This is a genomic window from Pseudoalteromonas sp. DY56-GL22 (assembly GCF_041414715.1).
GTDB lineage: Bacteria > Pseudomonadota > Gammaproteobacteria > Enterobacterales > Alteromonadaceae > Pseudoalteromonas > Pseudoalteromonas simplex.
In genome coordinates, this window is record NZ_JANHZR010000003.1 from 496,338 (window position 1) to 546,966 (window position 50,629).

The 50,629-nt window shown below is 42.3% G+C and carries 41 protein-coding genes (1 of these 41 running past the window's edge); 15 read left to right on the forward strand and 26 right to left on the reverse strand.

Annotation, left to right across the window (positions count from 1 at the left end):
• Positions 1-298, reverse strand: the 5' portion of a protein-coding gene (gene metL / locus NO991_RS10135) for a bifunctional aspartate kinase/homoserine dehydrogenase II (protein ID WP_371351973.1). It extends 2,048 nt beyond the left edge of the window; 298 of the gene's 2,346 nt are visible here — the first part of the coding sequence; the start codon lies at positions 296-298; the stop codon falls past the left edge of the window.
• 4 nt (positions 299-302) lie between these two features.
• Positions 303-1,562, reverse strand: coding sequence for a cystathionine gamma-synthase (gene metB / locus NO991_RS10140; RefSeq protein ID WP_054552812.1), 1,260 nt, complete (start codon positions 1,560-1,562; stop codon positions 303-305).
• Positions 1,563-1,786: 224 nt separating this feature from the next.
• Between metB and metJ the strand changes: the two genes are divergently transcribed.
• Positions 1,787-2,107 (forward strand): met regulon transcriptional regulator MetJ, encoded by a 321-nt coding sequence (gene metJ, locus NO991_RS10145; RefSeq protein ID WP_036973203.1) that lies wholly within the window; start codon positions 1,787-1,789, stop codon positions 2,105-2,107.
• Between the two features lie 99 nt (positions 2,108-2,206).
• Here the strand turns inward: metJ and NO991_RS10150 are convergent, their stop codons facing one another.
• A complete protein-coding gene (locus NO991_RS10150; RefSeq protein WP_054552813.1) occupies positions 2,207-3,448 on the reverse strand; it encodes a malic enzyme-like NAD(P)-binding protein in 1,242 nt (413 codons plus the stop codon).
• A 535-nt stretch (positions 3,449-3,983) separates the two neighbouring features.
• Positions 3,984-4,199 carry a 50S ribosomal protein L31 gene (rpmE, locus tag NO991_RS10155; protein WP_036973208.1) on the reverse strand — a complete coding sequence of 72 codons (216 nt, stop codon included), beginning with the start codon at positions 4,197-4,199 and terminating at the stop codon, positions 3,984-3,986.
• 233 nt (positions 4,200-4,432) lie between these two features.
• Between rpmE and priA the strand changes: the two genes are divergently transcribed.
• From priA to NO991_RS10180, 5 genes are all read left to right on the forward strand, one after another.
• On the forward strand, positions 4,433-6,613 hold the full coding sequence (gene priA, locus NO991_RS10160; protein ID WP_300545122.1) for a primosomal protein N': 2,181 nt from the start codon (positions 4,433-4,435) through the stop codon (positions 6,611-6,613).
• A 16-nt stretch (positions 6,614-6,629) separates the two neighbouring features.
• Complete coding sequence (locus tag NO991_RS10165; RefSeq protein WP_054552815.1) at positions 6,630-7,157, forward strand: SPOR domain-containing protein; 528 nt, start codon at positions 6,630-6,632, stop codon at positions 7,155-7,157.
• A gap of 80 nt (positions 7,158-7,237) precedes the next feature.
• On the forward strand, positions 7,238-7,756 hold the full coding sequence (hslV, locus tag NO991_RS10170; RefSeq protein WP_054552816.1) for an ATP-dependent protease subunit HslV: 519 nt from the start codon (positions 7,238-7,240) through the stop codon (positions 7,754-7,756).
• Between the two features lie 11 nt (positions 7,757-7,767).
• Positions 7,768-9,096, forward strand: a complete 1,329-nt coding sequence (gene hslU / locus NO991_RS10175; protein WP_054552817.1) for an HslU--HslV peptidase ATPase subunit — start codon at positions 7,768-7,770, stop codon at positions 9,094-9,096.
• Positions 9,097-9,172: 76 nt separating this feature from the next.
• Positions 9,173-9,547: a gamma-butyrobetaine hydroxylase-like domain-containing protein gene (locus NO991_RS10180; RefSeq protein ID WP_235374154.1), complete on the forward strand. Its 375-nt coding sequence runs from the start codon at positions 9,173-9,175 to the stop codon at positions 9,545-9,547.
• Positions 9,548-9,652: 105 nt separating this feature from the next.
• Here the strand turns inward: NO991_RS10180 and NO991_RS10185 are convergent, their stop codons facing one another.
• From NO991_RS10185 to NO991_RS10195, 3 genes are all read right to left on the reverse strand, one after another.
• On the reverse strand, positions 9,653-11,533 hold the full coding sequence (locus NO991_RS10185; protein WP_138616133.1) for a methyl-accepting chemotaxis protein: 1,881 nt from the start codon (positions 11,531-11,533) through the stop codon (positions 9,653-9,655).
• Between the two features lie 106 nt (positions 11,534-11,639).
• Entirely contained in the window at positions 11,640-12,689 is a 1,050-nt protein-coding gene (locus NO991_RS10190) for an MJ1255/VC2487 family glycosyltransferase (RefSeq protein ID WP_300362038.1), read from the reverse strand.
• Complete coding sequence (locus tag NO991_RS10195; protein WP_054552821.1) at positions 12,686-13,222, reverse strand: phosphatase PAP2 family protein; 537 nt, start codon at positions 13,220-13,222, stop codon at positions 12,686-12,688. The genes NO991_RS10190 and NO991_RS10195 overlap by 4 nt, the downstream gene beginning before the upstream one ends.
• A gap of 212 nt (positions 13,223-13,434) precedes the next feature.
• On the opposite strand from NO991_RS10195, the gene rraA reads away from it, so the two are divergent.
• On the forward strand, positions 13,435-13,932 hold the full coding sequence (gene rraA / locus NO991_RS10200) for a ribonuclease E activity regulator RraA (protein WP_054552822.1): 498 nt from the start codon (positions 13,435-13,437) through the stop codon (positions 13,930-13,932).
• A gap of 5 nt (positions 13,933-13,937) precedes the next feature.
• On the forward strand, positions 13,938-14,987 hold the full coding sequence (locus NO991_RS10205; RefSeq protein WP_300362033.1) for a formimidoylglutamase: 1,050 nt from the start codon (positions 13,938-13,940) through the stop codon (positions 14,985-14,987).
• A gap of 132 nt (positions 14,988-15,119) precedes the next feature.
• Here the strand turns inward: NO991_RS10205 and polA are convergent, their stop codons facing one another.
• Positions 15,120-17,855: a DNA polymerase I gene (gene polA / locus NO991_RS10210; protein ID WP_300362030.1), complete on the reverse strand. Its 2,736-nt coding sequence runs from the start codon at positions 17,853-17,855 to the stop codon at positions 15,120-15,122.
• Between the two features lie 511 nt (positions 17,856-18,366).
• On the opposite strand from polA, the gene elbB reads away from it, so the two are divergent.
• The 3 genes from elbB (at position 18,367) to NO991_RS10225 (ending at position 22,357) form a co-directional block, all read left to right on the forward strand.
• Positions 18,367-19,017 (forward strand): isoprenoid biosynthesis glyoxalase ElbB, encoded by a 651-nt coding sequence (gene elbB / locus NO991_RS10215; RefSeq protein ID WP_300362027.1) that lies wholly within the window; start codon positions 18,367-18,369, stop codon positions 19,015-19,017.
• Between the two features lie 184 nt (positions 19,018-19,201).
• A complete protein-coding gene (locus NO991_RS10220) occupies positions 19,202-19,594 on the forward strand; it encodes a cytochrome c5 family protein (RefSeq protein WP_054554118.1) in 393 nt (130 codons plus the stop codon).
• A gap of 183 nt (positions 19,595-19,777) precedes the next feature.
• Positions 19,778-22,357: a diguanylate cyclase domain-containing protein gene (locus NO991_RS10225; RefSeq protein WP_054554117.1), complete on the forward strand. Its 2,580-nt coding sequence runs from the start codon at positions 19,778-19,780 to the stop codon at positions 22,355-22,357.
• Here the strand turns inward: NO991_RS10225 and rep are convergent.
• Positions 22,347-24,359 carry a DNA helicase Rep gene (gene rep, locus NO991_RS10230; RefSeq protein WP_300362837.1) on the reverse strand — a complete coding sequence of 671 codons (2,013 nt, stop codon included), beginning with the start codon at positions 24,357-24,359 and terminating at the stop codon, positions 22,347-22,349. The two genes, NO991_RS10225 and rep, sit on opposite strands and share 11 nt — an antisense overlap.
• 111 nt (positions 24,360-24,470) lie before the next feature.
• Between rep and NO991_RS10235 the strand changes: the two genes are divergently transcribed.
• Positions 24,471-24,734, forward strand: a complete 264-nt coding sequence (locus tag NO991_RS10235; protein ID WP_054561163.1) for an accessory factor UbiK family protein — start codon at positions 24,471-24,473, stop codon at positions 24,732-24,734.
• A gap of 50 nt (positions 24,735-24,784) precedes the next feature.
• Here the strand turns inward: NO991_RS10235 and can are convergent, their stop codons facing one another.
• The 7 genes from can to ilvG form a co-directional block, all read right to left on the reverse strand.
• On the reverse strand, positions 24,785-25,447 hold the full coding sequence (gene can, locus NO991_RS10240; protein ID WP_054554114.1) for a carbonate dehydratase: 663 nt from the start codon (positions 25,445-25,447) through the stop codon (positions 24,785-24,787).
• Positions 25,448-25,465: 18 nt separating this feature from the next.
• A complete protein-coding gene (locus tag NO991_RS10245) occupies positions 25,466-26,644 on the reverse strand; it encodes a methyltransferase (protein ID WP_054554113.1) in 1,179 nt (392 codons plus the stop codon).
• Positions 26,645-26,694: 50 nt separating this feature from the next.
• Entirely contained in the window at positions 26,695-27,690 is a 996-nt protein-coding gene (locus NO991_RS10250; protein WP_228482690.1) for an ABC transporter substrate-binding protein, read from the reverse strand.
• A 138-nt stretch (positions 27,691-27,828) separates the two neighbouring features.
• On the reverse strand, positions 27,829-29,382 hold the full coding sequence (gene ilvA, locus NO991_RS10255) for a threonine ammonia-lyase, biosynthetic (protein ID WP_371351974.1): 1,554 nt from the start codon (positions 29,380-29,382) through the stop codon (positions 27,829-27,831).
• Positions 29,383-29,384: 2 nt separating this feature from the next.
• A complete protein-coding gene (ilvD, locus tag NO991_RS10260) occupies positions 29,385-31,241 on the reverse strand; it encodes a dihydroxy-acid dehydratase (protein WP_054554111.1) in 1,857 nt (618 codons plus the stop codon).
• 104 nt (positions 31,242-31,345) lie between these two features.
• Positions 31,346-31,591, reverse strand: a complete 246-nt coding sequence (gene ilvM / locus NO991_RS10265; protein WP_054554110.1) for an acetolactate synthase 2 small subunit — start codon at positions 31,589-31,591, stop codon at positions 31,346-31,348.
• A complete protein-coding gene (gene ilvG, locus NO991_RS10270; protein WP_058585968.1) occupies positions 31,588-33,237 on the reverse strand; it encodes an acetolactate synthase 2 catalytic subunit in 1,650 nt (549 codons plus the stop codon). Before ilvG ends, ilvM begins: the two co-directional genes overlap by 4 nt.
• Positions 33,238-33,773: 536 nt before the next feature.
• On the opposite strand from ilvG, the gene NO991_RS10275 reads away from it, so the two are divergent.
• The gene (locus tag NO991_RS10275; protein WP_371351975.1) at positions 33,774-34,652 is read left to right on the forward strand and encodes a TraB/GumN family protein; all 879 of its coding nucleotides are present in this window, start codon (positions 33,774-33,776) and stop codon (positions 34,650-34,652) included.
• 26 nt (positions 34,653-34,678) lie between these two features.
• On the opposite strand, the gene modF is transcribed toward NO991_RS10275, so the two are convergent.
• Positions 34,679-36,136, reverse strand: coding sequence for a molybdate ABC transporter ATP-binding protein ModF (gene modF / locus NO991_RS10280; protein ID WP_199530009.1), 1,458 nt, complete (start codon positions 36,134-36,136; stop codon positions 34,679-34,681).
• Between the two features lie 129 nt (positions 36,137-36,265).
• Here modF and NO991_RS10285 point away from each other — a divergent pair, with 129 nt between their 5' ends.
• Positions 36,266-36,889: a DUF4097 family beta strand repeat-containing protein gene (locus tag NO991_RS10285; protein ID WP_138601195.1), complete on the forward strand. Its 624-nt coding sequence runs from the start codon at positions 36,266-36,268 to the stop codon at positions 36,887-36,889.
• Positions 36,890-36,902: 13 nt separating this feature from the next.
• Here NO991_RS10285 and NO991_RS10290 read toward each other — a convergent pair whose 3' ends face one another.
• The 5 genes from NO991_RS10290 to NO991_RS10310 all read right to left on the reverse strand — a co-directional run bounded on the left by NO991_RS10290 (position 36,903) and on the right by NO991_RS10310 (position 43,177).
• Positions 36,903-38,654, reverse strand: a complete 1,752-nt coding sequence (locus tag NO991_RS10290) for a response regulator (RefSeq protein WP_054554105.1) — start codon at positions 38,652-38,654, stop codon at positions 36,903-36,905.
• A gap of 97 nt (positions 38,655-38,751) precedes the next feature.
• Positions 38,752-41,088, reverse strand: coding sequence for a fatty acid cis/trans isomerase (locus NO991_RS10295; protein ID WP_300362589.1), 2,337 nt, complete (start codon positions 41,086-41,088; stop codon positions 38,752-38,754).
• Complete coding sequence (locus NO991_RS10300; protein ID WP_054554103.1) at positions 41,085-41,465, reverse strand: hypothetical protein; 381 nt, start codon at positions 41,463-41,465, stop codon at positions 41,085-41,087. Before NO991_RS10300 ends, NO991_RS10295 begins: the two co-directional genes overlap by 4 nt.
• 138 nt (positions 41,466-41,603) lie before the next feature.
• Positions 41,604-42,269, reverse strand: a complete 666-nt coding sequence (locus NO991_RS10305; RefSeq protein ID WP_199530011.1) for an SDR family oxidoreductase — start codon at positions 42,267-42,269, stop codon at positions 41,604-41,606.
• Between the two features lie 113 nt (positions 42,270-42,382).
• Positions 42,383-43,177, reverse strand: a complete 795-nt coding sequence (locus NO991_RS10310) for a VOC family protein (RefSeq protein WP_138601202.1) — start codon at positions 43,175-43,177, stop codon at positions 42,383-42,385.
• Positions 43,178-43,408: 231 nt separating this feature from the next.
• Between NO991_RS10310 and NO991_RS10315 the strand changes: the two genes are divergently transcribed.
• Entirely contained in the window at positions 43,409-45,475 is a 2,067-nt protein-coding gene (locus NO991_RS10315) for a TonB-dependent receptor (protein WP_300418962.1), read from the forward strand.
• 53 nt (positions 45,476-45,528) lie between these two features.
• On the opposite strand, the gene NO991_RS10320 is transcribed toward NO991_RS10315, so the two are convergent.
• From NO991_RS10320 to NO991_RS10335, 4 genes are all read right to left on the reverse strand, one after another.
• A complete protein-coding gene (locus NO991_RS10320) occupies positions 45,529-46,245 on the reverse strand; it encodes a hypothetical protein (RefSeq protein ID WP_166339644.1) in 717 nt (238 codons plus the stop codon).
• A 72-nt stretch (positions 46,246-46,317) separates the two neighbouring features.
• A complete protein-coding gene (locus NO991_RS10325; RefSeq protein ID WP_138619844.1) occupies positions 46,318-48,114 on the reverse strand; it encodes an alkaline phosphatase in 1,797 nt (598 codons plus the stop codon).
• Positions 48,115-48,125: 11 nt separating this feature from the next.
• Complete coding sequence (locus NO991_RS10330; RefSeq protein WP_300362829.1) at positions 48,126-49,715, reverse strand: alkaline phosphatase; 1,590 nt, start codon at positions 49,713-49,715, stop codon at positions 48,126-48,128.
• A 515-nt stretch (positions 49,716-50,230) separates the two neighbouring features.
• A partial coding sequence (locus NO991_RS10335) for an elongation factor Tu (protein ID WP_371351976.1) occupies positions 50,231-50,629 on the reverse strand: 399 nt, incomplete at its 5' end.

Sequence of the window (50,629 nt, forward strand, 5' to 3'; positions counted from 1 at the left end):
CAGCAAGTTCATCTTTTAACTGTGCCAACGCCTGTTGTTTATTCTGCCCTATAAGTAGCTGCTCAATAAGCGCACGTTGATTGTTATCAATAAGCAATAGAATATCGCTAACAGCTTGGCTATCTTGCTGCTGGTAACTTTGCCAAAGCTTTACCAGGGTATCGGTTGTTTTACCCGATGCCGACACAACGACGCAATCGCCCTGCTCAGTATTAGCAAGAACGATGTTCGCTACCGCATGATAACGATCTGCCGAGCTTAAGCTTGAGCCACCAAATTTATGAACAATATTTACCATTTTTCTACCACAATGCCGTATGTGCTGGCGTTAACTTAAATGACGCGTTTTGTTGTGTATCTTGCTGTGCTTGCTTAGCTTCAGCTTTTGTAACTTGCAGTCCTTGACCTGGCTTAACTAAATTGAAAACACGGTCTAAATCAGCAATGAGATCTTTTACGTCTTCAATGCCTACAGAAATACGGATCAAGGTATCGCCCACACCAGCTTCAAGACGCGCTTTAGGCTCCATGCCTGCGTGGGTCATTGTTGCAGGGTGACAAATCAAACTTTCTACCCCACCTAACGACTCAGCAAGGCTAAAGTCTTTAAGGCTTGTTAAAAACGCAGCAGCATCGTTGATGTCGCCTTTAATATCAAAGCTCACCATGCCACCAAAACCGCGTTGCTGTGCTTTAGCAAGCTCATGTTGTGGGTGAGAAGCAAGGCCAGGGTAATAAACTTGGCTCACATAAGGAGAGCTTTCTAAATACTCAGCAATGGCAAAGGCATTTTCTTGGTGCTGCTTTAGGCGTACATTTAAAGTACGTAAACCACGAAGCGTTAAGTAGCTGTCAAATGGTGCACCAGTAATACCGATATTATTCGCCCACCAAGCAAGCTCGTCGCCTAGCTCTTGCGTTGCAGCAATCACTGCACCGCCCACTACATCAGAGTGACCATTGATGTATTTAGTGGTTGAGTGCACAACAATATCAACACCAAACTCAATTGGGTTTTGTAATGCAGGTGATAAGAAGGTGTTATCAGCCGCAACCAAAGCACCACACTGCTTAGCAATACTAGTGATTGCTTTAATATCTGTTAAACGCAAGATTGGGTTACTTGGCGTTTCAATCCAAATCAACTTAGGTTTAATCGCTAAAATTTCTTGGAGATTTTCAGATTTAGTTAAATCCAAAACTTTTAGTTTTAACAGGCCACGCTTTTCAAGCGAGGTGAATAAACGATAACTACCGCCATAACAGTCATGTGGGATCACTAACGTGTCGTCACTGTTTAATAGCTGAGTGGCTAAATGCACAGCAGACATACCTGTTGCAGTGATAATACCTTTAGCACCACCTTCAAGTTCAGCTAAGGTTTCAGCTAAGATATCGCGATTTGGATTACCGCTGCGACCATAGTCATACTGGCGCTTAGTATCAAAATCAGCAAACGAATAGGTGGTTGATAAGTATAAAGGAGGCACAACCGCACCATGATGTTTATCGGCTTCTATGCCGTGACGAACAGCAATCGTCGCTTTATTTTTTTCGCTCATTTCATCACCTATTCTTTAATTGGATGTTTAGACGTCTAAAAGGTTAGATGATCAAATATGAGAAGTCAAAGCATTTATCGCTTACACATAGAAGTTTATACATTTACACCACTAGATGGCTAAATAACTAGTATTTGACTATCTTTTTTAAAGAGATAGAATTTCCGCATCTTGCGCTGTGAATAAGGCGTAAATCACTGACAACCGAGGCAACGAAACAACTTATGGCTAAATGGAACGGTGAATACATTCACCCATATGCAGAACACGGTAAAAAATCAGAACAAGTAAAAAAGATTACCGTATCAATCCCACTTAACGTATTAAAAGTATTAACTGACGAGCGTACACGCCGCCAGATCAATAACCTGCGTCATGCGACGAACAGTGAGTTATTGTGTGAAGCTTTCTTACATGCTTTTACAGGTCAACCATTACCAAATGATGACGACCTACGTAAAGACAACCCTGAAAAGGTACCTGAAGAAGTTAAAAGAATTATGCAAGAAATGGGATTAGATATCCCAGTGCTTGATTCAGAATAAGTATTTCGGCCATCGGATCACCGCCGATAATCGCAGATATAAAAAAACTCAGCCTAGGCTGAGTTTTTTATTGAGCGTTATACCTAAGGCTAATTAAGTTTAACGCATGTAATCTTCTGGCATATCGATTTGCGCCACACCCGACTCTACAGCCGCTTCAGCAACAGCACGTGCAATACGTGGTAATAAACGCGGATCCATAGGCTTAGGAATGATGTACTCGGCACCAAACTCAAGTGACTCAACGCCAGCCGCTTTTAATACTTCACTTGGTACAGGCTCTTTCGCGATGCCACGAATAGCATGAACTGCAGCAATTTTCATTTCATCATTAATTGCCGTTGCACGAACATCTAACGCGCCACGGAAAATGAATGGGAAACAAAGCACGTTATTTACTTGGTTAGGGAAATCTGAACGACCCGTTGCCATAATTAAATCGTTACGCGCGCTATGTGCAACTTCTGGAGCAATCTCAGGATCTGGGTTTGAACATGCAAACACAACTGGCTTGTCTGCCATCAGCTTAAGATCATCTGCAGTTAACAGATTGGGACCTGATACACCAACGAATACATCAGCATCAGCAATAACATCTTGTAATGTACGCTTATCGGTGTTGTTAGCAAATAATTGCTTATACTCGTTTAAGTCATCACGACGTGTATGGATCACACCTTTACGGTCAAGCATATAAATGTGTTCACGCAGTGCACCACACTTAATTAAAAGCTCCATACAAGCAACAGCAGCAGCACCAGCACCTAAGCATACGATGATAGCATCTTCGATATCTTTGCCTTGCACTTCAAGGGCGTTAAGCATACCAGCAGCTGTAACAATAGCGGTACCATGTTGGTCATCGTGGAAAACGGGAATATCACAGCGCTCGATAAGCGCTTTTTCGATTTCAAAACACTCAGGCGCTTTAATATCTTCTAGGTTGATACCACCAAACGTATCAGCGATGTTAGCAACCGTATTAATGAAATCTTCTGTTGTGCGGTGTTTAACTTCAATATCAATTGAGTCAAGGCCAGCAAAACGTTTGAATAGTAAGGCTTTACCTTCCATTACAGGTTTTGATGCAAGCGGACCTAAGTTACCTAAACCTAAAATTGCGGTACCGTTTGAAATAACTGCAACCATGTTGCCTTTGCCTGTGTATTTATAGGCGTTTGCTGGATCAGCAGCAATTTCACGGACTGGTTCAGCCACACCTGGGCTATAAGCTAAAGCGAGATCGTTAACCGTTTCGGCTGGCTTGGTTAGTTCAACACTAATTTTACCTGGAACGGGGTGAGCGTGGTAATGTAATGCTTGTTCACGAAAATCTGACATAACGCGATAGTATCCTGCAAAAAGTTAAAAAGTGAGAGAGCTTGCATCAGTACGATACCTGTAATGTATAAAAATTCCAAGTATTATCAGGTCTATCCTGTTATATGCTATATCGCTTAATTTTAAAGGATTTCCCAACAATTTCTGCGCATAGTTGCGATTAATCAGACATAAAAATTCATCTATTTATGACCTTTTAAGCACGTGTTGTTGTATTTTATACGCACGTACACTGCAATTAGCCGAAATTAGCCCAAAACAGCTATTTCAACGAAGTTCACAGCATTTACTAACAAAGTTATTTAAATTTATTATTTTTAATAACTTTTATGAAAGTTTATACAACAAAGAATATAGCCAAGGGGTGGCACTTTGTCTGCAAAAATAGCGACATAATGGGCATAACAGCCAGAAATAGTTATGCAAGATACATAAGTGAAGATGATAAGTAAGTGGCAGCGTTAATAATGAGTTTTGTGAATTTTAGGCATAAAAAAAGCACCCTAAGGTGCTTTTTTTAACTAAACAGCAGAGATTACTTCTTGCTGCTAAGTGCACCGAAGCGCTTGTTGAAACGATCAACACGGCCGCCAGTGTCTAAAATCTTTTGCTTACCAGTGTAAAACGGGTGACACTCAGAACATACATCTAAGTGGATGTCTTTACAAAGAGTTGAGCTAGTTTCGAATTTGTTACCACATGAACAAGTTGCAGTGATAGCTTCGTACTTAGGGTGAATACCTTCTTTCATAGGGAACCTCTAGTTAAGGCCGTATCGCTCTCCAAACCCGAAGTCTGGCACCATACGCAGTTAATACAATTAATAGGCCGCGTATTTTATAGCTCAAGAAGCCTTACGACAAGCTTTAAATACATCTTTCGCTAAAAAAATAACCAAGTGGTCTGTTGTTCAGTATTTGTTGGTAGGTTTTTAACTGCAATTTTAGTACATTATCTTTCTATCTTTGTTTCAGTTGAGTTGTTATGTACTTTGTAGAAGTTGCCATAAAAGTCCCTTTACAGCGTACCTTCGATTATAAAGTTGAACAGCTGCTGCATAGCCCTGAGTTAAAGCCAGGTATGCGGGTTCGCGTGCCATTTGGTAGTCAAAAAAAGGTTGCCGTGGTACTGGCTCTTAAAACATCAACCGATGTTCCCGCTGACAAAATCAAGCCGATTATTGATGTTATAGACGACACGCCAGTGTTATCTGAGCAACATTTAGCATTACTAAAATTCACAGCACGCTACTACTGTTACCCATTGGGCGAGACCATTCATACGGCACTTCCGGCTGCATTAAGGCAAGGCGAATGCCCAGATAAAACCAGTATTAATATGGTTGAGCTGACCGATAAAGGTGCAAAACTGCCGTCCTTAAAAGCAAAAACTCAGTTAAGTTTATTAAAACAGCTAGCCGAGTCGGGCAAGTCATCGGTCACAGAATTAAAAGCGCTCGGATTTACAAAAAAAACCATCGACAGTCTGCTTGATAAAGAACTGATCACCCAGTTTATTGAGCATGATAACCAATGGCAGCAACGCGCGCCGACTGTCGGTAGCAAGCCGGTGCTTAATAAAGAGCAAGCTGTTGCCTGCACCAGCATTAACCAAGCTCGTGGCTTTACAAGCTTTTTGCTTGAAGGAGTTACCGGAAGTGGTAAAACCGAAGTGTATTTGCAATGCCTAGAAGAAGTACTGCAAAAAGGTCAGCAAGCCTTAGTATTAGTGCCTGAAATTGGCTTAACACCCCAAACTGTCAACCGCTTTCGTCGTCGCTTTCCCGATACCCCAATTATGCTATGGCACTCAGCATTGACAGATAACGAACGCTTACAAACTTGGCGTTTTTGTGAAAAAGGCAGCTGCGCCATAGTGATCGGCACACGTTCAAGTATTTTCTTACCTTTTTTATCACTTGGCATGATCATCGTTGATGAAGAGCACGACAGCTCGTTTAAGCAACAAGATACACTACGCTATCATGCTAGAGACCTAGCCGCTTATAGAGCATACCAACATAATATTCCGCTCGTTCTAGGCAGTGCCACACCAGCACTTGAGACCTTACATAAAGCAATTAATAACAAATATCAGCTGTTGAGCCTCACTGAACGGGCCCAAACCAGTACTGATAACCAGTTCCAATTAATGGACATGAAAGGTCAGCCTGAGCAAGCAGGGATTGCCCATGCCAGCCTTGCCTATATGCGCCAGCATTTAGAACGTGGTAAGCAAGTGATGGTGTTTTTAAACCGTCGTGGTTTTTCGCCTACCCTTATATGCCATGAGTGCGGTTGGCTAAGTGAGTGCTCACGTTGCAGCACCAGTGCAACCTTTCATAAAGCCATTGGCCAGATGATCTGTCACCACTGTGGTGAGCAACATCAGGTGCCTCATCAATGCCCTGATTGCGGCAGCACGCAGATTTTTCCAAATGGCAAAGGCACTGAACAAATCGAAGAGTTTTTAACACAAACCTTCCCTGATATTCCGATTAGTCGTATCGACCGAGATTCAACTCGTCGTAAAGGCAGCTTAGAAAAAGCCCTTGATGATATTAACCAAGGCGGTGCGCGCATCTTAGTTGGCACGCAAATGTTGGCAAAAGGCCACCACTTTGCCGATGTTAGCCTTGTTTTAATCCTAGATGTCGACAGTGGATTATATTCGTGTGACTTTCGCGCCACTGAACATTTAGCGCAACTTGTTACGCAAGTGGCAGGCCGTGCAGGTCGCAGTGGTGAACCTGGGCAAGTATTATTACAAACTCACTTTCCTGAGCACCCGCTACTGCAAGACTTAGTTAATAATGGTTACCAAGATTTTGCCCGTTACGCACTGACAGAACGAGAAGACGCGCAACTTCCACCAATCACAAATATGGCTATGGTGCGTGCCGAAGGACATAACATAAATCAAGTGATGGATTTTTTAACTGATTTGGTTCCTGTACAGAACGTATCTGGTATACAATTGCTCGGTCCGATACCCGCACCACTAGAACGTGTAGCAGGTAAATATCGCTTTCAGTTACATATTCAGGCGCAGGAACGCTCCCACTTACACCAATATTTAGCGCAAATGGTCGACTATATAAGTACCAGTAAATTAGCGCAAAAGGTGCGTTGGAGCTTAGATGTTGATCCTATAGATATGATTTAAAGGCCAATTAAGAGTCATGGCACAGCACGATTACATAAATAAAAAACCAGCAAATCGAAATAATAAAAAACAAGCCCCGGCGAAAAAGCCTTTCCCTATTATTCTTGTTTTAATTGCGCTTATCTTAGTAGGCGGGTTTGGTTACGGCCTATGGTATATCAAACATAATGCTGATCCTGAGTTAGTAGAGCAGCAAGCAAACCCGACTAAAAAAGAAGAAGTAGTTATTCCACCACCTAAGACACCTGAATTTATCAAAGAAATTAAAGAGCACGAAGTTCAGGTTGAAGTAAAAGAGATTGAACAAAAAGGCCCATATGTAATGCAATGCGGCTCTTTTAGAACATTAGAGCAAGCACAAACATTAAAAGCTAAAATTGCTTTTGCCGGCTTAGTGGCCGAAGTGAAGAAAACACAAGGCAGCAATGGTATTTGGTATAAAGTGCGCTTAGGCCCATACGAAACCAAACGTTTAGCCGAAAGTGACAAGAATAAACTTAAACGCATCAAAATAATGGGCTGCGGAATTTGGCTTTGGACTTGATTTTAGTTCATTCACCCATATAAACACCTCATCAATCGCTTTTTACGAGCGGCCTTGCCGCTCGATGATGAGGAATAATCATGACCACTATTGTAAGTGTACGCCGCGACGACAAGGTCGTTATTGGTGGCGACGGCCAAGTTTCACTTGGTAACACCGTAATGAAGGGCAACGCCCGCAAAGTTCGACGTCTTTATAATGGCAAAGTAATCGCTGGTTTCGCTGGCGGTACTGCTGATGCCTTCACCCTTTTCGAACGATTTGAAAGCAAATTAGAAATGCACCAAGGCAACTTAACCAAGGCTGCCGTTGAAATGGCCAAAGATTGGCGTAGTGATCGCGCACTTAGAAAGCTCGAAGCACTATTAGCAGTCGCAGACGAAACTGCTTCATTAATTATCACAGGTAACGGTGATGTTGTGCAGCCAGAAAACGACCTAATTGCGATTGGCAGTGGTGGTAACTTCGCACAATCAGCAGCCACAGCGCTACTAGAAAACACCGACCTAAGTGCACGTGACATTGTAGAGAAGAGCCTAACGATTGCAGGCAATATCTGCGTATTCACGAATAATTTCCAAACTATTGAAGAATTGTAATAGGAACTGCCATGTCTGAGATGACGCCAAGAGAAATCGTTCACGAGCTTGATCAACATATTATTGGCCAAGCTAAAGCTAAAAAAGCAGTTTCAATCGCGCTACGTAACCGCTGGCGCCGTATGCAACTGAGCGATGATTTACGCGCAGAAGTAACGCCTAAAAACATTTTAATGATTGGCCCTACTGGTGTGGGTAAAACTGAAATTGCTCGCCGCCTAGCTAAACTTGCTAATGCGCCTTTTATTAAAGTTGAAGCAACAAAGTTCACCGAAGTGGGCTATGTTGGTAAAGAAGTTGAAACGATCATCCGCGATTTAGTTGATATCTCAATTAAAATGACGCGTGAACAGCAAACCAAAAAATTCAAACATCGCGCTGAAGAAGCGGCAGAAGAGCGTATTTTAGATGCTCTTTTACCACCAGCACGCGATACCTTTGGTGAGTCAAAAACAGAAGAGAACTCTTCTACTCGTCAATCTTTCCGTAAAAAATTACGTGAAGGTCAGTTAGACGATAAAGAAATTGATATCGATGTTGCACAAGCTCAACCTAATGTTGAGATCATGGCTCCTCCTGGTATGGAAGAAATGACCAACCAGCTTCAGAGCATGTTCCAAAACATGGGTGGCGATAAGCGCAGCAAGCGTAAGCTAAAAATCAAAGAAGCATTTAAGCTATTAGTTGAAGAAGAAGCAGCAAAACTTGTTAACCCTGAAGAGTTAAAAGAGCAAGCTATCTTCGCAGTAGAGCAAAACGGTATCGTGTTTATCGATGAGATCGATAAAATCTGTAAACGTGGTGAAGCATCTGGCCCAGATGTTAGCCGTGAAGGTGTACAACGCGACTTACTACCATTGATCGAAGGTTCAACAGTAAGCACTAAGCACGGTATGGTTAAAACTGACCACATGTTGTTTATCGCATCTGGTGCATTCCAAATGGCTAAACCATCAGACATGATCCCAGAGCTACAAGGTCGTTTACCAATTCGCGTTGAGCTTGAAGCACTAAGTGCTGATGACTTTAAACGTATCTTAACTGAGCCTCATGCTTCATTAACTGAGCAACAACGTGAGCTGTTAAAAACAGAGCAAGTTGACGTTGAGTTTACTGATGATGCCATTGAACGTATCGCGAAAGCGGCTTGGCAAGTAAATGAGAAAACCGAAAACATCGGTGCCCGTCGCTTGCACACAGTGATGGAAAAACTAATGGAAGAAATTTCATTTGATGCTTCAGAAAAAGCAGGTTCAACACTAACAATTGATGCTAATTACGTTGAGCAGCATTTAGGTGCACTTGTTGAAGATGAAGACTTAAGTCGCTTCATTCTTTAATCAACAAATTAGCGTTATAATTAAAAGCCTCCAGTTGGAGGCTTTTTAGTTTATAAATCGTAGATTCGAGGCTGACATGAAAGAAGTCACTAAAGTGCATTATCACAGCGTTAGCAAAGTATTAGATGTTCATTTTGATGATCAGACTATTGCTCAATTTAGTGCTGAATTTTTGCGTGTTCACTCACCTTCTGCTGAAGTACAAGGTCATGGCAATGAACCAATGAAACTCGTACTTGGTAAGCAACAAGTAGGAATTAACAAGATTGAGCCGGTTGGTCATTATGCGATTCGACTGGTGTTTAGCGATAATCATAATAGCGGTTTATTCAGCTGGCACTATTTAAGTGAGCTGCAAGCTAACCATGATGAGCTTTGGCAGCAATACCAAACAAGAGTATCTGAGCACGAAGCAAGTAAAGACAGCGTGCCTATCAAGTTTGTGCCTTAATACCTATCAAAATGCCTCGATAAAGCACACCTAAAAACAAAAAAGCGCGATGACGACACCGTCACCGCACTTTTGTTTTATAAAGTATAAAGTATCAAGTAATTATTAAACTTTAAACTTATCGATTGCCTGATAGAGGACACGCGCTTGCTCTGATACTTCTTCGCTGGTTTGTGCATTAGTCGCTGCGTGACCCGATGCCTCTTGGGCGATATCACGAATACGAACCACGTTTTTATTCACCTCAGAAGCCACTTGGCTTTGCTCATCAATCGCTGTGGCAATGTGAGTGCTCATATCCATAATGGTTTGTACATCTTCGGTGATTGAGCGTAGTAACTCACCGGCTTTACTTGCCTGTGCTGCACTTTCGCCACCTTGCGTACGACATTGCTGCATAATGCTCACCACTTCTTGCGTACGCCCTTGTAAGGTCGAAATGATGCTCTCAATCTCTTGTGTTGAATCTTGAGTACGCTGTGCAAGTGAGCGAACTTCATCTGCTACTACCGCAAAGCCACGGCCTTGTTCACCAGCACGCGCCGCTTCAATAGCCGCATTGAGTGCCAGTAAGTTTGTTTGCTCAGCAATGCCACGAATAACATCCAGTACAGAGCCAATCGTTTCAGCGTCTTTTTCTAATTGCGACACCACACTTGACGCATTACCGAGTGAGTCTGATAAGTGATTAATTTGCACTACCGTTGACTCAACCTCAGAACGACCTTGCTGCGCACTTAAGTTAGTCGACTCTGCTTTTTTCGCAGCCGCTTCAGTATTGTGAGAGATATCTTGAATCGTCGCCTGCATTTCTGTTGCAGCAGTAGCAACCATATCAGCTTCATGAAGTTGCTCTTGCATACCAGAGCTAGTTGCCGCTGTCGTTTCTGATAAATGCTCTGTTGCCACATTGAGTGTGCCTAGAGCGGTATTGACTTCGTAAATTAGCTTTTTAAAGTCACTAATCAAGCTATTAAAGTCAACTGTCATCGTGGTGATTTCATCTTTACCTGACTGCTCAATAGACATACTTAAATCATTACTGCGACGTATTTCATTAATCGTGTGATATACACGCTCAATAGGCATAATGATTGAACGACTAGTAAAATAGACTAACAGCATGACCAAAACGCTGGCGACAATGAAAACAAGCAACGCAATGAGTTGCGCTCGCTCGGCGCTAGACTCAACAAAAGCTTTAGTTTCCGTTGTTAATTGGTTAACAATTGCATCGCTCTTTTCTACACTTCGCTTCATTTCACCTAGTGCACCTGAGTCTAGATCTAATCCTAGAGTCACCTGTGCATCGACAAGCGCTTTGAATTTAACTTGGTAAGTAGCCAAGTTACTAAGTAATTGCTTCTCATAGCCAGTTTCAAATCCTGCATTTTTAATTTCAGACTGAAAATTACTGACTAAATCATCAAATTTAGCCAGATACTTCAAATCAAATCGCAGCATAAAGTCTTTCTCTGCGCGACGAAGCTGCAGCATCAAGGTTAATAGCTGATAGTTTTCACGTTCACTGAGTAAGGTTTCAACTTGATGCACGGCTCCACGTAGCTCACCATACAACGCATCTTTAGGATGCAAACCAATTTTCTTTTGCAACACAACAACTTCATTAAAGTCATCGTAATACAATTTCGCTAAGCTTCTAAATTCATCAAGTTTTGCTGACTCCATTGATAAGTCATTAACTAGCTCGTCAAGACGTGCCATTTTAACTTTAAGCTGTGCATACTCTTTTTCAAAAAGCTCAAGACTTTCGACATCTTTATAAAACAAAAAGTTTTTTTCATGCTTGCGCATTGCAAGTTCATGAATATCAAGCTCCTCCGCATTTTGAATTGTTTCATTGAGTTTTAGCATCATGCGCGACTCAAGGATAATTACACACAGCATCACAATCATTGCAAGACCAACAACGAGCGCGTTTAATTGCAAACGACGCTTAATAGTTAAGTTTTGTAATACATTCATTCAAAGTGCCCTATAGAAACATGCATTTAAGAGTATAGCTAAACTATCTAAAGCAGCTAATAAAAAGTGATTAAACTTGTCGCACATTTTCTAATATTAGGAAGGTTTAAACAATTAGTTTTTGTTCTAAATCAACCTGTTGCCATAGGTATTTATGGAGCTTATCCACCTTTTCCCATTGCTTTTTTCTTATCCACTCAACCAAAGGTGCTGGATCGCTTGGGAAGTTGAGTTTTTTATTCTGTGGAGATTGCAGCCAATCATCCATCGCATTGGGGTTTAAATAACTCATGACATGAGCTGCCCCCATCGACAATAAAGTCTGCGCATTAATACCTTGCTCAAACTGTTTACCTAGCGGTTTTAACAATAATTTTTTACCAAGTTGTAATGCTTCACTTGCAAGTTCGAATCCAGCATTACCAATCACGCCACCCGCATTAGCAAGATCATTTAGAAACCCAACGCGTGATGGTGCTCGCAGATGGATATTACCAACTGAACAATCCTTAGCATCCGGGTGATAACAATAAAACTCTCTTTCAGGAAAATCTTTTAAGTACTCGACCACATTGTTAAGATTTTCGAATGGCAGATACACCAACACCTTATTTTCAACCATCACTGGGTTATCGTGATGATGAGTAGCAATAAATGGAGGGATGATATTTTCAGCATAAGGTTGCCAATGTACGCCTAAATAAACACTGGCTGGCGCATAGTTACGGATCAGCGCACGGCGAAAGAAAGCGCGGCCAAACATCGGCACTTTATCAGATAAAAATGCCGCTTGATGACTCATGCCAATTACCGGAATATTTTGTTGTTTAGCAGCCCATGCTGTAATTGGCTCAAAGTCATTAAATACCAAATCATAATGACGTAAATCAAGGCCTTTTATATCTTTAATTAGTTGTAGTGGACGTGCATTTTTCAATGTTTTAAAGCTATCAACCTGCCCCGATTTACTGGTAAACGACAAACCTCGAAAAACTCGGTAATCAGCAAAATCATCCATATCAAAGTAGTCTTGCTCTTTTCGACCAGAGAACACATAGTCAACATCGACTCCTAAAGCCCTAAACGTGCTAGCCATCACACGCGCACGCGTTATGTGCCCATTGCCTGTCCCTTGAATACCGTACAAAATTCTCATATAGACTCCACCACCATCACAGCTAATACTGCACAACTAGATCCCATTACTGCACCAATAACCACATCAGCGGGGTAATGCACACCAATAATCACTCTAGATGCAGCGACCCCTGATGCCCAAACCAACCACAAACCGGCAAATTCAGGTAAATACATAGTTAAAATTGTCGCCACTACAAATGCTCCCGCACTATGCCCCGATGGCAAACTAAACCTATCACTCGGCACTAAATAAGCGCCTTGTACTAAGCAATCACAAGGTCTTACCCGAGCAATTCGCTTTTTAACTAAAAAATAAATGGGTCGCTCAATGACAAAACCTACCAGTAGACTCATTGCAAGTTGTTGAAAATGCGCTTGCTCCGTAAACCACCAAAAGCTCAAAAATAGTGCAACATAAAGACCGCCATCACCACTTTTTGAAAAGCCAATGGCTGATCGCCTTAACCACACTGGCGAAGCATCATTAAACACACTTAAGAACAGCTGTTCGTCCACCTTTGCCAATTTTGTAAGTATGTTGTTTGCCATGGTGAGCTCCTTGTCATACTTTGCGTCTAATTTTTATACTCACCTCAGCTTAGGCGCTAAAAATAACAATTAAGTGACGCTTTTGAGACACTAATGTTGCGGTGACAAAATTCCTTTGATTTAAACCAATAATCCGCTATTAAGTCGTTGTTATTGAGTTGTATCAGGGTATACTGAGTACTAAACAGACAGTCTCTTTAGAGGATGAAAAAATGGATTACAGCACTTCTGATTTATGCGACCACTTTGCAGATGTGGTTGATGTGCTCGAACCAATGTTTATCAATTTTGGTGGACGCCCAAGCTTTAGTGGTCGAGTAAAAACCGTTAAATGCTTTGAAAATAACGAGCTGATCCGCGAAATTTTATCAACCGATGGCACCGACAGCGTGTTATTGATTGACGGTGGTGGTTCAACCCGACGTGCCCTAATTGATATTGAGCTGGCTGAAATCGCATTAGAAAACAACTGGCAAGGAATTATTGTCTACGGTGCTATTCGCCATGTTGATGAGCTTGAAGAGCTAGACCTAGGCATTCAAGCAATTGCGTCTATTCCTGTTGCTGCCGATAGTGAAGGTGCAGGTGAAGACGGTATTGGCGTTAACTTCGCAGGTGTTTCTTTCTTTGATGACGACTTTGTTTACGCTGATAGCACCGGTATTATATTATCTGCTGAAGAATTAGAGTTAGAAATAATAGAAGACTAATCTCGGTGACAAACTACCTTAAAATTTATGATGAAGCGGCGGTAAAGCACTTATGTGTCCGCCGCGCTAACGAACTCAAAGCTTGGCAAGCCCTTGCCCTTCTCGACACTCAAGTTAACGCCCCACAAGCACTCATCGATGCAAAGCATTTCGGTATTCGCTATGTTTTAGTTGGCGTATGTGAGGATATTGGCCCTCGCGCTAACTTAGGTAACGGTGGCTCAGGACAAGCGTGGCAAGCATTTTTAAAGCGCTTTTTAAACCAAACGCATAACCAGTTTTTAAACCACGAGCGTGTGTTGCTACTCGGCGAAGTGGCCCTTGATGACTTAAACCAACAAGCTGCTGACCTTGATAATAAAAACGACGCCGACTTAGCCAAACTACGTGAATTATGCGCTGATATAGACACCCGCGTTGAGCAAGTGATTGCGATGATTTTTGCAGCTGGTCTTGAGCCAATTGTAATCGGTGGCGGCCACAACAACTGCTTAGGTATTTTACGTGCCCTTAGTAAGCAAGATGGTAAACCAGTAAATGCTATTAACTTAGACCCTCATGCTGATTTCAGAGAGTGTGAAGGCCGCCATAGTGGCAATGGCTTTAGATATGCTTACAGCGAAAACCACCTCGCTGATTATCACGTGATGGGGTTACACGAATTTAAAAATAACCAAGCGATTATTGATGCCCTGACAAACGCAAACTTCACGTTTGATAGTTACCAAGACATTCAAGTACGTCGTAAAGTTGATTTATCTTCAGCATGTCAACACGCACTAGCTCAGTTTGATAATGCCTCGCTTGGCGTAGAAGTAGACTTAGACAGTATTTCGTTAATGCCAGTTAGCGCATACACCAACTGTGGTTTTAATGTGAGTGATGCAGAACACTTTGTGCATTTAGCTGCCAGCCAAGCAACAGCCCGCTACTTACATTTATGTGAAGGCGCACCATCACAACACCCGGTTAGTTTAGAAGCAGGTATGAACGATGCAGGCCAAATAATCACAGCTTTAGTAAACGCCTACCTGCAAGCCAGAGAAGAAACTTAAATCTTCACTCGGGGTTAAATATTCGGAGCAATTTCACGTCAAGCTATGGGGATGATAGGAGCTACCGACCACTCCTTAACTAATCAGACCGAGCCACTCGAATTGTTATATCGGTGGCTCTTAGTTTAGATATTAGTGAGCTTGTTGCCAGTTGTCACCGCTGTCGGCTTCAACAATCAGAGGCACATCAAGAGTAGCGGCTTCTGACATTAACTTACAAATTTCAGCTTTATAGTCGTCCACAGATTCTTCTTTAATTTCGAACACTAATTCATCGTGCACTTGCATGAGCAGCTTAACTGAACCTGCAGCTTGTGCGTTCACCCATTGATGAACTTTTAGCATCGCTTTTTTGATGATATCTGCAGCAGTCCCTTGCATTGGTGCGTTGATCGCAGCACGCTCAGCGGCTTTACGACGAGCACCGTTACGGGCATTGATTTCAGGTAAATGTAAGCGGCGGCCAAAAATCGTTTCTACATACCCTTTATCAGCTGCTTTTTCACGGGTTGTTTCCATGTACTCAAGTACGCCAGGGAAACGCTCGAAGTATTTATCAATATAATGCTGTGCTTCATGACGTGGTACATCTAATTGACGTGATAAACCAAACGCCGACATGCCATAAATTAAACCGAAGTTAACCGCTTTAGCTTTACGGCGCATATCGCTGGTAACCTCTTCAAGGCTAACCCCGAAGACTTCTGCCGCTGTTGCACTGTGAACATCTAAACCATTCGCAAAGGCAGTTAATAGGCCTTTATCTTGAGATAAATGCGCCATGATACGTAATTCAATTTGGCTGTAATCGGCAGCCACAATTTTATGGCCTGGTGCAGCAACAAAGGCTTCACGAATTCGACGGCCTTCTTCTGAACGAATTGGAATATTCTGTAAGTTAGGATCCGTTGAACTTAAACGTCCTGTTGCTGTTACAGCTTGATGGTAAGAGGTATGCACTCGCTTAGTGCGCTCATCAACCATTAGCGGAAGTTTATCTGTGTAGGTTGATTTAAGTTTAGATAAACCACGGTGCTCAATAATCACTTTTGGTAATGGATAATCATGAGCTAGTTCTTGTAACACCTCTTCTGCTGTCGAAGGTGCACCCTTAGGTGTTTTCTTGATAACAGGCAGCTCAAGTTTTTCAAACAAAATAGCTTGCAGTTGCTTAGGTGAGCCTAAGTTAAACTTTTCACCTGCAATATCATAAGCTTCTTGCTCAAGCTCTAACAGGCGTTCACCTAAACGTTGGCTATGAGCTGCTAGCATGTTGCTATCAATTGCAACACCAGTACGCTCAATATCAGAAAGCACTGTGACAAGTGGTAACTCAATCTCTTCGAATACCGATTTTAATTGGCTATCAGCATCAATTTTTGGCCATAATACTTGATGAAGACGTAGCGTTATATCAGCATCTTCAGCAGCATAAGGCGCCGCTTTTTCTAGCTCAATTTGGTTAAACGTTAACTGCTTTTTACCTTTACCGGCAATATCTTCAAAGCTGATATTTTTGTGACCAAGGTATTTCAGTGCCAACGAGTCCATATCATGGCGGCTGCCTACACTATTAAATACATACGACTCCAGCATGGTGTCGTATTTAATGCCTTTTAATTCAAAACCTGCGTTAGCTAACACGCTTTTATCATACTTAAGGTTTTGCCCCACTTTCGCTTTGTTTTCGTCAGCTAAGATTGGGCCAATTTTTGCCATTACGGTTTCTAAGCTTAATTGCTCAGGCGCATCTGGGTAATCGTGACCAACCGGAAGGTAAGCCGCTTCACCGGCTTTAACCGCAAAGCTCATACCAACCAATTGCGCTTGCATATAATCAAGGCTGGTTGTTTCAGTATCAAAAGCAAACAATTCGGCGTCATTTAACTGCGCCACTAAGGTATCAAGTTGCTCTTCAGTTAAGATTGTTTCGTAGTGTGCATCAGCAACTTTTGGTAGTTCGTTAGCTTCAGTTGGCACATCTAAATGCGTGTCAGCGTCTTTAGGGTTATCAAGTAGCTCAGCTAACCAACGGCGGAACTCACACTCACCATAAAGTGCAATCAATTCGTCACGATTAGGCTCTTGCAGCTTAAAGCTTTCAAGATCTGACTCAACCTCAACATCACACTTAATTGTTGCTAACTCATAGCTAAGTGGCAAATGATCAAGTGCTGTAGCAAGCTTTTCACCAATCTTGCCTTTTATTTCACCTGCATGATCAATGACACCTTGTAATGATCCATATTTTTGCAGCCACTTCACCGCTGTTTTTGGACCACAGCCATCAACACCTGGGATGTTATCGACTTTGTCACCCATTAGGGCAAGGTAATCAATGATCAATTCTGGGCCAACGCCAAACTTCTCAACCACGGTTTCTGGATCTGAAATGCTATCTGTCATGGTATTGATCAGCGTAACATGCTCATTAACAAGCTGCGCCATATCTTTATCGCCAGTCGAGATCAGCACATGACGCTGCTGCTCTGAGGCTATTCGCGCAAAGGTACCGATAACATCGTCAGCTTCAACACCTTCAATACTAATCAGCGGAAAACCCATTGCTTTAATAATGTTATGCAGTGGTGCGATCTGTGTGCGTAAGTCATCCGGCATTGGCGGACGATTCGCTTTATATTCGCTGTACATATCATTTCTGAAGGTTTTACCCTTGGCATCAAATACCACCACCATGTGCGATGGATCATATTGCTTGATCAAACTCTTAAGCATATTAACTACGCCATAGATTGCGCCTGTCGCTTCACCTTTTGAGTTAGTAAGGTGCGGTGGCGAATGGTATGCACGGAATAAATAAGAAGAACCATCTACAAGAATAAGTGGATTTTCAGGGATCTGAGCCATGGTGAAATTGGATCCTAATTGAATAACATTAAATTGTTTGTAAGCATGCCATAAGGTCATGAAGAAAACGACTGTGAATTATTAACCAATAAAGCTTTATGACAGAGCAAGCTGTGGATAACTTTGTAGATAACAGACACAGTTAATTCTCCCAAAATGAAAAAACATTTAGGAAAATTAGATAAGCTTATGTTTTTATTTAAAAAAGATATTACGGCGTTCTTTTTTTATTATTTTTGTCCGATGTGGAAAACGGTTTTAGTAGCGATAACCTTTTGCTTATTCGATACCGAATTAACATCCCTTTTCATAACCGGAGGAGTATTCTAGCATAATGGATCAAAGATCATAGCGATCCTTTATACTTTTTTTTTCGTTAGTAATTTATAAAAAGGCATAAACAGCTATTCATCATGCTTTGCGAGTTATCAAGCGACGAAAATTTTTTATTTTGTCGCCATGCTCGTATCCTTGTTAAACTAAAGCTAGTCGCATTAAGGAGAGTTCAAAAATGAAAAAAGTTGCTGTAATTTTAGCTGGTTGCGGTGTTTACGACGGCGCAGAAATCAATGAAGCCGTATTAACCTTATTACATATCGCTAAAGCAGGCGCGAGCTATGAATGCTTCGCACCCGATATCGAACAAATGCACACCGTTAATCACCTAACCGGTGAAGAAATGACACCTAATCGTAATGTGCTAGTTGAAGCTGCACGTATTGCCCGCGGTGAAATAAAAGCGCTCACTGAGCTAAATGTAGATGAGTTCGATGCCTTGATCGTACCGGGTGGTTTTGGTGCCGCGAAAAACCTATCCGACTTTGCTGTGAAAGGTGCTGATGCACAAGTTCAAGGTGATGTACTGACAACAGCGAAGGCTTTTGTCGATGCCAACAAAGCAGCTGGTTATATATGTATTGCGCCTGCCATGCTGCCGCTTATTTATGGTAAAGGTGTAAAAACAACCATTGGGAGCGATGCAGAGACCGCCGCAGCTATAGAACAACTTGGTGGAGCACACCAAAGCTGTGCTGTGAACGATATCGTTGTTGATCAACAACATAAAGTGGTCACTACCCCAGCCTATATGTTGGCCAAAAGCATTTTAGATGCAGATGCGGGTATCGAAAAATTAGTTAACAAAGTATTAGAGCTTGCTTAAGCATCAAGCTAAGAGCCAGTATTTTATGCTGGCTTTTCTTGCGCTAACGCAAAAAAATGACGGTTTTTCTCAAGAAAAAGCCTTTTAGATCATTTTATAAATTGTGGCTTAGCGTTATAATCGTTCTAATTTCCGTCATATATATCGTGATTGATCACGTTCAAATCGAAGTGAGCAAGGCAAAATGAAAAAACTATCAGCTGCATTATTACTGCTAGCAACAACGGCATATGCACAAGCGTATGACAACTCTTTGACTGAAGATGCTATCAAAAAGCGTCTAGCGCCAATTGGTTCTGTCTATCTAGAAGGTGATAAAGCTGCAGTCGCTGCTGAACCTACAGGCCCTCGTTCTGGTGAACAAGTTTACCAAGCAGCATGCTTTGCTTGTCACGGCACTGGTGCACTAGGCGCACCTAAATCAGCTGATGATTGGGCTCCTCGTATTGCTAAAGGCATGGACACTTTACTTGACCATGCAATCAATGGTTTTAACGCGATGCCTCCTAAAGGTACGTGTATGGACTGTTCTGATGAAGAGATCAGCGCTGCTATCGATTTCATGACTAGCAAGTAACAGTTTCAAATCTAATACTAAGGGCTTATTTTTATAAGCCCTTTTTTTATGCCTTTATCAGGGCGCGAGGCTAGCTCTGTAGCCAAATATGACCATAATAAATTACTATTTTGTTAACAGCTGTTACTTGACGATCTAATAAAAAAGTGGAACTATTAAGGACGATATTTAAACAATAATAAAATGAGTTCTAAATCATTGGAAGATTCAGCAACACACTTTGATAAGCTTGCACGTAAAAATGTTCGCTTAAAATCGCTTTTACAAAAGTATAAGCAATCACATCACTTGCAACATGCTCTTTTACAATTATCAGAGCAAGCGAGTACTGTTGCCGAATTAACCTTGCTTTACCCTGCTATCCACAACATCCTGCAAGACTATATTCCAAGTAAAAACTTCTTCGTGGTTTTGCATAACCCTGTTTACGATAACCTTGAGTTATCTTATTTTGCCGACGAAAAAGATGGCCTCTCTGTGCCATTGAAGTATGAACAGTACTTTAAAGAAGGCCTGACAGGTTACGTATTTAAGCAAGGTAAAACCAGCTACTTTACCAAACAACAAACAGAGCTAGCGGTTGAACAAGGCTTACTCAAATGCTTTGGCACACCTGCCGAGCATTGGGTTGGAGTTCCTGTATACCGCGATAAGTCAATAATTGGAGTGATGGTCGCGCAAAGCTATGAAAAAGACCTGAGTTATTCTGAGCAACAAATTGAGTTGCTAGAAGTAATGTCACTTTATTTGGCAACGGCCATCGAACGAGTTAAGAAACGTGAACTGCTCGAATCAGAAGTTAAAATTCGTACTCGTGCACTGACACAAAGTAATCAAGCTCTCAATGAAGAAATACAGCAACGTAAAAAAGCGTTAGAGCGTCAACAGATCCTTTTTAAAATATCAGAGCTGGCAACCTTAAGTGAAAATCTTGACGACGTTTATAAACATGTTCACGAAATTATTAAAACCATTACCTATGCAGACAATCTATATATTGCCCTTTATGATGAGCAAACTCACTGGTTAAGTTTTCCGTACTGTGTCGATGAATACAATGACACAGGCAGGCCGAGACCTTTTGCAAAAGGTTTTAGTGAACTTGTTTTAAGCTCCGAAGAATGCCAAGTCATCGATATTGATAAAGCAAATAATCTTATTAAGTTAGGCGTTGTTGAAAGGCCCGTAGACGTCCCGGCTGAACGAACAGCAACTAGCTGGTTAGGTGCACCACTTAAAACATCGCAAGGTGTCATTGGTCTAATAGTTTGCCAAGCGTATAATAATAAACACGAATTCACGCAAGATGACTGTGAGTTAATTACCTTTGTATCGCATCAAATAGCCAACGTCATTCAAACCCATTTAGCAAATCAAGAGTTAAAGCTAAATCATCAAAAGCTGGAAAACAGAGTTGCAGAGAAAACGAAAGAGTTACGCCAAGCAAACCTTCACTTACAGATGCAAATTGAAGAGCGTAAAAAAATAGAACAACAGCTGTACCACGATGCACATCATGACTCATTAACCAGTTTACCTAATCGCAGTTTATTCCTAACACAGTTAGAAAAAACATTGCAGCATTATCAGCGCTATCCAGAGCAGCAGTTTGCAGTGTTATTTATTGACCTTGATAAATTTAAAGACATCAACGATCACCTTGGTCACCAAGCAGGCGATCAATTTTTAATTGGTGTTGCTGAATCTTTCTCGCATTGTATCCGTGAGCATGATTTACTTGCACGTTTAGGTGGTGATGAGTTTGTGGTATTGCTCACTCACTTAACTGAGCAACAGCAAGCTCAAGATGTTGCCAAACGTATCATCGAAATAATGAGAAAACCTTTCTGTATGAAGGGTCAATGCATTCAAAGTGGTGCCAGTATTGGTATTACTTACTCAAAACCAAGCTACAAGCACACCGATGAAATTATACGTGATGCCGACGCCGCCATGTATTACGCTAAAAATGCAGGCCGTAATCGCTTTGAATGTTTCCATCCGCTGCTTAATGCCAGTAATGTGCAACATGATGCTGACAATATGCATCACTTAGATGACTTGCCTATGCACTTTAGAAGTGCCGAAATCATTACCTTGGATGAGCAAACTCGCGCAGAGTCTTTACTCGAAGCATTTGGTGAACACCCAGTACTTGGCAGCACCAGCTTTGAAGTACTTAAGAAGTTTGCGACCGATAGAGTACAGCACTTTGAGGTTGAACTTAACTTACTAAAACAAGCATTCAGCTTAGTAAGTGACAGTAAGAAAGAAAAAGTATTGTTCCCTTGCTCTGGCTTAGTCCTTGAACGTATTAATTTTCAAGCACTATGTAAGCTATTAAAAGCCCACGATGCGAATAGAATGTGTCTGTTATTCAACGAACAAGAAATTCGTTACGCATCAGCGGTACAAATTGAAAATTTAAAAAACTTGGTCGCACAAGGATTTTCGATTGGGTTGAATGAATTTGCTAAAGATCGCTGTGAGTTAAACTTACTGACTGAGTTTCAATTCGATTACTTGTTATTAAGTTCAACATTTAGCAAGCGCGTATTACAGCAAGAAAACTATCACTTACAACTGCAAGGTGTACTGGCGATTACTAAGCTGCAAAATATCAAAGTAATCGCGAAAGGACCGTCGATTTTTAACTACCGCACGTTACTCGATAAGCACGGGTTGTCGTTGTTTATTGGTAAACAGCATGCGCTGGCGCCCTTCGAATACGAAACACCAAGCGCACAAATAATTACTTCTTAAGCATCGCTCTTAGATTAGCTACACGGGCTTGGCCTTTTTCCATACGCTCAGCCTGTGAAGACGGTGGCTTTTTCGCTTCAAAGGCTAAGTCATCTTGTGGTAACTCCTGCACAAAGCGACTGAGCTCAGTATCTGACGTTTCACCAAATTGACGACGTAACTTAGCATAAGTCATTACCAACTCTTGTTGAGCACGGGTTATACCTACATAAGCAAGACGACGCTCTTCTTCAACGTTATCTTCATCGATACTTACTTGGTGTGGTAGTAACCCCTCTTCCATGCCAACCATGAACACATACGGATACTCCAAACCTTTTGAAGCATGCAGTGTCAGTAATTGTACCGCATCAGATTCGTCTTCCTCTTCGTTGCGTTCAAGCATGTCACGTAAAGTCAGTTTACTAACCACCTCAGCAAGGTTCAGCGGCGGGTTGTCTGCGTCCCCTGTTAGCATGTCGGTGATCCAACGATAAAGCTCTGAAACGTTCTTCATGCGCATTTCAGCGGCTTTTGCACTTGGTGATGACTCATAAAGGTATGCTTCGTAGTTAATTTGTCTAACTAACTCTTTCACAGCCTCAAGGGTATCGCCGCGTACCGCATTATCAGAAAGCTCAACCACCCAGCGAGCAAAGCCAGCTAAGGCATTAAAACCACGGCCTTTTAATCGGTGAGCAAGTTCAGGTTCAAAACAGGCTGCAAATAAGCTGATATGCTTTTCATTAGCAAGGGTGCCAAGTTTTTCGAGTGTGGCCGTACCAATCTCACGGCGTGGCGTATTTACAATACGTAAAAAGGCATTGTCATCATCTTGGTTCACCAATAAGCGTAAATACGCCATGATATCTTTAATTTCTGAACGCGAGAAAAACGACATGCCGCCACTGATCTTATAGGGAATGCGGTTGCTCATAAGTGCTTTTTCAAACACGCGCGCTTGATGGTTACCACGGTATAAAATCGCGTAATCTTTGTAGCTGGTGCGTTTCATGAATTTATGAGAAATGATCTCTGCCACCACTCGCTCTGATTCATGCTCTTCATCACGACAACCAATCACTTTGATTGGCTCACCATAACCAAGTTCACTGAATAGCTTTTTATCAAACTCATGAGGGTTATTGGCGATCAAAATATTCGCCGCTTTTAGAATTCGCCCTGCGCTTCGGTAGTTTTGTTCAAGCTTAATTAAACGTAAGCCCGGAAAATCTTTACTCAATAGTACAAGGTTTTGAGGCTTAGCACCGCGCCATGAGTAAATTGATTGGTCATCATCGCCTACCACTGTAAAACGAGCTCGTTCACCCACCAATAACTTAACCAACTGATACTGACTGGTGTTGGTATCTTGATACTCATCCACCAGTAGGTAACGAAAACGCTGCTGCCAACGCTCACGCGCAGTAGCATTTTGGCCTAACAATAAAGTAGGGATCATGATCAGATCATCAAAATCAAGGGCATTATAAGCACGTAGTTGATTTTGATAACGCGCATACAGCTGAGCAAATAAGGCTTTTTGTGGCTCACGGGCTTCGCGAACAGCACGCTCTGGCAGAATCAATTCGTTCTTCCAGTTACCTATTTGCATTTTTAGTAGGTTGAGTAAGTCTTTGTCTTTTTTTAGTTCTTCTTCAGTCAGCTCGGCTAGTAACTGGTTGGTATCTTGATCATCAAACAACGAAAAACCGGGTTTAAACCCTAGCGTCGTTAACTCTTTTTTGATGATCTCAAGCCCAAGGGTATGAAACGTTGAAACCCATAAGCCTTTCGACTCTTGTTTACCCAGTGTTTGCGTTACACGCTCGCGCATTTCTTTTGCCGCTTTATTGGTAAAAGTTACCGCCGCAATATTGCGCGCTTGATACTCACACTTTTGCACCAAGTAAGCGATTTTATTAGTAATAACACGCGTTTTACCAGAGCCCGCACCGGCTAATACCAGACACGGTCCACTGATGTACTTTACCGCTTCATCTTGTTTTGGGTTGAGTTTCATAAGCCCCTAAAGAAATTATCCAAAGACAGGACGGGCAATTTTACCGTAATCACTACACTACGCCTAGCCAATAAGGTAAGATTGTTTTTTTACGTGACTCAAGGGACGAAGATGATCAACCCAGCAAAACTTGAAGAAATCGCTAAGCAAATTACTGACAACATGCCGCAAGGCGTGAAAAACCTTGCCGAAACAGTTGAAGGCAAAACAAAGCAAGCTATTCAAAACAAACTTGCTGAGATGGACTTTGTAAGCCGTGATGAGTTTGATATTCAAAGCCAAGTACTTATTCGTACTCGTGAAAAACTCACTGAGCTTGAAGAGAAAGTTGCATTACTCGAGCAGCAACTTGCTAGCAAACAAGACGAACAATAAAAAAGGAGAGCGAATTAGCTCTCCTTTTTTGTACCTAACTAGTTTAGGTTTTAGCTTTTTTCTGCCACGCGTTCGAATACACGCTTAACGGCGATACCGTAGGTATCACTAGCTTCTTCAGCACAGGTCACAACCGACTCAAGATCATTAAGGTGACCATTCGCTAAGCCATACACCCAACCATGAATTGTTAAATCTTGGCCTTTCGCCCAAGCATCTTGCACAATGTTAGTACGGCACACGTTACGTACTTGTTCGATAACGTTTAGTTCAATTAAGCTATTTAAACGCTCTTGCTCAGGTAATGCATTGAGTTGTTCGATGTGTTTTTCTTTTACATCACCTACATGGCGTAGCCAGTTATCAATTAAGCCAAAACGCGCTTCGTTTAATACTGCTTGAACACCACCACAGCCATAGTGACCAACGACCATGATGTGCTTCACTTTCAGCACTTCAACAGCGTATTGCATTACCGAAAGACAGTTATGGTCAGTATGCACAACGACATTTGCTACGTTACGGTGAACAAATAGCTCACCCGGTAATAAGTCTACAATTTCGTTTGCAGGTACACGCGAGTCAGAACAACCGATCCACAAATACTCTGGATTTTGCTGCATTGATAGAATTTTAAAAAACTCAGGATCATTTTCACTCGTACGCGCTGCCCAACGTCTATTATTTTCGAATAAATTTTTTAACTTTCTCATTGCGCCTCTTTACGGTTTTTAATAATTAGCTTGGATCAAGATATTCCTTGGTGTCAGCTGCTTTTCGCAAAACGTACTAACTGTTACTTGATACCCTTGTTGTTGCAAATATAAAGCACGATCGAGCACGAGCCAAACTTCAATTGCCCTTCTGAACACATGTCGGACGAGTTCAACTCGCTCGGTGACCCTTTTGCGCTTTTTACCTATCTCTAAAAACTTATTGTAATCAATACCTTCAGGTAAATGTAATGATTTTTTCTCAGCAGCCCATAAACAAAATGAGTTAAACGAATCAGAGAAGATCGCTTTGTTCACTGACGGTACACTCACATAGTGCATTTCACCGGTCAGTGATTTACGTAACGCATCAAATCCAAGACGCCATTCAACCTCTGTTTTTCTGACCTTATCAACTCGGCTCGGTGCGGTTACCGTTTCTTGCAGCGCCAGTTTTAAATCGCGATGAGTAAGCGCAAGTTGGCTTTTTTTTACGGGCTCGCTCATTGCTTGATAAGCGTTATCAGTGAATAAATGATAACAGCACGGTGAAAAACTAATTTGCTGGGTTTTCGCTTTACTTGCTTGCTGCATAAATGTTTGATGCAAACGACCACAGGCATGCAATGCAACTGCATGCTGCTGGCTTTCAAAAAAGCCATCTGTGTCATCGGTTAATACATCAGCTTGTGAAAACTGCATCGCCAATTGCTGTTGCTTAGCACTGTGTTGACCTTGATCGCACAAGTGTTGTTGTAGCTCAATGCTATGGACACGTGGTGCCCCATTAAATGCCAACATACGACCTAAATGCCCTTTACCTGCACACCATTCTAAAACAGGCTGGTTTAATGACTGCTGACTAATGGCCGCGACAAAGTCTTGTAATTGTTCAAACTTACGGCCCTTAATGCCATTACTTATCCAAAATGGAAATTCATTACGGGCAGCACTTATAGCAGGCAAATTACACAACTCAGCCAACTGGTCGATACCCTCTATTGCCTCAGTAAAATAACGATATAAAGCTTGCTGATCGGCATCAAGTTCACTCACTTGTTGGTCATCAAGCGCCCATAATAAGTTGGCTAATTCAGGCCAAGGAAGATCATCAAAATCAAATGCGGTACATTGCCAGTATTGGCGGGTTGAAAATAGCAGTGCATCTAAAGCTGCAAAGTGCTCGGCAAGTGTCATAACTACTTAGCGACAAGAAATAAAGAGCAGTATAACAGCTTTTAGCTTATTTAACGTCGGTTACTGCTGATCAAGCGACTGTACAATGGCACACACGCAATACTTAAAATGATGGCGAGGATCAACATCCACGACAGCTCAATAGCTTCAGCTTGCTGCTGATCATACATAAAGCCATCAAAAGCCTGATCAAAATCAGCTTGCTCGATGCCATATAGATCTGCAATTAAACGCCATTTTGCCATCGACATATTGCCTAACTTAATCCCAGGAGGTTGAATATAGCTTGCCAAAACATGTGCTTCATAAGCCAGCTCCTGTACGCTTTTATGTTTAGCATAGTGCTGCTTGGTCACATCGATGCTTTCTTCTAAGTGCAATAAAGCATATCGCCACCCTTTTAGGCTCGCGCGGTAAAAACGCTCTACAACCTCAGGCTTCTTCGCTAAAAACTGCTCAGAGGTATATAAAATATCACCATACACATTCAAGCCGAACTTTTGCGGGCAAATGAGTCGATAGCCAACCCCTCTAAGAGTCATGCTGTAAGGCTCATTGGTCACATAAACTTGCACCGCATCTAAATCACCGGCAAGCCACTCTTTAACGCCGCCTTCATGGCTAGCTGCCATCAAGCTTTCTTGGCTCAATCCAGCACGCTGTAACATGACCAAGAGTTCTGCATTTTCTAGTGAGCTAACTTTGCTGAGTTTCTTTCCAACAAAGTCTCTGGGCTGAAAAATATCTGAGTTATTCTTTACCATCCAGCAGTAAGGCGAAAACTGCAGAATGGCTCCAAGGGCAACAACCGATGCGCCTTGCTGGCGTTTTTGTAATATGCCTGAGTGAGTAATGGCAAAGTCGGCTTGGCCGTTTAACACTTTAGGAAAGGTATCAGGATCATTTGGGTCGGCAGGTATAATAGCAACATTAAGGCCCGCTTCCTTGTAAAAGCCTTTTTCTGCAGCCATATAATAACCTGCAAATTGAAACTGGTGAGTCCATTTTAATTGTAAGCTAACGTTATCAACGCTCTGTGCGCTCATAGAGAGCATTAGACAGATTAACCCTAGTAGACTTTTCATTCCTTGCACGCATCATCCTTGATTGAGAACCGTGCAATAACTATAGGAAAAATAGACAAAAAAACAAGGCTACTAATTAGCAGCCTTGATTATATTAAGCTACTGATTTGCCGCTTTAACCTCACTTAATTCTTGACCTTGGCTAGTTAAGAACTGGGTGAAACATGGATTGTTCGTTTCATCTTGAACGTTGTATCCCAAACGGTTCAAATGCTCATTGAATACCTCATAATCACTCGGTTCAATAGCAAAGGCCGCCAGCACATTACCAATCGCTCCACCATGATTACGATAATGGAATAAAGTGATATTCCAATTACTACCAAGGGTATCTAAGAATCGCGCCAGTGCGCCTGGGTATTCAGGAAACTCAAAGCGTAGTAAACGCTCATGAAGTTGAGCAGGCGCTTTACCACCCACCATATAACGAATATGCAATTTAGCCAGCTCGTTATCTGATAGATCGCAAAACGTGTAGTCGTTTTCTGTCAGTGCCGCTTTTAACTCTTCAAGCTCTTGCTGCCCTTGCCTTAATGCAATACCAACAAAAATTTGTGCTTCGCCGGGGCCTGCGTAACGGTAATTAAACTCGGTGATAGCTCTGCCACCTAGTGAGTTACAAAACTGCTTAAAGCTACCCTTTTCTTCTTTTATGGTCACAGCAAGCAGCGCTTCGTTCTTTTCACCGAGAGCCGTTCGCTCTGCAACATAACGTAAGCGGTCAAAGTTTAAGTTTGCACCCGATAAAATTGCAGCAACGTTTAAGCCTTTAACACCATTTTGTTGGCACCATTTTTTCAGCCCTGCTGTTGATAGCGCCCCTGAAGGTTCTGCTATCGCACGAGTCGAAACAAAGATATCTTGCATTGCGGCGCAGATTTCATCGCCCGTTACAGTGACCACTTCATCACAAAACTTTTGCGCTAAACGAAATGTTTCTGTGCCAATAACTTTTACGGCTACACCATCAGCAAAGCTGCCAACACGGTCAAGCTCAACGGGCTTGCCCGCTTCAAGCGCTGCTTTTAGGCAAGCACTCTCGTCAGCTTCAACACCAATGACTTTGATATCAGGACGTAACGACTTAATGTACACCGCCATGCCTGCAAGTAAACCACCACCGCCAACAGGAATAAAAACAGCATCGAGGTCGTTCAATTGCTGCATTAATTCACGGGCAACGGTACCTTGGCCAACAATCACATCAGGATCATCAAACGGTGGCACAAACACCCCGTTACGCTGCTCTGTCAGTTCTAAAGCATGGGCTTTTGCCGCATCAAAATGATGGCCGTGTAATACCACTTCACCACCGAGTGAACGTACTGCATTCACTTTAATTTCTGGTGTTGTAACTGGCATCACAATCGTTGCGTTATGCCCTAAAAATGAGGCACTGAGTGCAACCCCTTGCGCATGGTTACCCGCTGAGGCTGTGATCACATCAGAACCTTTTGGCAACTTGCTCAGTTTATGAAATGCACCACGAAGCTTAAATGAATAAACCGGTTGTTGGTCTTCACGCTTTAACCACACATGGTTGCCTAACCGAGCACTAAGATCAGCCATTTCGCTGACCTCAGTGACTTTTGCAAGCGGCTCCATGTTCGCTTGGATGATAGCGCGAAAATAATCGAGCTCTTGAGAAACCATAATTAACTAAGCTCCTCAAGTTTTGCTAAATCGCGAACAGCTCCTTTGTCTGCACTGGTTGCAAGTAATGCATAGGCTTTAAGTGCAGATGAAACATAGCGGTCACGATCAAGTGGTTTATAAGCATCTTTACCGCGTGCTAGTTGCTTTTGTTTACGCGCTTCAAGCTCTTCATCAGACAACGCCAAAGTGATTTCACGGGTTGCGATATCAATTACTATTTTATCGCCATTTTCAACATAAGCGATTGCACCACCGCTTGCTGCTTCTGGTGAAACGTGACCAATTGATAAACCTGATGTACCACCCGAGAAACGACCATCGGTGATAAGCGCACACTTTTCACCTAAGCCCATTGATTTTAAGTAACTCGTTGGATACAGCATTTCTTGCATGCCTGGGCCGCCTTTTGGCCCTTCGTAACGAATTACAACAACATCGCCTGCTTTTACTTCACCATTAAGGATGCCTTCAACCGAATCATCTTGTGATTCGTATACAACAGCAGGGCCTTCAAAGTGCAGCATTTCTTCAACTACGCCAGCACTTTTAACAATACAGCCATCAAGGGCTAAGTTACCTGAAAGTACAGCTAGGCCACCATCTTGACGAAAGGCATTTTCAACACTGCGGATACAGCCGTTTTCACGGTCATTATCAAGTTCTGGCCAGCGACATTCTTGGCTCATTGCTTTTGTAGTACGGATACCGGCTGGGCCTGCTTTATAGAATTTTTGCGCTACTTCATTATTCGGATCGGTGGCATCCCATTTAGCCACCATTTCAGCCATACTGTGGCCTGCAACGTGATCAACAGATAAATCAACAAGGCCTGCTTTACCTAACTCACGGATAATTGCCATCATGCCACCAGCGCGGTGCACATCTTCAATGTGATATTTATTGGTTGCGGGTGCCACTTTACAAAGGAAAGGAGTTTTACGGGAAAGCTCATCGATGTGCGACATGTCAAAATCGACACCCGCTTCTTGCGCGGCAGCTAATAAGTGTAAAACCGTATTTGATGAACCACCCATAGCAATATCAACTACCATTGCATTCATAAAGGCAGTGCGATTGGCAATCGCACGTGGTAATACTGCTGCATTATCTTTTTGATAATACTCACGGCATAAATCAACAATGCGCGCACCTGCTTCAACGTAAAGTTGTTTACGGTCTTTATGCGTAGCAAGTGTGGTACCGTTACCCGGCAGCGCTAAACCAATCGCTTCTAATAAGCAGTTCATTGAGTTGGCAGTAAACATACCCGAACACGAACCACAAGTAGGACACGCAGAACGCTCGACTTTTTCAGAGTCTTCATCGCTTACTGTGGTATCAGCGCCTTTCACCATGGCATCCACTAAATCAAGTTTAATGTCGATATCAGCTAGGCGTGTTTTACCCGCTTCCATTGGACCACCTGATACGAAAATAACCGGAATATTTAAACGCAGTGCAGCTAGCATCATCCCTGGGGTGATTTTGTCGCAGTTAGAAATACAGATCATGGCATCGGCACAGTGTGCATTAACCATGTATTCCACTGAGTCAGCAATTAAGTCACGCGATGGTAGTGAATACAGCATGCCGCCGTGACCCATTGCGATACCATCGTCGATCGCAATAGTATTAAATTCTTTTGGTACACCACCGGCTTCGGTGATGGTTTCAGCCATCAGCTCACTAAGTTGGTTAAGGTGAACATGACCCGGTACAAACTGAGTATATGAGTTAACAACAGCGATAATTGGCTTACCGAAGTCTTTATCTGTCATCCCTGTTGCACGCCACAAAGCACGCGCCCCTGCACGTTTGCGACCTTCTGTTGTTGTTGCACTTCTTAATTTAGCCATAATTACCTCAGTTGTTGCAGTGGCATGCCACTGACTTCCTCATTCCTAATTTATTTCTCACTAAAGCATCACTCTGACTGCTCTAGTTACCTGTTGATTTTTTACTAGATTGCTTGTTGTTGAAATTGGTTTTCAACATTAACGTGTTTAACATCAACCAATTTATTCAATTGTGATGTTAGTAGATAAATTGGCTTATCGCTGTCTACCGTCATGGTGACGTGAAACGCTTCATCAGCCATTTCTAAATTCATGGTTGTTAGGTCAAAGCCGCGATGACGTGCAACGCGTAAAAAGCGCTCTACAGCGACACTTTGATTCTTTAGTGCAATCGTTAGGGTGTGTTTCATTTTACTGTCTCCGTCATCATTTCATCATTAGCTGCACCTGGTGGTACAAGCGGCCATACATTTTCTTTATCATCAATACAGGCATGCAGAATGTATGGACCTTCACTATTAACTAACGCATCAACCGCAGCATCGACTTCATCTGCTTTAGTGATGGTTTGACCTGGAATGCCAAACACCGCTGCTAACTGCACGAAATCAGGATTATCTGAAAGGTTTGTTTCAGAATAACGACCTTCAAAAAATAGCTGCTGCCATTGACGTACCATGCCTAAGCGCTGGTTATCTAAGATTAGAATTTTAACTGGCAGATTGTTACGGCGAATTGTAGCCAGTTCTTGAATGTTCATCATGATTGAGCCATCACCCGACACCGTGATCACAAAGTCATTTGGGCGCGCAACTTGGGCGCCTATAGCGGCCGGTAAACCAAAGCCCATGGTACCCGCACCACCACTACTTAAGTGATTACTTGGGTGGCTAAACTTCATGTGCTGTGCCACCCACATTTGGTGCTGACCCACATCACAGCACACGACGCCAGTTGATGGCATTTTTTGGCTTAGTTGGTTTAATAAATAAGGGGCAAATACTTTCTCGCCTGGATAGTCATAACGCCATGCATGTTCTTTCATCATGCTTTCGATGTGCGTTAACCACTCATCAGGCGTTACAAAACAATCAAGTTGCGGTAATGAGGTTTTTAAATCTGCGACTAATGATGCTTTTGCAGGCTTGCGCTTACCAACCTCTGCCGCGTCGATATCAAGGTGTATCACCTTTGCTTTTGCAGCAAATTTACTTAAGTTGCCAGTAACACGGTCGTCAAAACGAGCACCGATACAAACCAAAACATCACACTCTTGCACTGCTAAATTAGCCGCTTTACCGCCATGCATACCTAGCATACCCAAATCATATTCATAATCAGGCAATACACTACCTAGCGCTTTCAACGTTGATACCGCTGGCATATGTGTTTTTTCTAAAAATTGCATAAGCTCGTTTTGCGCATCAGCAGCTTGTACACCACCACCGATATACGCCACAGGACGCTGCGCCTCACTTAAGATTTGATTGGCTATCGCAACTTGGTTTGCGTCTAATTTTGGTAAATGATCTTCGGCGGCTAACCAAGGGTGGAATGGCACTTGCGCCATTTGGATGTCTTTTGGGATATCAACTAATACAGGGCCTGGGCGGCCGCTTTGCGCTAGGTGGATGGCTTCTTGTAGTATTTCGGCTAAGTCTTCAGCTCTTTCAACCATGTAACTATGTTTAGTACATGATAACGACATACCTAACACATCCACTTCCTGAAAGGCGTCGGAGCCTATCGCTGCGGTAGGTACTTGCCCTGTGATTGCAAGTAACGGCACTGAATCCATCATCGCATCAGCAAGGGCTGTTATTAAGTTAGTCGCACCAGGGCCTGAAGTTGCAAAGCACACACCTAACTTACCTGTGCTGCGGGCAAACCCCACAGCTGCAAAACCCGCTCCTTGTTCATGACGCGTCAAATAATGTTTGACTGGCGCACCGTACAAGGCGTCGTAAATAGGCATGATGGCACCACCTGGGTATCCAAAAACATCCTTAACGCCATGTTTGGCTAATAAATCGATTGTTAACTCTGCGCCTGTCATCGTAAATCCTCATTCCTCAGTGACATTGTGTATTTGCTGCGACTCAAACCTTAAAACGAAAAAGCCCCCCGAACTGTTAAGTGCGGGGGGCTTTTTAAATGCTTCACTTTTCTCTAAGCACTAACTAGCCCCCGCGGTAATAATAATCACCACGACGTTAATTAGAATTAGAGAAAGTTTGTTTGTAAGCATTTATCTGTAACCAAATTCTGTTCATTTGTAGCGGAAATCTAGCCATCCCGCTGTCTTTTTCTATTAGTACCGCGGTGGGGCCTGTAAGTCAACATAAAAATCAATTCAAAAAACTGGCTAAAAAGCAAAATTAAAGAAATAAATATTCAATAATTTTACATATAAAGATTTATATTTCACTATTTATTAAAAATTGAAATTTCATACCTCGTTATTTGCCATTCTATGATTGATTAATTTTTAGCAATTAGATGTGATTTTTCTGCATAAAGCCGATTTATTTTAACGCCTCAAAGAAAAATTAGTTTAGTATTGAAAATAACCACGTTATGAAAAGGAAAGTTATGAAATTCGTCCAGCGTATAAATGCCCTGTTTTTTATGGTGCTACTACTTGGTTTTAGCCAATATGCACTTGCAGAGCCGGGGTTATGGAAAGTAGAAAAAAACGGCGTTACTTCTTATTTATTCGGTACCGTGCATGTGGGTGATAACAGCATGAAAGGCTTACCAAGTAAGGTAACAAAAGCACTCGATAACTCAGATAAAGTCATTGTTGAGGTTGATATCAGCGCTATTTCACCGATGGAAATGCAGCGTCGCTCATTACCATTTATGATGCTGAAAAATGGCAAAACCTTACAATCAGAATTATCACCAGAAAACTATGCAAAACTGCAAAAGTACTTTGCGGATAAATCAATTGATATTGCGATGTTTAAGAACTTAGCACCGTGGGCGGTGATGGTCACCATGATGCAAATGGAGTTCCAAAGCGTTGGTTTTTCAGATCAATACGGCATAGACAAGCAAGTACTTGCTTATGCTCAAGAACATAAAATTTCTGTTGGTGAGCTAGAAACTCTTGAACGCCAAATGGAAATGTTTGAGCACTTAGCAATCATGAATGACAAAATGATCGAAGAAACGTTCGACCAACTTGCAGATGTAGACACCTACTTTTTTGGCCTCATCAAGGCTTGGAAATCAGGTGACATGAAAACACTTACACAGTTTTATAACGAAAGCTTTGATGACTCTCAGTATGGTCAGCTAAGCGAGCAAGTGATGTTGATAGACCGTAACAACGATTGGGTTAATCAACTATCTACTCGCATCGGTAAAGAAAAGCTGTTCATTGCAGTGGGCGCTTTGCACTTACCAGAGCAACACGGCTTATTGAAGCAATTAACAGATAAGGGTTTTACCGTTACCCGTATTTAAATGATTTCAATCGTTTAAAAAGCGCCTTATGGCGCTTTTTTTGTGAAATCAGCCATCTCTAAATAATTGTTGATACCGACTATTTTGTCACTCGCGTGGTGATTAACATACACCACGGTGCTGGTGCCTGCAGCACAGATTTTTTCTATTAGTAATAACACGCGCTGCCTATTCGCTTCATCAAGACCTAAGCAAGGCTCATCAAGAATCAACAAGTTAGGGTGTTTAACCATAGCCCGAGCAATCAACAATAAGCGCTGATCACCAAAAGACAGTTGGCTAAATGAACTGCTTTGTTTATCACTTAAACCTAATAACGCTAACCACTTTTTGGCAATGGCAAGTTGCTTATCAGTGGCTTTTTGGTAAAGACCAATGCTGTCATAAAAGCCCGAAACAACCGTATTGAGCGCAGTGATACTCACTCGATAATCCATATGTAGCGCGTTAGAGATATAACCAATGTGTTGTTTAATTTGCCAAATACTCTCACCGCTGCCGCGCTGGTAACCAAACACCTTGATATCGTTGTTGTAACACTGCGGGTTATCACCCGTGATAAGGTTCAGCAAACAGGTTTTACCTGAACCATTTTTACCTGTTAACTGCCAATGTTCGCCTTGGTTAATTTGCCAGTTTAGTTTTTCAAATATAGCCTCGCCGCCATAACTGACTGATGCGTTGTTTAATCTTACCAGCATAGAGTCTGTGAGCGGAGGCGCTTGATGGTCAATATCTGCCTCAGGTATTTGTAGCTGAGTATGAGTAAGGTGCAATAGCTTAAGTAAATCATCGCGCTGCTCGGCTGTAGGCTTTGCTAATTGCTGAGCCACATGACCCTCTTTAACGTAGGCGTAATGATCCACAAAGTCAGGGATCTCAGTTAAGCGATTGAGCACAAAAATAAGGGTCGTTGTTTTACTAAGCTCAGTGAGTAGCTGATTAAGTTCAGCCATTGCCGTAACATCTAAACCATCAAAAGGCTCATCAAGCACAAGTAAATCTGGCCGACCGATTATGGCTTGAATCAACATTAGTTTGCGGGTTTCGCCGGTCGATAAATCGCGAAATGCCTTGCTAAGTTTGTCACTAAAATCAAATAGGCTTATTAGTTGCTGTAGCAAATCACTATCAAGCTGTTGCTCGTCTCGACCTGCAATAATCAGCTCATAAACTGTACTCGTAGCCGTAACACCCTCAATAATATCATCTTGATCTTTAGTTAACTCGGCCGCGAGGAGCTGCTTTTGGCTGTCTGGCGATACCAATGCTATACGCTCAAAGCTATTCTCATACTGGCCTTGCTCTATTTTCGCAAAACCAGCAATGGCAGCGGCCACAGCCGATTTACCCGCCCCATTGGCGCCAAGTAATACCCAATGCTGCAATGGCGATACATTGATATTGAGCTCATCTAAATAATAAACGTCATTGCCTTGGCCCTTCAGGCTGGCTCGAACATTAACCAACTGCACTTGTTGCACTTTGAATCCTCATTCTAAGTTACCGTTAGCTTGACGTTACCGCATTCGATAAAAAATTAAAAATCGTTTAAACCTTTTTTGAACACGGCTGCGACTAAGGTATAAAAGGTCATTAACAGGAATCAGACAATGAAAAAATTACTTTGTGTAGCAGCAATAGGCCTAGCACTTACAACAACATACGCAATGGCAAAAGACTCACGTGAGCTAAATCATAACTTTACAGTGAATGGCGCAAGCCAGCTTGATATTGATTTTCCGGTGGGCAGCTTAGAAGTCGAAAGTTATGACGGCAGTGAAGTCGTGGTTACGGTTCGCATTGAACCAAAAAATGACAATAGCTGGTTCAGCTCTGATGTTGACTTATCTGATATCGAATTAAGCCACTCGCAAAGTGCCAGCTCACTTAGCTTAAAATTAGATAACGATGACATTCAACAAAACTGGTATGTAAAAATGCCTAAATCAATGGCAATTGATGTTGAGCTAGGTGTAGGTGATATTGAAATTAACGACGCAAGTAATTCAGTTGAGATTGAGCTTGGTGTGGGCGCAGTAAGAATTGATAGTGCGCTTGACGATTACAGACGCATTGAACTGGATACCGGTGTGGGCGACACCAAGATTCGCGGCTTGAAAAAAGAGGCTAACACCAGCCGCAAAGTCGTTAGCTCTCACTCAAGCTACCGAGGCAATGGACTGCATGATATTGACGTTGAAGTAGGTGTTGGCGACATCAAAGTAACAAACTAATTTAACGCTTTGGTTATCCCTGTGAGCTCTCGGTAAATAAAATACTGAGAGCTTTTTGCACTGAATCTAGCGAGATCGGTTTGTATACATGTAGGTTAGCCCCAAGTTCATACACACGTTGTAAATCATCATTTGATGTATTGGCCGTCACCACCAAAATTGGCACCTGTTGCCCCTGCTCATTACGAATAATATCAATCGCTTTAAAGCCATCCATAACTGGCATATTCAAATCCATAAAGATTAAATCATACTGCTTATCTGACGCTTTATCTGTGGCGATTAAGCCATTTTCAGCGATATCAAAGCTGTAATTTAACTGCCCTAAAATACGACCTAATATAGTGGCATTCAACTGATTATCTTCCACAATTAAGCAGTGTAACTTATTGGGTAATAAAACCTCTGCGTCATCACCAGCGGCATTACTTAACTCTAAGCTAAGCACCACTTTAACACCTTGCGGTTGAGCACTTAAAAACTCAATATTCCCCTGCAAAGCTTTAACAATATGCACCACCCTCAACAAACCAGTTTTAAGGCCTTGAAAATGCTGCTCGCTATCATTTTCCAAGCTGAGTATATCGGTCGGTGGCTTTTCAAACCCTTTGCCGTTATCTTGCACTTCAATAATATAGTTTTGTTCGCCTTGGCTTCTTGCTGTGATCGCAATTCGACCTTGTTCAGCAGTAAATTTTACTGCATTGTTGATGAGTTCAGCCAAAACTTGCTGTAAACGAGCATGATCAGTGAGTACATCTTTGTTAAGAGATTCTGGAATATCGATACTAAGCAGAATATTCTTTTCGTCGCAAACATATTCAAATGGGGTGATCGCGTGTTTTAGAGTCGACTTTAAATTTCCACGACTCGGGTTTAATTGCCAATTTCCTGTTGTGAGCTGTTGTAAATCAACAAGTTCATCTAACATTGCGACTAATCTATTCACACAATAAACAGCTTGTTTTTTAGTTGCGAGCTGTTGTTCATTGATATCAAGCGCTTCAATAGAGGCTGTAAGGCCTTGTATTGGTGTTCGAAATTCATGACTTGCGCGAGCTATAAAGCGCTCTTTATTTTTGCTTATTTGCTCCGCATATTCTTTTTGAGTTTGATACTTATTAATTGTTTTAGCGATTAATGATTCCATTGGCTTAAAGACAAAAAATAGTTCAATCAATAACAACAGCAAAGCCGTTAACCAAAATATTAATTCAACTGTTGCAATAAATGTGACTTTTTTTACAGACTCTTGCTCAAGCAACTCAACAGCTACATCTAATTCATTTAATAAGACTTCAACTTGTTGAGTTTCGAAAACAGGCCCGTCAAAATCTGTGTAGTCGTCACGGCTATTTAATAGCTTCTGTGCTTTACTTACATAGCGCTTAACACGCGCATCAAGCTTATTTGGAGCAGCAAAGTAATGTGCCTCTAACTCCTGATTTAAATGACGAAACGTATTTGGACCATCGCGAGCAACCAAAAACTGGTGACCTGCAATAAACTGCTCAACGGTGTCTTGTAGCAGCTTGCGATGCTGTTGCTTTACAGGCAGAGACTTGTCATAAATTAATGCGTTACCATGCAAAGCAATCTTTTGAGAGAGCATTCGTTGCTTGCCGGCAATATTGATCACCTCGGCATCACCCTTTTGGATATACAACAAAGATTGAATCAAGGCCGCTGAAAAGGATATTAGAAGCGCTATCGCTAATAACCCCCAGCGATATCTTTTACGGATATCAATAACTAGGTTTAACATGCATTTCTCTGATCTTTTTATTTTATTCTAGTCTAAATTAAGCAGTAAAGCCCACTATTAAGTGGGCTTTATCAACAAACAAAGCAGTACTTAAAGGCTACCTATTTTCGAGGCGGTTATAATCAAATAACCCAAATTCGACACCTCGGTATTCTTTAGCTACACGATGCAAAATATCGCTGTATTGCCAAAACTGAGGATGCGTTCGACGAATTGCAAATTCGCTTTTCAGGTCTCTATATGCCGACTCATCAGTCACTTTAGCAAGCCCAGCTGAAAATGCAGCAACCTGTTGTTCGTTATGTAGATACCAAATTGCTTCTGGGTAATCACCAATAAACCCCGGTACAATTGTTACAGTATCTTCGTCATAAGCTCGCTGCCCTTCTTCATTCAATAAACTCGAAATATTGTAATGAGCATTGTGATGAATAAGAGTATAGGCTTTGTGCTGTTCATCGCCCTCTTTGACTAACACAAACGAAATTTGCGGCAGTAGATTAATTGCTTTGACAGGCAAATCATTTATTTGTGCAAGCGGTTCTGGCACTTTGGTGTAGTCATAACGAGGACTCAAAATTGGTTTGAGCTTCTCTTTAAGCATGTTATACAGCTCAGACTGCTGATCTGCTGTTTTGAATTCAATGCCAGTAGGTTGACTAAATGACAGTTCATCTTCAAAGAAACTGGTTAAACTAGGTGGTGATTTACGATACCACTGAGCTTTAACTTCTTTACGTTTAGCTTCTGGTAATAACGCCAGATAATTTGCTTCGCCTTCTAAGCGTAAAAAGTCCATATACAAACGAGTTAAAAGCTGATGACCTATATTGCCGTACACATCAAACCCCGCCACCAGCAAGTAATGAATACGTTCAAATAAGGCATAATCGAGTATCCAAGCAGTCTTTGGTTGCTGGCCTATCCACCCTTTTACAACCGTTGCACTATCGAAATGACGGAACACCGTCAGCGCTGCATTTTGGTTATGACCATCACCTTGCCAAAGTAAATCGGTGGTAAGGTGCTGACCGTTCTCAAACATCTTATTTGCCAGTGCAACTTTTGCTGATAAGTATTTGTTTTGGCGTTTTGAGTACTTTACCCAACTAGAAATCGGTAAAGCGTTACTTTCTTCTTCTGCAGGTAAAGCTAGCGCATCTTCATGTTGTAACAACATTTCACCGACTTTAGGTGTCGCCGCCATTTGAGGCTTAGCAAAACCAACCCAAAACTGATCGTTAATCACGTTTAACGCGATTTGACCACGACAAACAGGACCTTTAATAAAGCCCATGATTATAAGCTCTGCTTCATCAAGCATAAATTGATAACGCGAGTTTACTGGAATTGCTGCAAAAGCTTTAAACGGATTTGATGCTACTTCAGGCTTATAGCTTGGCAATTTATTTACTTGATAATCAGCTTCAATAAATTGCGAATGTAAGCGGGCAAGTTTTTCATCATTTAATGCTAAAGGTAAATGTGTTTTAGCTAAAATAGTCGAGCGGTCATGCATTAAACGATAGTAAACTCGTTCAACTTTAGGGTCTTCATAAGGGCGACGCGTGCTAATATGCTTGATCTCTTCTCCCGGCGGAGTCGAAGAGCGAACTAGTTTAAAGTAGCTGTGTTTATCGCCATGCTCAGGAAAATAAATATGCGCTAAGTACCAGTGCTCGTAAATATAACGAGCAGCTAGTTGATGCTTTAAACCATCTTGATTTAAGAAAGCTTCCCAGCGCTCCACTTGCTTAAGTACGCCTTTTTCAGGGGGCTCAATATGAGCAAGATATCCGCCTTTTCTGAGCCATTTAGCAAGGTGCTGAAACTCTTCGCTTGAGATCCCCGGTAAACCATATGGCATACCACTGTGTGGATTATCTTTAGCAAATGAATCAAACTCATTCATTGTGGTGCATGTTTGTTCACGATCGAGTGAAAAATCAAACTCATCACCTAAAATAGCTTGCTTAGGCAGAGGGCTGCTTTGCTTAAGCACCAAAGAGTTATAAAGCACGCTACCCGCTAGGTTCGCTTCTTCGGTTTGTACTCGCTCGTTAAGCACTGGCGTAAAGCCTTTTTCACGCCACTGAGCTGTGGTTGTAGCATCAAATAGTAAACGACTTGGCTCTTGTGCAAGCAAACGTGTGCCATCATAGACACGCTCTTTACTTAAACCTCGGTCAATTCCTTCCACAGAAGATAACTTAAGCTGACAAGGTGCATCATAACAGCCGTGACAAACCACACAACGAGTGTCAAGAATAGGTTTTACGTCACTTAAAAACTCGGCGCCTTCAAGTGTTGATGCAGCAACAACACGCTCTCTAGGTTGCTCTTCACCAAACAATTCATCGTAATGAGCAGCGCCTAAATATGCACAGCCACTTAAAAGAATAAGGCCGAATACGGTCGTGAGGGTTTTTCTCATCCTTCCTCCTCGATATCTTCAACGTCATCACCTAAATCGAAGGTTGGCATCATATCTACTTGCGGCGACACAAAAGTTTGATCATTGTCACAGCTAAGCATTGCGCTCAATAATGGCCCGCGAACTAAAGTTAACTGCGCGTCGTGCTCACTATTAATCAATACTTGATAATCATCATTTAACGCTTCAAGACGATATTCATTAATAGCAATAGCGACACTGCTATCAGCAGCTGGGTTTTGACAAAGCTGCGCGAGTAACTCTTCGCTTAACGTTACATGTAATAATAGATCTGGAGATTCAATATCGCGGCTATGAAGGTTTTCATCGAAATAAAAAAGAGGGAGGGTTAATTCGCTATTTTGCTCTAATTCCATGTGCTGTTCTCTACATCAAAATGACTTTTAATTGTACGAGTATAGCAAACTATAAGTTCAAAAATTAGCGAAACTTATCAGCAGTTAGCAGCTTTTTAGCTACTAACTAACCGAGTTATAAAAACAGTGAAAAAAGTATTACCAAGGTAGCGTTTCACCATTTGAATGCCAAAACCCACCTGTGTTGCTAAGGTTTAGTTCATCAATACGTTTGATGAGACGCTCTGCGGCAGTTTCAGGGCTGATATCGCCAGCAAAATTAACCATTTGCGTTTGTACAAAGCCTGGGTGAAATAAGCCAACAGCAATTTTTTTATCTTTTAACTCATAGGCTAAACTAACACTCGCGGCATTAAGGGCCGCCTTTGACATGCGATAACCAATGTAACCGCCCGAGCCGTTATCAGCAATTGAGCCCATGCGCGATGTAATCATCGCCACTTTAGCATCAATGCCTAAACTTTGCTGTAATGCATGCGTAATACGAATAGGCGCGATACTGTTCACGCTAATTTGCTTTTCGATGGCAGCAAAGTCCATATCAGCGAATGTTTCGTTGTGAAAAATACCGGCATTATTAACCAAAATATCAATTTTGTCGCCGTGTAAGTAATTGGCAAGTGTTGCAACATCATCGGCGTTAGATACATCAATGTCGCTAATAACTTTCACATCGAGTGCTTGAAGTTCTTCGCTTGGGGTGCGAACCACCGCGGTAACACGGTAACCTTGGGCTAAATACTGTTTACATAAATTAAGGCCAATACCTTTATTGGCCCCTGTAACCACCACATGCTTAGTCATCAATCTGCTCCTTAGTTGGGGTATTTATACCTAAACCACCTCAAGGTGCGAGTTTCTGCATCTTGATGAGGCTTAGGTGTATACTTTGGGACAGATTGGCAAAAACCAAGAGCTTAAGTTAATTCATCAATGGTTGACTTAAGAATAGAAAAAACGGCCCCTTGTGGGTCGGTAATCACACTAAAACGTCCAACATCTGGAATGTCTGTTGCTGGCACACAAATAGCGCCATTAAGCTGCGTTGCTTTGGCAACCGCCTGATCGCAATCTGCTACCGCAAAATACGGCATCCAATGCGGTGGAATATCATCTGGCCATTCATCGGTCATTTCGAGCATGCCTGCTATCGGTTGCTCATCAATAGTGAATAAGGTGTAGTCCATACCTTCCATGGGTTTCACCTCAAACTGCCATCCGAATAACTGACAATAAAAGTCGCGACTTTTTTGCATGTCTTTCGACACAAGCTCAAACCAATAAGGTAGGTTAAGCTCTTGCACTCTTTTAGCCCCGATATGCTCACCCGCTTGCCACAAGGCAAATGTTGCGCCGCCAGGCTCTTGCAGCATCACCATTCGACCTGCCGTCATGACATCATGTGGCCCTGCCAAAACCGTTGCCCCCAATGATTTTGCCAGCTCAGTGCTTTGGTCAACATCATCAACAGCAATATATAATAACCAATGGGTTGGCATCTCACTCATACTTGCAGGCAGTTGATACATAGCGGCAATATCATCACCTTGCTTTTGCAGCATGGTGTAATACATGTCTTCACCTATTGGCTGATCATCAAAACCCCAGTCAAAAAGTTGCGTGTAAAATTGCTTTGCAGCTTGCCAGTCTTTTGCGCATAACTCGGCCCAACAGAAAGTACCCGCAGGGTGTTTTGTATTTATTTTTGTCATGGCTGTTCCTCCTTCATTAACGGTAATCAACAAGCGGCTTTTTTACCAATTATTTTTTAAATTAATTAAATAACCGTTTAGAAAAATTAAATAATCATTATCAGTCACTTACAGAAAAACCAAAGTAAACCAAGTTTTTATAGCCTTTACACAATATTGATTGCGGCAATAAACACATGTATAAATACGAACAATTTTTAATAACAATTATATAGCGATTTAACGATGTCAATGAAATTTGCGCTTCCTTTTTTACTTACTCCTATCGCTGCGTTAGCAAATCAGGCTCAAGATATTGAGCGTATTACTGTTTCTACAACGCGTAGTACGGCACCTGTTAGTACTGTACCTGCAACTATCAGCGTTATTACCAGTGAAGACATTGCTGAGCAACTTGCTCATACTCAAGATCTATCGCAAATTTTAGGTAATTTATTACCGAGCTTTTCACCAAGCCGTCAAAAGATGACTAGCGCAGGTGAAACACTACGTGGCCGTGAACCGCTATACATGATTGATGGTGTACCTCAGTCGAACCCGCTGCGTAATGGTTCTCGTGACGGCAATACAATTGATCCTGCTATGATCGAACGCATCGAAGTGATCAGTGGTGCTAATGCAATCCAAGGCATGGGCGCAAGCGGCGGTATTATTAATATCATCACAAAATCAGCAGGCGATTTTAATCACCAAATGAGCGCAGGGTTTAGCACTCCGACAGACGGTGGCAGCGACAGCCAAAGCTATAAAGCCAGCTACTTATTCAGCCAACAGCTAGATGATATTAGTTTTATTGGCGGTGTATCGGCACGTAGTACTGGTATGTATCGCGATGGTAACGGAGACTTTATTGGGTTAGATGGCACACAAGGTGATACGCAAGACTCAACCAGCCTAGACCTATTTTTAAAAGTTAAATATCAGCTTGATAATGAACAAAGTATTCAAGCGATGCTGAACCACTACAAAATTGAGGGTAATGGAGATTTTGTTGCTATTAATGGTGACCCAACAACAGGCCTTGCCACATCAGCTGAAAAAGGCGATATAGAAGGTGATGCACCACGCAACCGTGTAACAACCTTCACCCTTGATTACAACCACACGAATATCGCTGGCGGCAACCTTGCAGTTCAGTTATTCACGCAAGATTTTGCGGCAATGTATGGCGGCGGTACATTTGGTACTTTCCAAGATCCTGAATTTGGTGAAAACCTTTACGACCAATCTCAAAACAAGTCACAAAAGTTTGGAAGTCGCGTTACTTATAATAAAGATAACCTATTAAGCAGCCAGTTTGATATTGCGACCGGTATCGATTTACTTTCTGACGAAACATACCAAGAGCTTGCGCAAACAGGTCGTCATTGGGTGCCAAAAACCAAGTTTAATAACATCGCACCATTCGCTCAGCTACGTTATGACGGCTTAGAAGATTGGACTTTCAATGCCGGTGTTCGTTACGAGTACGGCAAATTAAAAGTAGATGACTTTACTACCCTAGCATCTTACAACAGCAGCTTTGTAGAAGGCGGTGAGCCAAGCTTTAACGAATTATTAGAGAACTTAGGTGTTGTCTACCAAGTGACTGATGACCTTCGTTTCTACGCAAGCTACAGCGAAGGCTTTAGCATGGCCGATGTGGGGCGTGTACTGCGTGGTATAAACCAAGCTGGCTTATCGGTTGAAAGTTTCTTAAACCTAGAACCTGTGATTTCTGATAACCGCGAATTAGGTTTTGAATATGCAAGCGATAGCTTCAATATTAAAGCCAGCTACTTTGAATCTGACTCAGACTTAGGCTCTCGTTTACAAGCTGATGCTGATGGTATTTACAGTGTAAAACGTGAACGCACAGAGATCTCAGGTTTTGAAGCCAATGCACAGTATTACCTAACTAACAGCACAACATTCGGTGCAAGTTACGCTGATACAGAAGGCCAATATGACGGTGATGGCGACAATAAAGTAGAGAGCGACTTAGGCGGCAGCAATATTTCACCGACACGGTTAAACCTTTACTGGCAGCAACAATGGCCAGCAAGTTTGTCTAGCCGCTTACAAGTTAATAAAGTGTTTGATCGCGACTTTAATACTGGTGAAGAATTTGACGGCTACACAACCGTTGATTTATCAGTGCAATATCAAAGTGCTGAGTATGGTGCATTTAGCCTAGGTATCGATAACCTGCTAGATAAGTACTACATCACTTATTATGGGCAAACAAACCCATCGGCAACTCGCTATTTTGCAGGCACTGGCCGTACTGTAAATCTAACTTGGAACTATGCATTTTAGATTTAAGCTAAAGTAATTAAACAACAAAAAAGGCACCAAGGTGCCTTTTTTAATTAGTGATGATGACCGTGCTCACCTTTGAGCTGATTACCTTGCGCATCATAAAATCCACTTGCACCATGCTCAACAAACCCTAAGTTGATCATTTTAGCTAAAAATGGATCGCTTTCATTATCACCGATATCTGCGTAATCGGTCGTTTGATAGTTATCCCATTTCGCAAATTCTGCCTGAATCTTTTGCTGGTTGTAATGACTGGCTGTTAAAGCAATTTCACGGCTATAAGTTGGTGTTGAAATACGAATTGCTTTGAGTAACTTTTGATTGGCAAGCCAGCTTAGCTCTATTTTGCTCTCACCCTGCTGCTGTGTGTAATACTCTGTTAACTCACAGCCTTCACCGGTGCTTTTCTGGTGCGTCATTGAGGCTAAAAACTTATCGCTTACTAGCTGATATTTGCTACTCCAATCTTGTTCACCTTGCACTTCCGATGGTTGATACTCAATACCACGCTGGGCATGCTGAAAATAACGAATTGGGCGAATTTGTTGATTGCGCAACTGTTGCCATAATTCAATAAATTGTGGATTCTGCTTAGCCACCTGGTGAGGCGTACGCCAAAGGGTAAAAGTGTTTTCAGTATGCTGCTTATTAGCAACGATTTCTGTGGTGACTTTATAGTCTGCTTGCGTAAAACCGGTGTTCATATCGCATTGCCCTGCAACAGCAAGTGGACTAAGTAATGAGGCAAGTAAGATGGCTGCTTTCACGGGATTCTCTTTTGTCTTGGTTTACTTTATAACTAATTGAGTAAGGGAGGCATGGAGCCTCCCAAACACTCATTATTGTGCTAATTTAGCATCGGCTTGTTTAACAAGGTCAGCGGCATAATCCATAACATGGAAGATAAGGCTTTGCTCATTAGTGCCTGTTACTAAATGTGCACCTGGACCTACTGCATACACCCCCACATCTTCTGCTGCGTGTGTTTCAGAGCCTAGTGGTACAACAGCTTCTTGGTGGAAACCTGGCGTTGTTGTGTCAACATCTGTTAAATCAACACGACCCGTTACCGGTGCAAAGTTATAACCTGCATCAGCATCAGTCTCATCACCTAAGTCGCGGAAACCGCCACCATTGGTATAACCAACCGTTGTGTATGGCATGTTATCTGCTGCAAGTGATGGTTCATCACTACCCACAGGTACCACTTTACCTAAAATTGGGTTACCGCGTTTTGGGTAGCCTGCAATGGTAAATACGTGGCTGTGGTCAGCTGTTACTATGATTAGCGTGTCTTCAATGCTGGTTTTATCAAGAGCAACTTGTACTGCTTTTGAAAGCTCAACTGTGTCGCTTAGTGCATTGTAAGCATTACCAGCGTGGTGACCGTGGTCAATACGACCGGCTTCAACTGTTAGCATGAAACCATTGGCGTTGTTATCTAACACATCAATTGCTTTTGCTGTCATTTCAGCAAGTGAAGGCTCGCCTGCTACATCGTTTGCACGGTCTGCTTCGTATTGCATATGTGATTCATTGAATAAACCAAATACGCGCTCAGTTGACTCTGCATCAATTGCATCAAAACCAGCTTGGTCCATCACATATTGACCTGCAGGATATTTAGCTTTCCACTCGGCTGTTAGGTCACGACCATCTGTACGGTCACCTTCTACTGAGCTCACAGCATCAGCAGAGTTAAACGCTGCGTCTTTCGGTAAGAAATGACGACGACCACCGCCCATCACAACTTCTAAACCATCAACATCTAAGCCTTCGTAGCGTGCCTCTAGGTTTGCTTCAAAGTTAACTAACTGCGATGCAATATCTTCACAGCCAGCGGTAACTGCCGCTTCTGGCATATCTGATACGTCTTCCCAGTTACGGTCAGCCGATTTTGCATACGTTGCTGCAGGCGTTGCGTGAGTGATACGTGCTGTCGAAACAATACCCGTCGACTTACCGGCAATCTCAGCAAGCTCAGTGGCTGTAACTAGTTCATTACCTGCAACCGTTGCACAGTTACCACGTTCGATGTCTTCATCAACACCGATAACGCCAGCATCCGTTTTTACGCCCGATGCCATTGCTGTCATCGTACCCGCAGAATCAGGTGTTTGCGCATCAACGTTATAGGTTTTAGCAAACCCTGAGAATGGTAGTGTTTCAAAGCTTAGTTGATGTTCTTCTCCTAGCTTACCCTCTAGTTGACCGGCCATAATACGTGCTGCTGTGACAGTTGAAATACCCATGCCGTCACCAACAAACAGAATCACGTTTTTCGCTTTACCTGACTCTTTTACAACGGCAGCAATGTTTTCTTCGCTGCTAGCGACTTTAACTTGTGCTGACTTGAACCACTCGTTATTAGTCAACGGCGCTAATTGCGATGCCGTTAACGACGTTGCTGGTGCATTACATGCAACGCTTGTATCCGTTACTTCTGCTGAGTCTAGCTCACCGTTATCGTTGCTATCTTCACCGGTAAGGGTTTCTGTACCACCGTTTACGCACTGCTCAGAGCCAACAGCTAATGTATTTTCAATGGTTAATGTTTTTGGTGAGTTGTCATCGTCATCAGAACAACCCGCTAATGCCACTACTACAGCAAGAGAAATTAAATTTAGTTTTTTCATCGTCGTCGCCATTATTCTTCAATTAGTTCTAGAGCTTGGTTAATGATGTGGAAAATTACGTTTTGCTCCACAACGCCTTGTGCTAGTTGCGCACCTGGACCTTTTGCATGCAGTGAAATATCTTCACCTGCATGAGTCTCTGAACTTAGTGGCACAGTGGCTTCTTGGTGATAACCAGGAGTAGTCGTATCAACACCCGCTAAATCAACACGGCCTGCAAATGCCGCTTCGCTATAAGATGCATCAGCGTCGGTTTCATCGCCTAAATCGCGAAAACCTAAACCATTAGCATAACCAACTGTGGTGTAAGGCATACCATCTGCCGCAAGGCTTGGCTCTTCGCTACCAATAGCAACTACTTGACCTAAGATTGGATTACCACGCTTTGGGTAGCCCGCGATAGTGAATACGTGGCTGTGGTCGGCAGTAACAAGAATAAGAGTTTCTTCTGGGTTGGTGTTCTCAACTGCTGTTTGCACTGCTTTGGCAAATTCAACGGTATCGTTTAACGCGTTATAAGCATTGCCCGCATGGTGGCCATGGTCGATACGGCCTGATTCAACCGTTAAGAAAAAGCCTTTTTCATTGCTCTTTAAGATATCAATTGCTTTACCTGTCATTTCAGATAATGACGGTTCACCCGCTACATCGTTAGCGCGATCTGCTTCGTATTGCATGTGTGATTCGTTAAATAATGCAAATACACGTTTGCTGTCAGCATTTAGTGTATCGAAGCCTGCTTGGTCCATGACGTACTTACCATTAGGGTACATTTCTTGCCACTCAGCCGTTAGGTCACGCTCATCCGTACGGTCACCTTCTACTTCGCTCACTGCATCAGTTGAGTTAAACGTTGCGTCTTTTGGTAAGAAGTGACGACGACCACCGCCCATCACAACTTCAAGACCATCTACGTCAGTCCCTACGAAGCGTGCTTCTAGGTTCTTCTCAAAATTTACAAGTTGTGAGGCAATATCTTCACAACCGGCTTCTACAGCATCAGCCGGCATATCTGATACGTCTTCCCAGTTACGGTCAGCTGATTTTGCATAGGTTGCAGCCGGTGTTGCGTGAGTAATACGCGCCGTAGAGATAACACCTGTTGCTAAACCTTTAATTTCTGCCAGTTCTGTTGCGGTAATTAACTCGTTACCAGCAACAGTTCCACACTCGCCACGTTCGATATTTTCGTTAACACCAATTACACCTACATCGGTTTTAACACCTGAAATAATTGCTGTCATTGTGCCTGCAGAGTCAGGGGTTTGCGCATCAACGTTATAGGTTTTGATTTGCGCTGAGTATGGAAATTCTTCAAAGCTTAGTAAGCCTTCTTCGCCTGACTTGCCTTCCATTTGTCCCGCCATGATACGAGATGCAGTCAGCGTTGAGATCCCCATACCATCGCCAACAAATAAAATGACATTTTTAGCTTTAAACGTTTGCTCAGCCTGAGCCGCCGCCTCTTTTTCTGTTAATTTTGTTTCAGCGGCACTATACCAATCATTTTGTTTTTGACTGTCTGGTAACACACCTGCATTGGCCGTCGCTGACAATGCCAGCGTCAAACCAATTGCAGTAGCAATTTTATTAATTTTCATCGTTACGTTCCGTTAGTACGTTATTTTAAGAATTTGAGTGCTAACTAAACTGCACTTGGATAATTAGCGCAGCCATACTAAGAAGGCATTGTTACTAAAAAAGTGGTTTTTCATGACGAAATGATGAAACCAAAAACAACTTTAGCTATAGGTAAGTAATTAGTTTTAGTAGAAATAACAGAGTTGGTTGCTAGGTGTGAGTTTGCGAGTTTGCGAGTTTGCGAGTTTGCGAGTTTGCGAGGATAAAGTTTAAAGGGACGAGGTCAAACCTATTTGCAGAATGGCTATTTGAGTTCATAAAAGAAAAGGTTTACATGGATTGTGTTGGGTTTCGCTTCGCTCAAACCAACCTACCCGAAGAATGAATAGGGCAAATGCTGAGTGAGGCGCAGAACTAAACAACCCTCTCGATCTATGATGCCTGAAAGCTGACAGCTGGTAGCTTTTTTCACCCATAAAAAAACCCGAGACTAAGCTCGGGTTTTTCTTAATGCTTAATGCATCACTATAGTTGATTACTCAACGATAGTTGCAACAACACCAGCACCAACTGTACGGCCACCTTCACGGATAGCGAAGCGTAAACCTTCGTCCATCGCGATTGGGCAGATTAGTTCTACAGTCATCTTGATGTTATCACCAGGCATTACCATTTCAACGCCGTCTGGTAACTGTACGTCACCTGTTACGTCAGTTGTACGGAAGTAGAACTGTGGACGGTAACCTTTGAAGAATGGAGTGTGACGACCACCTTCATCTTTAGAAAGTACGTATACTTCTGAAGTGAACTTCGTGTGTGGAGTGATTGAACCAGGCTTAGCTAGTACTTGACCACGTTCAACGTCTTCACGCTTAGTACCACGTAGAAGTGCACCGATGTTCTCACCCGCACGACCTTCGTCTAGAAGCTTACG

What these genes read in the sequence shown, in the direction of transcription:
- NO991_RS10190 (WP_300362038.1), bottom strand. Translation starts at nt 12,689, where the DNA reads ATGAGAATTTTGTACGGTATTCAAGGGACAGGCAATGGGCACATAACG.
- rraA (WP_054552822.1), top strand. Translation starts at nt 13,435, where the DNA reads ATGGATTACAGCACTTCTGATTTATGCGACCACTTTGCAGATGTGGTT.
- metJ (WP_036973203.1), top strand. Translation starts at nt 1,787, where the DNA reads ATGGCTAAATGGAACGGTGAATACATTCACCCATATGCAGAACACGGT.
- priA (WP_300545122.1), top strand. Translation starts at nt 4,433, where the DNA reads ATGTACTTTGTAGAAGTTGCCATAAAAGTCCCTTTACAGCGTACCTTC.
- ilvG (WP_058585968.1), bottom strand. Translation starts at nt 33,237, where the DNA reads ATGACAGGCGCAGAGTTAACAATCGATTTATTAGCCAAACATGGCGTT.
- polA (WP_300362030.1), bottom strand. Translation starts at nt 17,855, where the DNA reads ATGGCTCAGATCCCTGAAAATCCACTTATTCTTGTAGATGGTTCTTCT.
- ilvM (WP_054554110.1), bottom strand. Translation starts at nt 31,591, where the DNA reads ATGAAACACACCCTAACGATTGCACTAAAGAATCAAAGTGTCGCTGTA.
- NO991_RS10325 (WP_138619844.1), bottom strand. Translation starts at nt 48,114, where the DNA reads ATGAAAAAACTAAATTTAATTTCTCTTGCTGTAGTAGTGGCATTAGCG.
- NO991_RS10305 (WP_199530011.1), bottom strand. Translation starts at nt 42,269, where the DNA reads ATGACTAAGCATGTGGTGGTTACAGGGGCCAATAAAGGTATTGGCCTT.
- NO991_RS10150 (WP_054552813.1), bottom strand. Translation starts at nt 3,448, where the DNA reads ATGTCAGATTTTCGTGAACAAGCATTACATTACCACGCTCACCCCGTT.
- ilvD (WP_054554111.1), bottom strand. Translation starts at nt 31,241, where the DNA reads ATGGCTAAATTAAGAAGTGCAACAACAACAGAAGGTCGCAAACGTGCA.
- rep (WP_300362837.1), bottom strand. Translation starts at nt 24,359, where the DNA reads ATGAAACTCAACCCAAAACAAGATGAAGCGGTAAAGTACATCAGTGGA.
- NO991_RS10285 (WP_138601195.1), top strand. Translation starts at nt 36,266, where the DNA reads ATGAAAAAATTACTTTGTGTAGCAGCAATAGGCCTAGCACTTACAACA.
- NO991_RS10290 (WP_054554105.1), bottom strand. Translation starts at nt 38,654, where the DNA reads ATGTTAAACCTAGTTATTGATATCCGTAAAAGATATCGCTGGGGGTTA.
- NO991_RS10180 (WP_235374154.1), top strand. Translation starts at nt 9,173, where the DNA reads ATGAAAGAAGTCACTAAAGTGCATTATCACAGCGTTAGCAAAGTATTA.
- metB (WP_054552812.1), bottom strand. Translation starts at nt 1,562, where the DNA reads ATGAGCGAAAAAAATAAAGCGACGATTGCTGTTCGTCACGGCATAGAA.
- NO991_RS10225 (WP_054554117.1), top strand. Translation starts at nt 19,778, where the DNA reads ATGAGTTCTAAATCATTGGAAGATTCAGCAACACACTTTGATAAGCTT.
- NO991_RS10330 (WP_300362829.1), bottom strand. Translation starts at nt 49,715, where the DNA reads ATGAAAATTAATAAAATTGCTACTGCAATTGGTTTGACGCTGGCATTG.
- NO991_RS10275 (WP_371351975.1), top strand. Translation starts at nt 33,774, where the DNA reads ATGAAATTCGTCCAGCGTATAAATGCCCTGTTTTTTATGGTGCTACTA.
- NO991_RS10235 (WP_054561163.1), top strand. Translation starts at nt 24,471, where the DNA reads ATGATCAACCCAGCAAAACTTGAAGAAATCGCTAAGCAAATTACTGAC.
- NO991_RS10220 (WP_054554118.1), top strand. Translation starts at nt 19,202, where the DNA reads ATGAAAAAACTATCAGCTGCATTATTACTGCTAGCAACAACGGCATAT.
- hslU (WP_054552817.1), top strand. Translation starts at nt 7,768, where the DNA reads ATGTCTGAGATGACGCCAAGAGAAATCGTTCACGAGCTTGATCAACAT.
- can (WP_054554114.1), bottom strand. Translation starts at nt 25,447, where the DNA reads ATGAGAAAGTTAAAAAATTTATTCGAAAATAATAGACGTTGGGCAGCG.
- NO991_RS10165 (WP_054552815.1), top strand. Translation starts at nt 6,630, where the DNA reads ATGGCACAGCACGATTACATAAATAAAAAACCAGCAAATCGAAATAAT.
- NO991_RS10300 (WP_054554103.1), bottom strand. Translation starts at nt 41,465, where the DNA reads ATGGAATTAGAGCAAAATAGCGAATTAACCCTCCCTCTTTTTTATTTC.
- NO991_RS10185 (WP_138616133.1), bottom strand. Translation starts at nt 11,533, where the DNA reads ATGAATGTATTACAAAACTTAACTATTAAGCGTCGTTTGCAATTAAAC.
- rpmE (WP_036973208.1), bottom strand. Translation starts at nt 4,199, where the DNA reads ATGAAAGAAGGTATTCACCCTAAGTACGAAGCTATCACTGCAACTTGT.
- ilvA (WP_371351974.1), bottom strand. Translation starts at nt 29,382, where the DNA reads ATGGTTTCTCAAGAGCTCGATTATTTTCGCGCTATCATCCAAGCGAAC.
- NO991_RS10310 (WP_138601202.1), bottom strand. Translation starts at nt 43,177, where the DNA reads ATGACAAAAATAAATACAAAACACCCTGCGGGTACTTTCTGTTGGGCC.
- NO991_RS10295 (WP_300362589.1), bottom strand. Translation starts at nt 41,088, where the DNA reads ATGAGAAAAACCCTCACGACCGTATTCGGCCTTATTCTTTTAAGTGGC.
- hslV (WP_054552816.1), top strand. Translation starts at nt 7,238, where the DNA reads ATGACCACTATTGTAAGTGTACGCCGCGACGACAAGGTCGTTATTGGT.
- NO991_RS10245 (WP_054554113.1), bottom strand. Translation starts at nt 26,644, where the DNA reads ATGACACTTGCCGAGCACTTTGCAGCTTTAGATGCACTGCTATTTTCA.
- NO991_RS10250 (WP_228482690.1), bottom strand. Translation starts at nt 27,690, where the DNA reads ATGAGCGCACAGAGCGTTGATAACGTTAGCTTACAATTAAAATGGACT.
- elbB (WP_300362027.1), top strand. Translation starts at nt 18,367, where the DNA reads ATGAAAAAAGTTGCTGTAATTTTAGCTGGTTGCGGTGTTTACGACGGC.
- NO991_RS10195 (WP_054552821.1), bottom strand. Translation starts at nt 13,222, where the DNA reads ATGGCAAACAACATACTTACAAAATTGGCAAAGGTGGACGAACAGCTG.
- NO991_RS10315 (WP_300418962.1), top strand. Translation starts at nt 43,409, where the DNA reads ATGAAATTTGCGCTTCCTTTTTTACTTACTCCTATCGCTGCGTTAGCA.